Here is a 56,299-nt window from a genome sequence, read left to right as displayed (position 1 = left end):
CCAGCCGGCGCGTCGGCCGGCGGCGTCGCCGTCGAAGCAGAAGAACACGTCTGGCGCGTTGCGGAACAGCAGCTCGGCATGGTCCGGCGTGGTTGCGGTACCCAGTGTTGCCACCGCCTGGGTGACACCGAACTGGAACAGCGAGACCACGTCCATGTAGCCCTCGACCACGATCAGCCGCTCGATCTTCTGGTTGGCCTGGCGCACCTGCCACAGGCCGTACAGTTCGCGGCCCTTGTGGAACAGCGCGGTTTCGGGCGAGTTGAGGTACTTGGGGCCGTCGTCCTTCTCGAACACGCGGCCACCGAAGGCGATCACCCGGCCACGGCGGTCGAAGATCGGGAACATCACCCGGTCGCGGAACTTGTCGTAGACGTGGCCGCGGTCGTTCTTCGAGAACAGGCCGGCGCGGTCGAGCAGTTTCATGCGCCGCTCGTCCTTGCCCAGTGCATCGCGCAGGCCGCTGTACCCATCCGGGGCGTAGCCGATCTGGAAGCGCGCGCGGTTCTCTTCGTCCACGCCACGCCCATCAAGGTAACTGCGTGCCTTGTCGCTGCCTTCCAGGTTCTTCTGGAAGAACCGGGCAGCGGCATCCAGTGCCGAATACAGCTCGCGACTGTCGTCCTGCTGCTGGGGGCTGCGCGGGTTCTCGTTGCGCGGTACTTCCATGCCCGCGCGCTTGGCCAGCTCATCCACCGCGTCGAGGAACTCGAGGCGGTCGTAGTTCATCAGGAAGCTGATCGCGGTGCCGTGCGCGCCGCAGCCGAAGCAGTGATAGAACTGCTTGGTGGGCGAGACCGTGAACGACGCGGAGCGCTCGTCATGGAACGGGCAGCGCGCGGCGTACTCCTTGCCCTGGCGCTTCAACGGCACGCGGCTGCCCACCACCTCGACGATGTCGGTGCGGGCGAGCAGGTCGTCGATGAAAGCGTCGGGGATACGGGCCATGGGCAACAGGGCAGGGCGCGGTGCAGGACCACGCGACGGAACCGGGGGCGGTCGGCCTAGTTTACCCCCTGTCGGGCACCTGGCTGGCGGTTGCCGGATCAATGCCGGCTGCGGCCAGGTGATGACGCGCGCGCAGGCGCTCATCGATCACCGCCGTCATCAGGGCACCAACGAAGAACACGACGGTGGCGTAGTAGATCCAGACCAGCGAGATCACCAGCGCGCCCATCGAGCCGTAGGCACTGCCGGGGGCCACGGTGGCGATGTAGACGCCGATGCCGTACCGGCCCAGTGCGAACAGTGCCGAGGTGATGACGCCGCCGATGAAGGCCTGGCGCCACGCCACGCGACGGTCGGGCAGGTAGTGGTACATGAAGGCGAAGCCGACTGCGTACAGCAGCAGGCTCGTGACGTACCCCAGCGCGGGCAGGATCGAGGGCAGTTGCGCGAAGGCCACCTGCAGCACCGTGGTGGCGGTCATCGACAGGATCAGCAGGAAGCCCAGCGCCAGCACCACGCCGAACGAGAACACGCGCTTGCGCAGCCAGGCCTTGAGGCCTTCCAGGCGCTCGCCGCTGGTGCGGAAGATCAGGTTCAGTGCGTTCTGCAGCTGGGCGAACACGGCGGTGGCGCCGACGAACAGCAGCAGCGTGCTCCACACACCCGCCAGCGAGCCGACATCCGGCTGGTTGTCGGCGTTCTTCAGAACGGTTTCGGCCACGGTGGCCGCGCTGCTGCCGGCCACCGAGCTGATCTGGTCGATCAGTGCCTGCTGGGCCGGCGGGTACAGCGAGGCGGTCAGCCACAGCAGCAGCACCAGCAACGGTGCCATCGACAGCAGGGCGTAGAAGGAGACGGAAGCTGCCTGGGTCAGCACGTCGACGTCGATGAAGCGCTTGGCCACCGCCATCGGGAAGCTGTCCTGCAGGCGCTTGATGTACTTGCGCAGTGACACGGGAACGTTGGGCTCGGGTTCAACCATGTGTGCGGTTGTAGCAGGCGACCGACGAAGGTGCGGTGAAGCGGGTGCATCAATGGGGTCAGAGCCCTTCCGTGTCGCGGAAGGGATCCGACCGCAAGTGCTGGATTACGCCAGCAGCTGCTTGACCAGCTTGGAAACCAGGCCCATGTCGGCCTGGCCGGCGAGCTTGGGCTTCAGTGCGCCCATCAGCTTGCCCATGTCGGCCGGGCCGGAGGCGCCGGTTTCGGCGATGGCGGCCTGGATGGCGGCCACGATCTCGGCTTCGCCCATCTTGGCCGGCAGGTAGGCTTCGATGACCACGATCTCGGCGCGCTCGATCTCGGCCAGGTCTTCGCGGTTGGCGGCTTCGTACTGGCTGACCGAGTCCTTGCGCTGCTTGACCATCTTGTCGAGCACGGCGATCACGGCGGTGTCATCCAGTTCGATGCGCTCGTCCACTTCGCGCTGCTTGATGGCGGCATTGATCAGGCGGATCACGCCCAGCTTGTGCTTCTCGCCCGCCTTCATGGCGGCCTTCATGTCTTCGGTGAGCTGCTGCTTCATGCTCATGAGGAACCTCGTGGTGGTAGGTGGGGCGGGGGCGGATGCCCGAACCCGGAAACGCAAAAAGCCGGCGACGCTCGCGCGTGCCGGCTTCGGCTCCATCGCGACAGGCAGGCCCGCCGCAATGAAGATGCGTCCGATCAGTACAGGCGCTGACGCTTGGTGACGTCGCGCGACGAGCGGCGCAGCTGACGCTTCACAGCAGCGGCGGCCTTGCGCTTGCGCTCCTGGGTCGGCTTTTCGTAGAACTCGCGCTTGCGGGTTTCGGCCAGCACACCGGCCTTTTCGCAAGTGCGCTTGAAGCGGCGAAGAGCAAACTCGAAGGGCTCGTTCTCGCGGACTTTGACGCTGGGCATGGAATCTCCGGGACACAGTAGAACCGGGTCACGCCCGGCGAGCCGCACATTATAGCGGCGAATAGACAAACTGCAAGCGGCCAACCCTGAATACGGGCCGGAAGTTCGAAAGCAGTGAGATCTGCACATCCCCCGAGGGGGCGGCAGGGGCGTCATAATAGCAGGCATGCGAGTCCTTGGCATCGAATCTTCCTGTGATGAGACCGGCGTGGCGGTGTATGACACCGGCCTGTCCGGCAGCGCGGCCCTGCGCGCCCATGCGGTCTACAGCCAGATCGCCCTGCACGCCGAATACGGGGGTGTGGTGCCAGAGCTGGCCAGCCGCGACCACGTCCGCAAGCTGCTGCCGCTGGTGCGCCAGACCCTGGCCGAAGCCGGTCTGGGGGTAGGTGATATCGATGGCGTGGCCTATACGGCCGGTCCCGGCCTGGTCGGCGCGCTGCTGGTGGGCGCGGGCGTGGCGCGTTCGCTGGCCTGGGCGCTGGAGGTACCGGCCGTGGGCGTACACCATATGGAAGGCCACCTGCTGGCCCCGCTGATGGAAGACGACCCGCCGGAAGCGCCGTTCGTGGCATTGCTGGTGTCCGGTGGCCATACCCAGCTGGTGGCGGTGGATGCGATCGGCCAGTACCGCCTGCTGGGCGAAACCCTGGACGATGCAGCCGGCGAGGCCTTCGACAAGACCGCCAAGCTGATGGGGCTGCCGTACCCCGGTGGCCCGCAGCTGGCCAGGCTGGCCGAGCAGGGCACGCCGGGCGCGTATCGCTTCGCGCGGCCGATGACCGACCGCCCGGGGCTGGATTTCAGCTTCTCCGGCCTGAAGACCCAGGTCCTGATGGCCTGGCGCGACAGCGACCAGAGCGAGCAGACCCGTGCCGACATCGCCCGGGGCTTTGAAGATGCGGTGGTCGAGACCCTGTCGATCAAGTGCGAGCGCGCGCTGGAAGCGGCGGGCACCAACGTGATCGTGGTGGCCGGCGGCGTCGGCGCCAACAAGCGCCTGCGCGCCCGCCTGCAGCAGATGGCCGAGCGCCTCGGCGGCCGCGCCTGCTTCCCGCGGCCGGCACTGTGCACCGACAACGGCGCGATGATCGCCTTCGCCGGCGCGCTGCGCCTGCAGGCTGGCCAGCACAGCCCGCCGAAGGTGGATGTGACCCCGCGCTGGGACATGGCGACCCTGCCGGCGGTGTGAACCGGTAGCGTCGGGCCACGGCCGGCGGACGCATTACCGATGCACTGCCAACGGCGACGCCGCCAGCACGGTTGTCGCCCGCTCATGGCGCTGCAGCCAGCCCAGCGTGTGTGGGCAGCGGGCATGGATCAGCCGCCCGATCGCGGCCAGGTCGGCGCCGATGTCGCGCTCGAGGATGGGCTCGTGATGGGCGATGCGGTTGCGCAGGTGGCGGATGCGGTCGAGGTCAGCGTGGATGTTCGTGCGGACCACGCTGAGAGCATCCTGTGGCGCGTTCGGCAACGCAATCTTCAAGCCCCGCGCCCAGATGGCTCCCTCGAAGTGCCGCGTGAAAAGCTGCTGCCAGAAAGCGAAACGAAGACTGGCGATGATCTCCGGAGTGTCCATCCGAGGATCTGCCTGTCTATGGATATCCTGCAAGGCCGACAACGCGCCATCTGCTGGCATCCGCTGCAGCAGTGCAGGATGCCAGGGCCAGCGCGGCCCGAAGGTATGCGCCAGCGCCGCGGCCACCGCATTGCGGATTACGATTTCACAGATGTGCAGGGGAGATAGCAGCGCGCCGCACATCTGCATGTTCCATACGTAAAGTGAGGCGGCGTCCAAACAGTGCCGGTATGCAATGCGTTTGTACGTCGCCCACCGTGGGCGTGACAGCGCTGCCTGCAGGATTCGTTGCTCTCTCATCAAATACGGGACCACATGGCGGATCACTAGCCTGCGCTGGTTGCCGCAGGCGTGATATCGGGCAATGCCGCCGTGTCAGGCAGCAAAATTCCTGTATCGCCTTGGGCTTCCTCCAGTATGTCGTGATTGACTCTGGACCGTAGAGGAAATGAACGTCACGATCTGCATCGTGTGCTCCGGGACTCGCGGCTGGATTCCAGCTCCCCCCGGGGACGTTGAGAGGTACCAAAGGGCCCCGCTAGCAGGGCCCTTTGTTTTTTCCGGGCCGCCCCACGCCGGTGGCCCGCCGCCCGTTCCGGGCAGGCTCACCGCCGTGCCGGTACCATGGCCGTCTGTATTCGGCTGGTAACCGCAATGGACAAGGTTTTCATCGAGGGGCTGACGATCGACGCCCTGATCGGCATCTACGATTGGGAGCGGCGGATCCGCCAGGACCTGGTGTTCGACCTGGAAATGGGCTTCGACAACCGTCGCCCCGCAGCCACCGATGACATCGCCCACACCCTGAACTACAAGGCGGTGAGCAAGCGCCTGGAACAGTTCGTGCGCGAGTCGGAGTTCGGCCTGGTCGAGACCCTGGCCGAACGTTGCGCGCAGATCGTGCTGGACGAATTCGACGTGAAGTGGCTGCGCCTGAAGCTGAGCAAGCCGGGCGCGGTGCGCGGCGCGCGCGCGGTGGGCGTGATCATCGAACGCACGCGGGACTGACCCGGTCGTGCCGGCCATTGGCCAGCAACCCCGGTAGTGCCGGCCGCTGGCCGGCAACCTTGGCAACAACGAAACAGACAGGAGACAACCGATGGTGGACGCGGTGGTGGCGGTACAGTGGCTGGAACGGCTGCAGAACACACTGGAACCCTATCCTGGCGCCTACCTGGCGTTGATGATCTCGGCGCTGCTGATCGCCGCTGGCCTGGCCAACTGGGTGACCAAGCGCATCCTGCTGCGCGGGCTGCGACGCCTGCTCAGCCGCCTGCCGGGTGCTGATACCGGCCGCGGCAGCCACCTGATGCGGGTGATCTCGCGTCTGTCCAATGTGGTGCCCAGCCAGGTGATCGCCTCGGGCATCCGCATCGTGCCGGACCTGCCGCCGGGGCTGGTGAGCTTCATCATCGGCGCCTGCCAGGCGTGGGCGATCCTGACCGTGGTGCTGGCCATCTCGCATGCGCTGGATGCGGCCAATGATCTCTACGAGCGCCGCCCCGAGGCACGCAACAAGCCGATCAAGGGGTACCTGCAGGTCGCCAAGATCGTCATCTTCGTGATCGCCGGCTTGTCGATCGTTGCCACCCTGGCCGGCGTCGACCTCCGCTATCTGGTCACCGGTCTCGGCGCCGCCACCGCAGTGCTGATGCTGATCTTCCAGGACACCATCCTGTCGCTGGTGGCCAGCGTACAGATCAGTGGCGATGGTCGTGTGCGCATCGGTGACTGGATCGAGATGCCCAGCCAGAACGCTGACGGTGATGTGATCGACATCGCCCTGCACACCATCACCGTGCAGAACTTCGACAAGACCATCACCACCATCCCCACCAAGAAGCTGGTGACCGAGTCGTTCAAGAACTGGCGCGGCATGCAGGAGGCGGGAGGGCGCCGGATCAAGCGCGCGCTGTACCTGGACCAGCACAGCGTCGGCTTCCTGGATGAGGGCGACCTGGCCTTCCTCGGTGAATTCGCGCTGCTGCGCGACTACCTGCAAGCCAAGGAGCAGGAGCTGGGGCAGTGGAACGGGCGCCTGCGCGAGCAGGGCGTGGCCGAGGTCAACAGCCGCCGGGTGACCAACCTGGGTACCTTCCGGGCCTATGTGGAGCGTTACCTGCGCAGCCACCCGGGCATCCATACCGACATGACCCTGCTGGTACGCCAGCTGCAGCCGACCACCGAAGGCCTGCCGCTGGAGCTGTACTGCTTCACCCGCAGCACCGCCTGGGGTGAGTACGAGGCGGTGCAGTCGGACATCTTCGACCACCTGCTGGCGATCCTGCCGGCCTTCGGCCTGCGGGTGTTCCAGGCCTCCAGCGACGCCATGTTGATGGCCGGGCAGCGCCAGCTGGCCGGCTCGGAGTAAGCTGCGGTGCCCCCGGCGGGGCCATACGGACCCCGCTGGTGGCTGAAACTGAATGAACAAACCCCTCGCCAAATCGCCCGGGATCGCTAGAATGCCGGGCTTGTAAACGTTTTCATCAAGGACTGCCGGTGGCCTCCGATCGCATCGAATCCCTCATTGCCCAGATGACCGTCGAGGAAAAGGTCGGCCAGCTGGGTGTCTTCGCGGACATGGTCCGCCCGTTCGCCCCGGACGTGAACCCGGAAGCCAACGTGCGCAATGCCGACCAGGTGCTGCAGCAGGTGCGCGAGGGCAAGGTCGGCTCGCTGTTCAATGGTGTGGGCGCCGAACTGGGCCGCCGGATCCAGCAGGTCGCCACCGAAGAGAGCCGCCTGGGCATCCCGGTGATCCTGGCGGCCGACGTCATCCACGGCATGCGCACCGTGTTCCCGATTCCGCTGGGCGAGGCCGCCAGCTTCGAGCCGGCGCTGGCCGAGCGCACCGCGCGCGCCACCGCCATCGAGGCCACCGCTGCCGGCCTGCACTGGACCTATGCCCCGGCCGTGGACATCGCCCGCGACCAGCGCTGGGGCCGTGGCGCCGAAGGTGCCGGTGAGGACGTGGTGCTGGGCTGTGCCTTTGCCGCCGCCCGCGTGCGCGGCTTCCAGGGCAGCGACCTGCGCGCCGCCGATTCGCTGCTGGCCACGCCGAAGCACTTCGCCGCCTATGGCGCGGTGATGGCCGGCATGGAATACAACATGGTGGACATCTCGCCGCAGACCCTGCGCGACGTGCACCTGCCGCCGTTCAAGGCCGCCTTCGACGCCGGCGCGATCACCGTGATGTCCTCGTTCAACGACATCAACGGCGTGCCGGCCAGTGCCAACGCCGAACTGCTGACCGACATCCTGCGCGGTGAATGGAAGTTCCCGGGCGTGGTGATCTCCGACTACACCGCCGATATGGAACTGGTCGCGCACGGCTATGCCGCCGACGACCGCGATGCCACCGCCAAGGCGTTCACCGCCGGCCTGGACCTGAGCATGCAGAGCGGCTTCTACGCCGAGCACCTGCCGGGCCTGGTCGAGAGCGGCGAGGTGCCGATGGCGGTACTGGATGAGGGCGTGCGCCGCATCCTGTGGCTGAAGGAAACCATCGGCCTGTTCGACGACCCGTACCGTTCGCTGGACCCGGCGCGCGAAGCCGATACCTCGTACCTCGCCGCGCATGACGAACTGTCGCGCGATGCCGCGCGCCGTTCGATCGTGCTGCTGAACAACCGCGACAACGTGCTGCCGTTGCAGAAGACCGGGCAGAAGATCGCGCTGATCGGTCCGTTCGTGCAGGACCGCGAGAACATTGAAGGCTGCTGGACCCTGTTCGGCGACAAGCAGCGTTACGTGGACCTGGAAACCGGCGTGCGCGCCGCCATCGGCGATGAAGCGCTGCTGGAGATCGTGCCGGGCTGCGAACTGGAAACTGCCATTCCGGGCGGCACCGAAGCAGCGGTGGCTGCCGCGCTGCGCGCCGACGTGGTGGTGCTGGCGCTGGGCGAACCGCAGCGCTACAGCGGTGAAGCGCAGTCGCGCGTGGAGATCACCCTGCCGCCGGCACAGCAGGCACTGGCCGAGGCGGTGGCGATGACCGGCAAGCCGCTGGTGGTGCTGCTGCGCAACGGCCGCGCGCTGGCACTGCAGGGCGCGGTGCGCAATGCGCAGGCCGTGGCGGTGACCTGGTACCTGGGCACGCAGACCGGCCATGCCGTGGCTGATGTGCTGTTCGGCGACTACAGCCCGTCCGGCCGCCTGCCGGTCAGCTTCCCGCAGGTGTCCGGCCAGCAGCCGTACTTCTACAACCACCCGCGCACCGGCCGCCCGGAACTGCCGACCATGTCGGAGTTCAAGGCTCGCTGGCGCGAGATTCCGAACGAGCCGCTGTACCCGTTCGGCCACGGCATCGGTTACACCACCTTCGCCTACGGCGTGCCGCGGCTGAGTGCGGCGCAGCTCGGCTGGGACGACACCCTCACCATCACCACCACCCTGACCAACAGCGGCGACGTGGCCGGCGAGGAAGTGGTGCAGCTGTACATCCACGACCGCGTGGCCAGCCGCGTGCGTCCGGTGCGTGAACTGAAGGACTTCCGCAAGGTGGCACTGCAGCCAGGCGAGTCGACCGACGTGGTGTTCACCCTCACCCGCGAGCAGCTGGCCTTCACCGGCCGCGACGGCGTGCTGCGTGCCGAGCCGGGCCACTTCGATCTGTGGGTCTGCGCGTCCTCGGCGGCCGGCGAAGCCGTGCAGTTCGAGCTGCTGAAGGCCTGATCGAAGAAAAAGGGGACGGAGGGGATTAAGTCGTTTGTGCCACTAACGACTTAATCCCCTCCGTCCCCTTTTTGTTGTCCTCACCGCGGCGGCGCTACCATCGGGCTCCCTGTTTCGATGGAGTGCGCGCATGCGCCGGATGGCTTGTCTGATTCCCGCCCTGGTGCTGGCCGCCTGCTCGCAGCCGGCGGCACCGCCGGCCGAGCCTGCGGCGGATGCACCGCCGCCGATGGAGGCCAGCGCCCCGGCAACGCCTGCGGCATCTGCCACTGAACCCGCTGCTTCGGCACCGGCCGCGCCCGCAGCGGAAGCGCCCGCCGAAGACGCACGCGCGCGCATCGAAACGCTGCTTGGCGATGCGGCGCAGTTCGAGAAGGTCTTCAATGCGTTCAAGGCCGCCGTGGTTGGCGGCGATCGCGCTGCGGTGGTCGAGGAAGTGCGCTTTCCATTGAACGTCGGTGGCGGAAAGAAGATCACCGGCCCCGGTGAGTTCCAGCGCAACTACGAGAAGATCATCACCCCGGCGGTGGTCAAGGCGGTGTCCGAGCAGGATTTCGGCAAGGTGTTCGTCAACCAGCAGGGCGTGATGATCGGCAGCGGCCAGGTGTGGTTGAACGGGCAGTGCCTGGACCAGGCCTGCACGAAGACCGAGGTGAAGGTCATCACCATCCAATGAACGCAGGCGGCCCCGCGTGCGGGGCCGTTGCGGACAAACGTGCCGGCCAGCGACCGGCACTACCTCAGGTGCTCGGGGTGAGCTTCAGCAGGCGCGCCTTGCTGCCGTCTTCCAGCAGCCACAGGGCGCCATCCGGGCCCTGTTCCACTTCGCGGATGCGCTCGCCCATGTTGAAGCGTTCGGCTTCGCGCGCGCTGTCGCCGTCGAAGGCCACGCGCACCAGCGAGGTGGAGGACAGGCCGCCGATGAAGCCGCTGCCCTTCCACTGCGGGAACAGGTTGCCGCTGTAGATCACGAAGCCGGCCGGCGAGATCACTGGCGTCCAGGTCACCTTCGGCGCGGCGAATTCCGGGCGCGTGTCGTGGTCGGGAATCGGCCGGCCGTCGTAATGGTCACCATTGGAAACGATCGGGTAGCCGTAGTTGGCGCCGCGCACGATCAGGTTCAGTTCGTCACCGCCGGCCGGGCCCATCTCGTGTGCCCACAGCTTGCCGTTGGCATCGAAGGCCATGCCGAGGATGTTGCGGTGGCCCAGTGACCACACCTGCGCGGCCACGCCGCCCTGCGAGGCGAACGGGTTGTCGGCGGGCAGGCTGCCATCATCGTTGAGGCGGATGATCTTGCCGAGGTTGCCGCCCATGTCCTGCGCCGGATCGAACTTCTGGCGCTCGCTGGAGCTGATCCACAGCTTGCCGTCCGGGCCGAAAGCAAGGCGATGGCCGTAGTGACCTTCACCACTCACCTTCGGGCTCTGTCGCCAGATCACCTTCAGGTCCTTCAGCTGGCCGGCACCGTTGGCGTCCAGCGCCAGCGTGGCACGGGCCACGGCGGCGCCGCGGGTGTCCAGCGTGCCTTCCTCGGCATAGCTGAGGTAGATCACGTGGTTGCTCGCGAATTGCGGGTGCAGGATCACGTCACCGAAGCCGCCCTGGCCGCCGTAAGCGACCTTCGGAACGCCGGTAATCTCGTGCTTCTGGCCGCTGGCCAGGTCCAGGTGCTGCAGCTTGCCGCGCTTTTCGGTGACCAGCAGGCTGCCGTCCGGCAGGAAGGTCATCGCCCACGGCTGGTCGAAGCGGCTGATTTCGGTGGCGGTGAACGGGCGCTGGTCGGCAGTGGTGGAGGCTGCGGGCGCTGCGGTCTGGGCGCCGTTGGCGGCCGGGTCGGCGGCATTGCAGGCGGAGGTGGCAAGGATCGGCACAAGGCCGAGGGCGAGCAGCAGGGGCGTGCGGGTCATGGGTATCTCCAGTGCGGGGATGCGGATGGCCGGGCTGTCCCTTGTATACCACTGGCGCCGTGAGCGTCGTGGCCCGAAGGTCCTGCGACCCCTGTGCGAGCGCGGCGGGATCGTCTAGGGTGGGCACGCCCGGGCAAAGCGTGCCCGTCTGCCTGCCAAGGATCTGCAATGAACACTGCCATGCCCCACAAGCCCTCCACCGCCTTCATCGCCGCCTCATGGGTGGCCCTGCTGCTGGGTGCGGCGGCCTACCTGATCGGTCTGTTCAACGCCACGATGGCGCTCAACGAAAAGGGCTACTACCTGACCCTGCTGCTGTTCGGCCTGTTCGCGGCGGTGTCGCTGCAGAAGAGCGTGCGTGACCGCGTCGAGGGCATTCCGGTGAGTGGCCTGTACTACGCGCTGTGCTGGTTCGCACTGCTGTCGGCGTTGATGCTGCTGCTGGTTGGCCTGTGGAATGCCACGCTGGCACCGAGCGAGAAGGGCTTCTACGGCATGGCGTATGCACTGTCGCTGTTCGGCGCGGTGGCGGTGCAGAAGAACACCCGCGACCTGATCGCCGCCGGTGGCGGTGAGAGCAAGCGCAGCGCGGCCGTGCCGCCGCTGCCGGAACAGGAGTGAATGTGTAGAGCCGGGCCAATGCTCGGCTGTCCTGCGGCGTTTGTGGAGTCGAGCCGAGCGTAGGCTCGGCCCGACAAAAGCATGGCGTTATCGCTTCAACCGCGGATCCGCCAACTGCGCATCCTCCCAGCCACGGCGCACGGCACCGCGCGCCTGCGCCCATTCCAGCCGGCTGCGGCCACGCTCGCTGGCCCAGCGCGACTCCAGTTCAGCTTCGACCTGTTCGTAGGCGCGGATCATGTCCTGCGCACGCGCGGCGTGGCCGATGCGGTAGGCCGGTTCATAATCCTCGAAGAACAGCTGGTCGTCGTAGTACGGCTCGGCCGTGTAGCGCTCACGCCAGTAGTTGCTGACCGCATCACGCGGCGTGCTGTCGTCCGGTACGCGGCCGGGGATCTGGTACTCGGTCATGGAAGGCTCCGTTGTGGACGAAGCCTGATCCTGCCTGTGTGGCGGTTAACGGCCCGGTCCGGCAGCGTGATCACCAGATCAATCCGCCGGGCATGGCCCGGCGCTATTGGTCATCCGGCGTCGGCATCTTTTCGCGGCAGCTTGTAGATCACCGCGCCGATGGCGAACGCCACCAGCGCAGCAGCGATGTTCTGCCAGCTGGCACTGGCGAACAGCGCCAGGCACAGCAGCAGCGCCAGTACCGGAATCAGCGGGCCACCCGGCAGTTTCAGTGCGCCCGGCCGGTCCGCATAGCGCTTGGCCAGCACCAGTACCGCAGCGGCCGTTCCGATGTAGGCGAACAGGCGCGTGGTCATCGACAGCAGGGCCAGCTGCACGAACGAACCGGACAGGGCCAGGCCGAGTGCGATCAAACCCTGGCACAGGATCGATGCGGCCGGGGTGTGGAAGCGCGGATGCACCTGCGCCAGGATCTTCGGCCCATAGCCATCGCGGGCCAGTGCGAACAGGAAGCGTGGGCCCATCATCATCGTGTTGCTGTTGGTGCCGAGGATGGAGATGGTCGCGCCTACGGTGAGGATCAGCGCCAGTGCTTCGCCGCCGAAGCCGGCAGCGGCATCGGCCAGCGGCGTGGCCGAGCTGGCCAGGCCGGCCAGCGTGCCCTGTGCCACCACCTGCACCGCGCCGTAGATGACGGTGACGGTGATGATCATGGTGATCAGCGCGAACGGAATATCGCGACGCGGATTACGGTACTCGCCGGCGGCGGCCGGGATGTTCTCGAAGCCGGCGTAGGCGTACAGCAGCAGCAACGCGGCCTCGCCCATGCGCTGCAGGTCGTGCGGGTCGGGGCGCTGGCCGGAGAAGGCCAGCTGCGGGTCGATATAGAACGCACCGATGGCCACGAACAGCAGCAGCGGCAACATCTTGCCGATCACCAGCACCACGCCGGTGCGCGCGGCCGAGCGCACGCCGATGATGTTGACGCCGGTGAGGAAGCCCAGCGACACCACGATCACCGCGATGCGCCCCATGCCGGCACCGGCCCACGGCCAGAAACGCGCGACCGCATCGGCCAGCGCGTTGCTGAGTGCGGCCGCCGAGCTGATGCGGGTCAGCCAGATCATCCAGCCGATCTCGAACCCGGCGAAGCGCCCGAACGCCTCGCGTGCATACAGGTAGCTGCCACCGGGCTCGTCGAAATAGCTGGCGGCCTGCGCGTAGCACAGCACCAGCAGGGCGACCACGATGCCGGCAGCGACCACGCCCCACAGGCTGAAGGGGCCAAGCAGGGCGACGGTGGCGGCCGGCAGCAGGTAGATGCCGCTGCCGATCACATCGTTGATCGACAGGCCGACGATCTGCCAGCGGCTGACCGCGCGCTGCAGCTGCGGTTCGTCCTGCGCGCTCAACGGGCGTCTCCGCGCAGTGCGGGCAGTTGCCACTGGGCCTGCAGGCGCGTGTACTCGGCGCGCGGCAGCAGCACGAAGCGCGGCGCATCCTGCGGCCGCAACCAGTCCAGCAGGGCTTGCATGCGGGCCTGCGGCATGGCGGTGCAGCCGGCCGTGGCCTCACCGGGTTGGCGCCACAGATGCGCGAAGATGCAGCTGCCCTTGCCGGGCTGGTTGTCCGGGTTGTGGGCGATCACGAAGCCTTCCTGGTAACGCACGTCGCCCCTGTTGTGCAGATCCAGCCGCATCGGCTCGGTGGAGCCTTCCACAGCTGCCTTGCCGACCTTCTTCTCATCGACGATGCGGTTGTAGAACGGCGAACCGGACACATCCATGCAGTAGCTGCTTTCGAGCATCGGCTGGTAGGCCATGGCCGTGCCTGGTCGTGTGACGGCATAGCCGAACGCGCTGCCGAGCGCGAACACGCCTGCCGGGCTGCGGCCATCGCCTTCCTGCTTCTGCGGACCATCGGCCTGCGCCGGGTGCAGGCCCAGGCCCCAGGCGCTGCCGGTGCGGCCCAGTGCCACCGGGAACGCCTCTCCATGTGCGTGCCAGCCCTTGCCATCACGCACGTAGGCCTGCAGCTGGCCCTGTGTGCTGTCCCAGCTTTCGCTGGTGACCACGATCAGCTGGCGCGCACCCTGCAGCGGCGCAGCGTGGACGGATGCCGCCGCGGCAAGCAGCAGTGCAGCGGTAGCGAGACGGACCAGGGATTTCATCAACAGGTGCTCCGGTCAGGAATCCAGCAGGTGGTCGATCCGCTCCAGGTTCACCGCCAGCTGCTGCTGGCGGTCCGGATTGGTGTGGCAGAGCAGCACGAACAGGAAATCGAGCAGGGCGTGCATGGCGCTACGGTACAGCAGCTGCGCGACCTGCGGCGTGCGCTCGTGCGCGCACACCACCAGCGCTGCGTCAGCATGCGCGCGCAGCGGGTTGGCGGTATGGCGGGTGATGGAAATCACCTTGCCACCCATGTCCTGGAACTGGCGCGACAGCTGCGAAAGCTGAGGCAGGTTGCCGAATTCGGAGAACACCAGCAGCGCATCACCGGGGCGCGCGGCCGACAGGTTGGCCAGCATCAGGATCGGGTCGGTATGCGGCACCACCAGCAGGCCGAGCAGCGACAGCCGCATGGCGAACTCGCGCGCGAACAGGCCGTCGTCACCCAGGCCGTACACGAACAGCTTCGGCGCGCCGTCGAGCAGCTGCACGATGCGCTCGATCTCCTTGCGCGGGTTGGCCTGGCGGGTTTCCTCTTCGGCCTGCGCCTTGCTGCGGCGCAGGGTGTCGCCCAGGCGCAGGTAGTCGTCGCCGCTGTCGGGTTCGCTGGGGGCCTGCTGCGGATCGGCGCCAGCACGGGCGACATCCTGGCCGATGGAGTACTTCAGGTCCGGGTAGCCCTTGAAGCCGAGCTTCTGGCTGAACTTCACCACGCTGGACTGGCTGATGCCCAGCGCGCTGGCCAGTTGCTGGGACGAGTAGTCGCGCAGCAGGTGGGCGTTGTCGAGGATGAAGTCGGCGATGCGGCGCTCGATGGCCGACATCTGCCCGCGCTCGGAACGGATCTTCAGCAGGGGCGGCATGCGGGGTGTCCGGGCATGTGTAGGCGCGTTGCGGTTGGCAGCGTAGAGCGTGCCATGGAATGGGTCGGGCGGGTTCCAGCCGCGAAGAGGTTACGGGATGCAGTTGTTGCCTTTGACGTTGAGTCCGCCTTCAAGCGAGCCGAGCACCGCAGGTCCGGCGAGGGCGAAGAGGCGCGGGTGTCTGAGCGCAGCGAGTTCCGCGCCGTCCCTCGGCGGACCGAGGAGCGCAGGGCACCGACGTGCGCAGCACGTCGGCTCGCGGCCGGGGGAGCGTTTCTTTTGGTTACTTTTCCTTTCGCGAAAAGAAAAGCAACGCGCGACCCAGCGTCAGTGGCACGCAACGTCAGCCGCAGGGCAGAGATCACCCCAGCATCTCCAGCCCACGCACCTCAGTAATGCCCAGCCCCGGCACGTCGCTGATGCTGATCTCCGATTCGTTGAAATGCACGCCGCCGCTGACCGGGTCGAACTGGCCCAGCGAGGGACCGTCGAGGTCAACCTTGGTGATCACATCACTCTTGGCCACGGCCAGGTGCACGGCGGCGGCCACGCTGATGCTCGACTCGATCATGCAGCCGATCATGCACGGCACGCCGTAGATGCCGGCGATGTCGGCGATGCGGATCGCATTCGACAGGCCGCCGGTCTTCATCAGCTTGATGTTGATGATGTCGGCCGCGCGCTGCTGGATCAGGTCCATCACCTGGCTCGGGCTGAACACGCTCTCGTCGGCCATCACCGGCGTGTTGACGCGATCGGTGACGTACTTCAGGCCGCTGATGTCAGCCGCCTTCACCGGTTGCTCCAGCAGCTCCAGCACCACGCCGGCCTCTTCCAGCGTACGCATCGCATGCACCGCCTGCTTGGCGGTCCAGCCCTGGTTGGCATCCAGTCGCAGCAGGGCACGGCCTTCCACGGCGGCATGGATCGCCTTGACCCGTTCGATGTCCAGCCCGATGTCCTTGCCGACCTTGATCTTCAACGACTCGAAGCCGCGTTCGATCGCCGACAACGAATCGGCCACCATCTTGTCGATGTAGTCCACGCTGATGGTGATGTCAGTGGTGATCACCGGGTCGCCGCCGCCGAGCATCTGGTACAACGGCGCACCGTGCAGCTGCGCCCACAGGTCGTACAGCGCGATCTCCACCGCGGCCTTGGCGCTGGTGTTGCGCTCCATCGCGGTCTGCACCAGCGTGCACAGGTGGTTGAGGTTGACCACGTCCTGGCCGATCAGACGCGGGGCGATGAAGTGGCGGATCGCTTCGATGATCGAGCCGTGCGTATCGCCGGTGATCACGGCGGTGGCCGGGGCTTCACCATAGCCGGTGTTGCCGCTGTCGGTGCGGATCAGCACCACCACGTCTTCCACGGTTTCCACCGTGCGCAGCGCGGTCTTGAACGGTGTCTTCAACGGCACGCGCAGCATGCCCAGTTCGATGGCGGTGATCTTCATTCGGGAGTCTTGGCCCGCAGGCGCTGGATGTTGGTGATGCGGTCGATGTAGCGGACGGTATCGCTGGCCATCATCGGCTCCAGCGGCGTGACCGAAACACCATTGAGATGGGCCTGCACGCGCGTGCCGTCGGCACCGAACCAGCTGCCGCCCGCCGTATCGTGGATCACCCAGGTGCGGCCGTCGACGTGGCCGATGGCCATCATCACGTGGCCGGGGATGTAGACCAGATCGCCGACCTTCAGGTCGGTGACGGCACGGTCGCGCAGTGCCTTGCCGTCCTTGTCGGTGAACGGCAGGCGATCCAGTGCCGGGCTGACCGCCTGTGCACTGGTATTGCGCGGCAGCAGCACGCCGAAGCTGCGGTAGATCTCGGAAACGAAACCGCTGCAGTCGCGCGTGTCGTAGTCGTGGCCCCAACCGTAGCGCTCGCCGAGGAACTTGAAGGCCTGCTGCAGCAGCAGGCGCGGGGTCAGTGGCAGGTAGTCGGCGGCGGTGTCCTGCGAGCGCGGCAGCAGCGCCGGCACCAGCTTCAGGCGACCATCGGCTTCCCGCACCGGCAGCTGCACCACCCACGAGGCGTGCGCCTGCTGGCCGTTCACGGGTTCTGAAGCGGGCCAGTCGGCCAGCACCGGCAGGCGCACGCCCATGTCCAGCTGCAGGCGCGATACGCGCGGCTCCTCCGGGGTATAGGCGGTCTGTGCGGTGGCGCCGGTGACGATCCGGTACGGTCCCTTCGCGCCATAACCGAGCACCGTGGCCTTGTCGCCGCCGGCGATGGCGTCGGCTTCGATCCACGCGCTGTAGCGCTCGCTGTGCACGAACAGCCAATGGCCATCGGTACTGCGATGGACCACGGCCACCTTGTCGCCGGGGAACAGTGCCGATTCCTGGAAGCGGTCGATGTCGGTGTCACCGGCAGTGCTGAAGACCCGCTCGCGGGTGGGGAAGGTACGCAGTGCCGCGCGCTTCACCACCAGCCCATAGGCCGGTGCCACCTGGGCAGGAATCGCATCGAGGCCGAGGTTGGCTTCGATGCCGCTGCGCAGCGCGGGGGCGATGGCCTGGCCCGTCTCGTTGAACAGTGCACGCGTGGGCCAGCTGGACAGCGCGCTGATGCTGGCACGCACCGTCGCCGCATCAAGCTGGGCGGGCAGTGTGGCGATGTCCTGGATATGGCTGTCCTGCGCCCGCATCCGCGCGTTCTGCGCCTCGATCTGCGCGCGATCCAGAATCGGCGCATCAGCGTTGTCCAGGCGCGCGGCCCAGTACTGCGGGGTGAGGTAGGCCTCGTGCAGGCCGATCACATAGGGCAGCGGCGCACCCGGGTCGGGCGGTGGTGCCGCCTGTGCAAAGGCCGGTGCGGCCAGCAGGCACAGGGCCAGGGTCAACCGGCGCGGCCAACGCCGGTGCGGTTCGCGGGAAGCCAGGCTCATGCGGTGCACACCCTCCTCGAATGCCTGTTGGAATATTTATTCCTTTTGGCATCGAAAGCAAGAATAAATTATTGACCGGCATCCCGACCCGTGTTACACAGCCGTTACCACCCGCGCTGGGGAAGTGTCGCTGTGGAGTCTGCCGTTCGCAAACCGCGTCTGCCTGCCGCCGCCGGCCTGTGTGCCGCGCTGCTGCTGTGGGCGTCGTCCACGCAGGCGGCAGACGGGCGCAGCAGCCAGCAGCGTGCGCGCGAAACGCAGGTGATCGACCTGATCGACAGCGGCCGCTTCAGCGACGCCGATGCGCTGCTGGCGACCGGGAGCGGTGCTGCCGAAGGCGCGTTCCAGCGTGAGCGCATGCGCCGCATCCGCCAGGATTTTTCCCTCGACGAAACCGCCGCCAAGGCGGCCGTGCGCCGCTGGATTCCCGATCTGACCGACGAGGAATTCGCGCGCTGGGACCAACTCGGCCTGATCGAGCATTTCGATATCGATGGCGAGCGTTGGTACTTCAAGCGCGCACCCTCCAACCTGTTCCTGCTCAGCGACGAAGCACGCGCGCGCCGCCGCACGGATGCACCGCTGCCGCCTCCGGGCCCCAACGAAGTGCTCAACGCCCACCACGCGGGCGTGCTTGCCGCGGCCGAACAGAGCGGCCAGGCGTCGGTACTGCCGCAGCGCTATGAATTCACCCAGTCGCTCACGGTGAAAGCCGATGCCGTCCCGGCGGGTGAAACCGTACGCGCCTGGATTCCATACCCGCGCGAGATCCCCGGCCAGCAGGAACAGGTGCAGTGGCTGGGCAGCGCCCCGGCCAAGGCACGGGTGGCACCGGCCAGTACCCTGCAGCGCACCGCCTATCTGGAAGCCAAAGCCGTAGCCGGCAAGCCGACCCGGTTCGAGATCCGCTATGCGGTAACGGTCTTCGCGCGACACACCGCGATCGATCCCGCGAAGGTGCAGGCCACCCCGAATGATCCCGCATTGAAGCCCTTTCTGGCCGAGCAGCTGCCGCATGTGCGCTTCACCCCGGCGCTGAAGCTGTTCTCCGACCAGGTGCTGCAGGGCGAGACGCGCCCCTATGAAGTGGTGCGCAAGCTGTTTGCCGCCGTGGACCGCATTCCATGGGCCGGTGCGCGTGAATACTCGACGCTCAGCAACATCAGTGATCATGCGCTGCGCGCCGGCCATGCGGATTGCGGGCAGCAGACCCTGCTGCTGATCGCGCTGCTGCGCATGAACGGCATTCCTGCACGCTGGCAGTCGGGCATGGTGTTCTCCGACGATGGCAGCGGCTACAACAACCTGCATGACTGGGGACAGGTCTACCTGGCGCCATACGGCTGGCTGCCGATGGACGTGACCACCGGCACGCTTGCCAGCGATGTGCCGGCACTGCGCGATTTCTATCTGGGTGGCCTCGACGGCTACCGCATTGCTTTCAACGACGATTTCGGCCAGCCCTTGGTGCCGGCCAAGCAGCACTTCCGCTCGGAAACGGTCGACTCGCAGCGCGGCGAGGCCGAGTGGGCAGGCGGCAACCTGTACTTCGACCAATGGAGCTACGACTTCCAGTGGCGGGTACTGCCAGCCAGGCAACGCTAGCGCGACACATCGCATTCCACACCATTCAATTCTTGCAGGAGAGAGCAGGGGATGAAGGCTTACAGCATCAAGCGGGCGGCGTTGTGCGTCGCCCTCGGGGCGTGTCTGGGCGTAGTGCTGCCCGGCATCGCGATGGCACAGAACGTGAGCGGTGCAGTCGCCGGCCGTGCAACCGCCGGTGACCAGGTGACCGTGGTCAGCAGCAGCACCGGCCTGACCCGTACCGTCACCGTAGGCGCCGATGGCAGCTACCGCCTCGGCCAGCTGCCGGTGGGCGACTACCAGCTGCAGCTCAGCCGCGATGGCCAGAAGCTGGGCGACCAGGTGTCGGTGAGCGTTGCCGTCGGCGGTACCACCACGGTCAACCTGGGCAGCGGCGGCGGTGTCACCAACCTGGATGCACTGCAGGTGGTTGGCACCCGCGTGGTCAACCGCGTGGATGTGTACTCCACTGAAACCTCGTTCAACATCAACCGCCAGGAGATCTCGCGGCTGCCGGTAGCGCAGGACCTGTCCGCGGTCGCGCTGATGGCGCCGGGCGTGGTCGGCGGCAACTCGTCATTCGGAGGCCTGTCGTTCGCCGGTTCATCGGTGGCCGAGAATGCGGTCTTCATCAACGGCCTGAATGTCACCGACATGTATACCCGTCGTGGCTTCAGCACCGCGCCGTTCGCCTTCTTCAAGGAATTCCAGGTCAAGACCGGTGGCTACTCGGTCGAGTTCGGCCGCTCCACCGGTGGCGTGATCAATGCAGTGACCCGTTCGGGCAGCAACGAGTTCGAAGGCGGCGTTGAAGTCACCGCCGAGCCCAGTGCGTGGCGCGCCAGTGGCGGCGATCATTTCCACCGCGACGGCACCCCGCATTCCTACGGAAGCCGCGACAACAACTCCTTCCTGAAGACCAACGTCTGGGGCTCGGGGCCGATCGTCAAGGACAAGCTGTTCCTGTTCGCGATGTACGAGGACCGCAGCGACAAGGGCCACAACACCTCGTCCGATGGCAGTACCTGGTTCAAGAACGACTCCGGCAACGGCTTCTGGGGCACCAAGCTGGACTGGAACATCAACGACAACCACAGCCTGGCGCTGCTGGCGTTCTCCGACGAGGGCGATGTCACCAACGCGTCGTACGGCTACAACTGGAATGCGGACCGGATCGGTTCCTGGGGCGGCGACTCGGTCACCGAGACCGGCGGCCGCAACTGGTCGGCCACCTACACCGGCCACTTCGGCCAGAATTTCACCGCGCGCGCCATGGTCGGCCAGAACAAGCAGCGTGCCTTCACCAATTCGTCGCTGGACCAGGCCTGCAGCCCGGTGTTCACCGACAGCACCTACGGCCCGCGGCTGGGCAAGCTGCAGGGGCTGCGCGCGGGCTGCCACCCGACCGGCGCGGCGGTGGCCGAGCGCGATGACACCCGTGATGTCGCGCGCCTGGATTTCGAATGGCAGCTCGGTGATCACCTGCTGCGCTTCGGTGTCGACCGCGAACTGATGACCACCAAGCAGTCCACCCGTTATCCAGGGCCGACCGAGCTGAGCTACACCGCCTACGTGGCGCGCCCCGGCGATGAAGTGTGGGATGGCGCCAACGCCTACGTACCGGCTGGCGTCACCGAGATGCTGCGCGCTCGCAACCGCCGCTCCGGCGGCACCTTCGAGACCGAGGCCAATGCCTTCTATCTGGAAGACATCTGGAACATCACCCCGAACCTGATGCTGAACCTCGGCGTGCGCTGGGACCGCTTCGAGAACCGCACCGCCGCCGGCAAGGCGTTCATCAAGATGGACGACCTGATCGCGCCACGCGTCGGCTTCTCGTGGGACATGCGCGGTGATGGCAGCACCAAGCTGTTCGGCAACGCCGGCCGTTACTACCTGCCGGTCACCAACAACATCAACGTGAACTTCGCCGGTGGCCTGACCGACGAATACAGCTATTACGTGCTGAACGGCTGGGAGCAGAAAACCTCGCCGACCGGTTCGCCGTACATGGCACCGATCGTCGGCCAGCAGATCGGGCCGACCGACACCCGCATGAACACCGGCGGTGCCGACCTGCGCCAGAGCGTGGACCGCGACCTGAAGGCGGTCTACCAGGACGAATACATCCTGGGCTTCCAGAACATGATCAACCAGGCCTGGTCGTGGGGCGTCAATGCCACCTACCGGCGCATGACCCGCGCGCTGGATGACATCCGCATCAACTACACCCCGTGCGGCCCGACCCCCAGCACGCTGTGGCCGATCGCCAACCCGGGCGAGAATCTGACGATCTGGGGCGACAAGAGCATCGGTTGCGCCAACGAAGGCTGGATCACCATCGACACTGCCAACAGCGGTTATCGAAAGGGCGGCAGTGGCGAGGTGATCGGTTACTCCAAGCCCAAGCGCACCTACAAGGCGCTGGAGTTCCAGATCGACCGCGCCTGGGACGAGAAGTGGATGTTCAACGCGTCCTACCTGTGGTCGAAGAGCGAGGGCAACTTCGAAGGCCCGGTAAACTCCGATACCAACTACGGCGACACCGGCATGGTGCAGTTCTGGGACCACCCGGCCACCAATGAACGCTATGGTGTTCTGTTCAACGATTTCCGCCATCAGTTCAAGCTGCGTGCCGCGTATGCGCTGAACAAGCAGTGGTCGTTCGGCACCACGCTGCAGGTGCAGTCCGGTGGCCCGATCACCGCCTACGGCGTGATGTGGCCGAACGACTCCATCGCCGGTGGCAGCACGTCCAGTGAAGGCAGTGGTGGTGGCACCGGTTGGCTGTGCGTGGCCAACTGTTCGGGCCCGTACAACCAGCGCCAGTTCGAGTACAGCCCGCGCGGCGCGTTTGGTCGCCTGCCGTGGACCTGGACCATGGGCGCCAACGTGACCTGGCGCCTGCCGGTGGAGGGCATCGACCTAAGTGCCCGGTTGTCGGTGTACAACCTGTTCAACAACCAGAAGACCATCAACGTGCACCAGCGCTACGAGGCGCAGCCCGGCCAGTATCGCGAGGCGACGTTCGCTACCGGTACGCGCTGGCAGGCACCGCGCTACACCCAGCTGGTGGTGACCTGGAACTTCTGAGGCCACGATCCGCGCCGTCCACCGTGACGGCGCGGGCAATGGAGGGGCTGCCCGCATGCACCACCTGCTGATCCTCGCGGCGGCACTGGCCGCACCGTCCGCTTCGTCGGTCGACAGTGCAGCCATCGAGGCCGACATCGCGACCGTGGTCCGGGCCGAGCATCTGCCCGGGCTGGCCATGGCGGTGGTCGACAACGGGCAGGTGGTCTATCGCCACGCCGAGGGCGCGCGTGGCGATGGCGGCCGCATCGACGAGGACACGCTGTTCAAGATCGCCTCCAACAGCAAGGCGATGACCGCCGCGCTGCTGGCGCGGCTGGTGCAGCAGGGCACGCTGCACTGGGATGATCCAGTGCAGCGACACCTGCCGGGTTTCCGCATGCATGATGCGTGGGTGGGCGAGCAGATGCAGGTGCGCGACCTGCTGATCCACAACAGTGGCCTTGGCCTGGGCGCCGGGGACCTGATGCTGTGGCCGGAGCCGAACGCGTTCACCCGCGCCGACATCATCGCCGGCTTGGCGCATCTCAAGCCGGTCAGCAGCTTCCGCAGTCACTACGCCTACGACAACCTGATGTATGTGGTGGCCGGCGAAGTGGCGGCGGCAGCGGGTGGCAAGCCGTATGACCAGCTGATGCGCGAGCAGGTGTTCGAACCACTGGGCATGACGCGCTGCCAGGTGGGTGCGTGGTCGGTGAAACGCGTGGGCAACGTGGCACAGCCGCATGCCTGGCGTGGTGAACGCAACGAGGTGGTGAACGCCGATGCTGCGATCAGCCCGGACCTGCCCTCGATGGCGGCGGGAGGCATCCGTTGTTCGCTGGGCGACATGACACGCTGGATGCAGGTGCTGCTCGATCCCGCGCTGGTGCCGGACTGGCTGGGCAGCGAGCAGCGGCGCACGCTGTGGACCCTGCACATGCCGATGCCGTTGGGTGAACGCCAGCGGCGCTGGGACAACGCGCATTTCTACGGCTATGGATATGGCTGGCGGGTGTCGGACATGGACGGGCAGTGGAAGGTGGCGCATACCGGCACGTTGTCGGGCATGTACTCGTCGCTGGCATTGCTTCCTGACCGCAGGGTCGGCGTGGTGATGCTGATCAACGGCGAAGGCGAGGATGCACGCACGGCGCTGATGCAGGCCACGCTGAAGCGCTTCACCGCACCAGACGATGCGCGCCCTGCGATGGAGTACCTGGCCGAACTGAAGGCTGACCGGGCAGCGCAGGCAGCATCTGGCCATCAACGGTCAGCGACCACCGCCGCACCGCCGGCACGCGGCAATGACCTGCCGCGTTGGCAGGGCCGCTACTCCGACCCCTGGCTGGGCCCGGCTTCGCTGTGCCCGGGCAAGGATGGCCTGCGCTTCAGCGTGGACAAGTCGCCCAGGCTGCAAGCGGCCGTGCTGCAACTGCAGGGGCGCTGGCTGCTGCGCTGGGATACGCTGGGTGACGAGGCGCAGGCGTGGCTGCAGCCGGGCGAGGGCCCGGCACCGACACTGGACCTGCGCGCCATCGATCCTGACATCGACTTCAGCTATGACTTCCAGGACCTGCATTTCACTCGTACTGGCGACTGCTCTGGCGGCGACCGCCAACGCCGCTGAGCCACCGCGCGTTTCGCCGGCCACCGATGCGGCCAGCGCCGGATTGGTGGAGATCCGCACGTTGTCGCCAGGCATCGACATGGACATCCGATACGCCAATGCCAACAACTTCACCGGCGCGCGCGTGCCCGGCTATGAGGCGCCATCCTGCTACCTGCTGGCGCCCGTGGCGAAAGCGCTGGCGCAGGTAGAACAGGATCTGCGCGCGCAGGGCTTTGGCCTGCGCCTCTACGACTGCTACCGGCCGGTGCGCTCGGTGCAGGCCTTCATGGCCTGGGTGAACGATCCGCGCGAACTCTCGCGCAAGGCACAGCAGTACCCGGACCTGGACAAGCCACGGCTGCTGGCCGACGGCTACATCGCCGAGCGCTCTGGCCATAGTCGTGGCGCCACGGTTGATCTTGGCCTGCTGGATTGCCGCACTGGCGCCTGCACGCCGCTGGACATGGGCACCGACTTCGATTTCTTCGGCCCGCGCGCGCATACCCGGACGAGCGGGTTGAGCACTGTGCAGCAGGCGAACCGCCAGCAGCTGGTGCAGGCGATGGCGCGCCGTGGCTTCGTCAACTATCCGCAGGAGTGGTGGCATTACACTCTGCAGCCCGAACCGGATCCCGGCACCGCGTACGACGTGCCAGTGCTTTAGGTGGTATCGGCAGGGCTGCGCCCTGCACCCGCGGTAGTGCCGGCCGCTGGCCGGCAACATCAGACGCAACAGCAACAGCGTGCGTTCCGTGGGTTGGCTGGGCGGTGCCGGAGTGCGGGGACGCCGTAAATCCGTCCATGGAGGCTTGGCAGCCGCATCCATGCGGCTGACACCCCGCACTCCGGCACCGCCCAGCCTCTGACAGTTTCCCGCGCGGTCCGTTGTAGAGCCGAGCCCATACTCGGCTGCTCTTTGTTCGTCGGCTGCTTCTTGTTCAATCGTCGCGATATTCGATCTCGATGGAGATTCATCCACGCATGGCGTGGATCTACTGGGGCTACCGGATTGGGTCCGGGGCAGATCCCTTACACTGGCCGCCTCTTCATCCCTGCCCACCCGATGAACCTTCCCCTGCACTTCGGCCTGCTCGGTACCCTGGAAGCCGGCGCCATCGCCCTGCTGGTCGGGCTGCTGGTGTACTTCCTGTGGTCGCAGCTGTGCCGGCTCCTGCACTGGACCGCGGGTCACGCGATCGGGTGGTCCTGTGTCATCGCCGTGATCATCTCCGCCGGCATCGATGCATGGAAGCTGTTCTACATGGGCATCGTGCGGCTGGAGTCGCCGCTGTACGCGCGCCTGTTCCTGGCAACCATCCACGATCCGAACGAACTCGGCAGCCGCGTGGTGCTGGAAATCGCCGGTGCGCTCGCCGGTGTTGCGCTCGGCTGGGTGTTGTTCAGTTCGCGGTCATCGGAAAAAACCGTCGACTGACGCAGGTTTTTCGTTGGCTGCCGGTTAAATCCGGCAGCGCTGAATGCGCATCTTATGAGCTGCTCACTTGCTGCTAACCACCGCGCTAATGCATGCGCGGGGGCGAGTGGTTAATGGTGCGTGCTGACGCCGGTCGCGGGGCAAAATCGATTCAGAAACGGGGTGGCAGGGTAGGTGCCGTGCGGAGACAACACGCCGCGCAACACCACCCAATTGGCAGGAGACACCCCTGATGACTATTCGCAACCGCAAGCCCCTGATCGCCCTGATCGTCGCCGCTGGCAGCGTGCTGGCCATTCCGGCGATGGCCCAGTCGGCCAAGCAGCAGGCGGCGCATGCGCAGAACGAGGCCGCACAGGCCCAGCAGGCGGCTGCACAGGCCGGCCAGGCCGCCGACCAGGCGACCAACGCTGCCGCAGCCGCATCGGCGCAGGCCAACGGCGGTGGCCAGACCTGGGCCAGCATCGATACCGATGGCAACGGCACCATCAGCAAGACCGAGGCGCAGGTGAACGCGGGCCTGGCCCAGGTGTTCGACCAGGCTGACACCAACAAGGACGGCGAGCTGAGCGCCGATGAGTACAAGGCCTATGTGGCCGCCCAGCAGGCCGGCGCCGGCGGCGCAGCGCAGGGTGCGCAGGGCAGGTAAGACCTGTATCGGGGCGTATGGGAACCCGGGCGGCTTCGGCCGCCCGGGTTTTTTTCGTCATCGCCACCCCTGTATCCTTGGCCGATGAACACCTCCACGCCTGCGCCGTCGCGCGCCATCGGCCTGGTCGGTTTTGACGGTGACGATACGCTGTGGAAGAGCGAGGACTACTACCGCAAGGCCGAGCAGGATTACCTTGACCTGCTGTCGCGCTACGTCGACGTGCATGACACCCAGACCGCGCGCCACCTGCTGGAAGTGCAGCAGCGCCACCTGGGCACCTTCGGCTACGGCGTGAAGAGCATGACCCTGTCGATGATCGAAGCGGCCATCGACATCACCGGCCAGCGCATCGAAGCGAAGGACATCCAGCGCATCCTCGATATCGGCCACGACACCCTGCGCCACCCGGTCGAGCTGATCGACGGTGTGCGCGAAGCCGTGGCGGCCATCGCCGAGCACTACCCGGTGGTGCTGATCACCAAGGGCGACCTGTTCCACCAGGAAGCGAAGATCAAGGTCGCCAACCTGGGCGAGCTGTTCCCGCGCATCGAGATCGTCTCGGAGAAGGACCCGCAAACCTACGCCCGCGTGCTGGCCGAATTCGACCTGCCGATGCAGCGCTTCGTGATGGTCGGCAACTCGCTGCGTTCGGACATCGAGCCGGTGGTTACCCTGGGTGGCTGGGGCGTGCATACCCCGTACGCGGTGACCTGGGCCCACGAGACCCAGCACGGCGTGGCCGACGATGAACCTCGCATGGTCACCGCCGATACCGCCCACGACTGGCCGGCCGCACTGGCGGCGATCGAAGCCAAGGCCGCTGCGGCGGCCTGACAGGGCCCGGCGGCTGCGGCAGAATCGGGGCATGAATTACCGACTGCGCGTGTTGCTGTTGTCCCTGCTGCTGGCGCCGGCCACCGTGCTGGCCCAGCAGACCGCCGAGCGTTCGGCTGCGTATGAGGTGGCAACCGGCGACAGCTGGGTTGATGCCCAGCTGCAGGACATCAACCATTACGCCGAACGCTACCCGGATGCCTTTCTCGATGAGGTATCGCGCTATGCCGACGTGCCCCGTGGCTACATCAGCGCGCTGTTCACCACTCATGGCTGGCAGGCCGGGGACATCTATTTCGCCTGCTTCTGGGCCAAGGCCAGTGGCCAGACCTGCCGCGACAGCGTGCGCGCCTTCAGCCAGGACCCGGACGGCGGCTGGGAAGTGGTGGTAAAGCGGATGCCCACCAGGCCGGACAACCTGCATTACCGTGCCGTGCGCCACGCCATCGTGGCCAGTTACCAGCACTGGGACCGTCCGATCACCCTGGATGCCACCCTGAAGCGCCAGCTCAAGCGGTAGTGCCGGCCGCTGGCCGGCAATTGCACCCTTCCAGGCATCCGGAGATTGCCGGCCAGCGGCCGGCACTACCGGTTTGTTTCATGTTGCTCTGCATATCGCCGCCACCGCGCGCTCCGGCGACAATACGGGTCCGAGCTGTTCCCCCGTTCCCGTAATCGAGTGACTGATGAGCGCCTCTTTGGTTTCGCCTGATGTGATCCGCCGCCTGTTCGCACAGGCCATGTCCCGCATGTACCGCACCGAAGTGCCGCTGTACGGCACGCTGGTGGAACTGGTGGAGCGGATCAACGCGCAGGTGCTGGAGCAGGATCCGGCGCTGGCCGCGCAGCTGCAGCGCAACGACGAGCGTGCGCGCCTGGACGAAGAGCGCCATGGCGCGATCCGCGTCGGCACCGCGCAGGAGCTGGCGACGCTGCGCCGCCTGTTCGCCGTGATGGGCATGTACCCGGTCGGCTACTACGACCTGTCGGTCGCGGGCGTGCCGGTGCATTCCACCGCGTTCCGCCCGCTCACCGGCCTCGCGCTGGCGCAGAATCCGTTCCGCGTGTTCACCTCGCTGCTGCGTCTGGAGCTGATCGAAGACGCAGCGCTGCGTGCCGAGTCCGCGCGCATCCTCGAAGGCCGCCGCATCTTCACCGAGGGCGCGCTGGCGCTGATCGACCAGGCCGAGCGTGACGGTGGCCTGGCGCAGGCCGATGCCGAGCGCTTCGTCGAGGAAGCACTGGAAACCTTCCGCTGGCACGGCGATGCCACGGTCGACCTGCCGACCTACCACGCGCTGCACAACGCGCATCGGCTGGTGGCCGACGTAGTCAGTTTCCGTGGCCCGCACATCAATCACCTGACCCCGCGCACGCTGGACATCGACGCTGCGCAGGCGGCGATGATCGAACACGGCATGGCGGCCAAGGCGGTGATCGAAGGCCCGCCGCGCCGCGCCTGCCCGATCCTGCTGCGCCAGACCAGCTTCAAGGCACTGGAAGAGGCCGTGCATTTCCCGGGCGGCGAAGGCGGCGATGCCGGCACCCATACCGCGCGCTTCGGCGAGATCGAACAGCGCGGCCTTGCGCTTACCCCGAAGGGCCGCGCGCTGTACGACCAGCTGTTGTCGCAGGCCCGCGATGCCGGTGGCGAAGGCAGCACCGGTGGCGACTACGGCCAACGCCTGCAGGCGGTGTTCGCCAGCTTCCCGGATGACCATGACACGCTGCGCCAGGAAGGACTGGGCTATTACCGCTACCAGCTGACCGACGCCGGCCGTGCCGCGCCCGAGCGCGTGGCGGATCTGCCGGCTGAAGTGCTGGTGGCCGCCGGCCTGGCCACGGCCGACCCGATCGTCTATGAGGATTTCCTGCCGGTCAGTGCCGCGGGCATCTTCCAGTCGAACCTGGGTGGTGAAGAACAGCGCGCCTATGCCGCACATGCCAACCGCGAGGCCTTCGAGCAGGCGCTGGGCGTGGCGGTGCATGACGAGTTCGAGATCTACGAGCGGCTGCAGGCCGAATCGCTGGCGAGCCTGCGCATCGCGTGAAGGTAGAGCCGGCCGCTGGCCGGCTGTTGGGGAAGCCGGCCAGCGGCCGGCTCTACCCGATTCCGTAGCTGGGGTCAGATCCCTTTCTGGCAGAAAAGGGCTCTGACCCCCAACGCAATCAGCCCTTCATCGTTCCGGTATCCAGCCAACGCTGGTGCCACGACAGCGCTTCCGGCAGCAGGTGCGGGGTGTGCTTGCCGTAGCTCTCGCGGCTGGCGCGGTCGAAGTAATCCTGCAGCTGCGGGCGGAAATCCGGATGCGCGCAGTTGTCGATCAGCACCTGCGCGCGCTTGCGCGGGGTCAGGCCACGCAGGTCGGCCAGGCCCTGTTCGGTGACGATCACCGACACGTCGTGCTCGGTGTGGTCGACATGGCTGGCCATCGGCACGATCGCCGAAATGGTGCCGTTCTTCGCGGTGGACGGGCTCAGGAACGCCGACAGGAAACCGTTGCGGGCGAAGTCGCCGGAACCGCCGATGCCGTTCATGATCCGCGTGCCCATCACGTGCGTCGAATTGACGTTGCCGTAGATGTCCACCTCGATCATGCCGTTCATGCCGATGCAGCCCAGGCGGCGCACCAGTTCCGGATGGTTGGAGATCTCCTGCGTGCGCATGATGATGCGCTCGCGGTAGAAATCGATGTTCTCCTTGAACGTCTCGTTGGCCTGCGGGCTCAGCGCGAAACCCGTGCACGAGGCATAGCTCAGCACGCCGTCGCGCAGCAGGTCGAGCATGCCGTCCTGGATCACTTCGGTGAACGCGGCCAGGTCGCGGAAACCGCTCTTGGCCAAGCCGGCCAGCACCGCGTTGGGAATGTTGCCCACGCCCGACTGCAGCGGCAGCAGGTTCGGCGGCAGGCGGCCCTTCTTCACTTCGTGCTTGAGGAACTCGATCAGGTGCGAAGCGATCTGCTCGCTGGTCGCATCGATCGGGCTGAACGGGCTGTTGCGGTCCGGGCCGTTGGTGCGTACCACGGCCACGATCTTGTCCGGGTCGCAGCGCAGCGCGGTGTCGCCGATGCGGTCGTTGGCGTTCACCAGCGGAATCGGCTTGCGGTGCGGCGGCAGCGCGGTGCCGTAGTAGATGTCATGCATGCCGTCGACGCCGGCCGGCTGCCATTCGTTGACCTCGACGATCACCTTCTTCGCCAGGTCCAGCCAGGTCTTGTTGTTGCCGACCGAGGTGGAGGGCACCAGCGAGCCGTCTTCGCGGATGGCCGAGACTTCGATCACGGCGGTATCGATCTCGCCGTAGAAGCCGAACCACACGTGCTGGGCAACGTGGCTGAGGTGGATGTCGATGTAGTCCAGCTTGCCCTCGTTGATGCGGTTGCGCGCATCCGGGTCGCTCTGGAACGGCATGCGCATGGCGATGCCATCGGCCTTGGCCAGCGCGCCATCGAGTTCCGGCGCGGTGGAGGCGCCGGTCATCAGCTTGATCTGGAAAGGGTTGCCCTGGGCATGCACCGCTTCGATGCGGCGGGCCAGTTCGACGGGAACGGCCTTGGGATACCCGGAGCCGGTAAAGCCGCTCATGGCCACGGTTTCACCGGGCTGGATCAGCGCGGCTGCGGCCTCTGCGGAGACCACGCGGTCACGGAGACGCGCGTTGGCGATGCGATCAACAGACATGACGACACGTGTTGCTGGGGGGAATTCCGATTATCGGCCATCCTCATCCGTACGGGGGGTTCTACCTTCGTGGAATGGCTTTTCCCCAGGGGCTCACCCAAACCCGTCGGTTTTGTTTTGCAGTGCAGCGTGCAAAGTGCTTTCGCAGCCCGCACGATGGCCCTGCATCCCGACGTGGGGGAGGGAGCAGAGCCCGCTGGCAGTTCGCTGCAAGCGGGCTTTTTTATTGCCTGTCGCCCAGTATGAATACGCGGCCTCCATTGTTGGTAATGCCGGCCGCTGGCCGGCAGATCCGTTGACTTGGTAGTGCCGGCCGCTGGCCGGCAGATCCGTTGACTTGGTAGTGCCGGCCACTGGCCGGCAGATCCGATGATGCTGCCGAAGGTTACCGGGGCTGCCGGCCAGCGGCCGGCACTACCGGGTCCGTTGCGTCCCGACCGGGTCGATACAATCAGCCCATGACCCTCGCCCCCGCTGATCTGCCCGCCTCCCTGCAGCCTCTTGTCGACCGCGCCCTGGCGCGCCTGGCCCAGGTCCTGCCCGAGCCCATCCCGGCCGACCTGCTGCCGTTGCTGACCCGGCTGGCGGTGACCAGTGACTTCGCGCTGGACACCCTGGTGCGGCAACCGGCGCTGCTAGCGCAGCTGGCCGCGCCCGGTTGCCCGCCGATCCCGGCGCCGGTGCTCGATCCGCTACAGCCCAGCGACTGGCCGGCACAGCTGCGGCGCTGGCGCACTGCCATGTCCACGCGGCTGATCTGGCGCGACCTGGCCGGCCTCGACGACGTGCCGCAGACCCTCGCCGGCGCCACCACCCTGGCCGAAGACTGCCTGCGGCTGGCACTGGACGCCCTGCAGCAGGAATTCGCCCAACGCCACGGCGTGGTCCGCGATGGCGAAGGCACCCCACAGCAGCTGGTGGTGTTCGGCCTCGGCAAGCTGGGCGGCGGCGAGCTCAACTTCAGTTCCGATATCGATCTGGTCTACGCCTATCCGCACGGCGGCGAATCCGACGGCGCGCGCGCGCTGGCCGCCGAAGAGTATTTCGCACGCCTCGGCCAGCGCCTGGCCAAGCTGCTGGACGAAACCACGGTCGATGGCTTCAGCCACCGCGTCGACCTGCGCCTGCGCCCGTTCGGCAGCGCCGGCCGCGTCGCGCTGTCGTTCGCAGCGATGGACCAGTATTTCCAGCGCGAAGGCCGCGACTGGGAACGCTACGCGTGGCTGAAGGCGCGCGCGGTGGCCGGCGACATCGCCGCCGGTGAAGCGTGGCTGCAGACCCTGCGCCCGTTCGTGTACCGCCGCTACCTCGATTTCACCGCGCTCGATGGCCTGCGCGAAATGAAGGCGGCGATCACCGCCGAGGTCGCGCGCCGCGAGTTGCACGAGGACATCAAGCGTGGCGCCGGCGGCATCCGCGAAATCGAATTCCTGTGCCAGGCGTTGCAGCTGATCCGCGGTGGCCGTGAACCGGCACTGCGCGAGCGTCGCCTGCTGGTGGCGCTGGATGCACTGGTTGCCGCCGGACAGATCGCGCCCGAGGATGGCGCCGCACTGCGCGAGGCTTACCTGTTCCTGCGCCGGCTGGAGAACCGCTTGCAGATGCTGCGCGACGCGCAGACCCACGTACTGCCCAGCGACGCGCTGGACCGCGAACGCATTGCCGTCGGCCTCGGCTATGCGGACTGGAACGTGCTGCGCGCGGCGTTGGCCGAACAGCAGCAGCGGGTCAGTACTGAATTCGCCGCGCTGCTGGCACCGCGCAAGGGCCAGGCCGCGCCCGACGCGCTGGCCAACTACTGGCGCAGCCTGCCCGAAGGCAGCAACGCACCACTGCTGGCCGAAGCCGGTTTCCTCGATGCCAACGGCGCCGACCAGTCGCTGCGCGATTTCGCCCAGGGCACCGGCGTGAAGTCCTTGTCCGATGCCGCGCGTGCGCGGCTGGATCGCGTGCTGCCCGCACTGCTGCATGCGGCCACGCGCTCGCCACAACCCGACGCCGCGCTCAAGCGTGTGCTTGGCCTGCTGCAGGCGGTGCTGCGCCGGACCAGCTATCTCGCGCTGCTGGACGAACAGCCCAGCGCGTTGGCGCGGCTGGTCGATGTGCTGGCGCGCAGCGCGCTGCTGGCCGAGCGCCTGGCGGCGTATCCGCTGCTGTTGGACGAACTGCTGGACGTACGCGTGTCCGGTCCGATGCCGGATGCCGCCGGCATGCTGGCCGAGTGCCAGCAGGTGTTGGCGGTGGAGGATCCCGAATCCGCGCTGCGCTGGCTCAATGAAACGCGGCTGGCACTCAGTTTCCGCATGGCGATGGCCACGCTGGATGGCCGCCAGGGCGCGGTGGACAGCACCCGGCAACTGGCCGAGCTGGCGCAGGCGGTGGTGATCACTGTGCTGACGATGGCCGAAGCGGACATGCGCGCCGCACACGGGGAGATTCCCGGTGGGCGCTTCGCGATCATCGGCTACGGCAGCCTGGGCGGGCTTGAGCTGGGCTTCGGCTCCGATCTGGACCTGGTGTTCCTGCACGACAATCCGGCTGGCGTGGACGCCAGCGACGGCGCGCGTCCGCTGGAGCCGGGCCGCTGGTATGCACGCCTGGCGCAGAAAGTGATGGCCCTGCTCGGCGCGGTCACCGCCGCCGGCCGCCTGTACGACATCGATGTGCGCCTGCGCCCGGACGGTGGCAAGGGTTCGCTGGTGTCTTCGCTGGCCAGCTACACCGAATACCAGCGCGAACGCGCATGGACCTGGGAACACCAGGCCTTGGTGCGCGCACGCGGCGTGGCCGGTGATGCCAGCCTGCTGGCCGACTTCGAGCAGGTGCGTGCACAGACGCTGGGGCGTGAGCGCGACACGGGTGTGCTGTATGCCGACGTGCTGAAGATGCGCGGCCGCATGCGCACCGAACTGGACCGCAGCGATGCCGCGCGGCTGGACCTGAAGCAGGGTGCCGGCGGCGTAGTGGACCTGGAGTTCCTGCTGCAGAGCGGCGTGCTGGCGCGCAGTGCGCAGCACGTGGCGTTGCTGCAGCCTCGCGATACGCCGTCGTTGATCGATGCGCTGGCGGTTGTCGGTTTCCTGCCGGATGCGACCGCGCAGGCACTGCACGGAGCACATGCCACGCTGTTGGACGTGGGCCTGGCCTGCACGCTGGATCGGCGCCCGCGGTTGGCGCCGACCACGCCTGCGATTGAAGAGGCGTGTGCCGCGATTACGGCAGCGTGCAGAGCCGCGGAGTTGCCGTTCGCCTGAGCGGGGGCAAATGCTGCAACAGCTTTGAGTGGGTGCGGACCGTTGGTCGGCACCCACCGGATCAATGGCCCTGCGATGGCCCGCCGTTGGTAGATGCCAACCTTGGTTGGCATGAATGCCAAGCGCCAACCAAGGTTGGCGACTACCGAATCAATGGCCCTGCGATGCCCGCTTCTGGTAGGTGCCGACCGCTGGTCGGCACAATCTGTCGGCAGCGATGAGTTCTGCAGGGCGTGCCAACCAAGGTCGGCACCCACCAGAGCATGTGCGATCAGCTGGTGGCCCGCAGCGGCGCCATCTTCCACAACAACGCGCGGAACGGGGCCAGCAGGCAGACGCCGATCGCCAGCTTCACCGCCAGGTCGCCCGCTGCCCAGCTCACCCACGGCAGGGCGGAACCGGCAAACGCGATCGACCAGAAAATGGTGGTATCCACCGTCGCGCTGCAGGTGGTGGCCACCATCGGTGCGCGCCACCAGCTGCCACGACGCAGGCGGTCGAACACGGTGATGTCGAGCAGCTGCGCCACGATGAAGGCCGAGCACGAGGCAATGGCGATGCGCGGCGTGGCCACCCACACCGACAACACCACCGCCACCAGGAAGCCGATCCATGCCACGCGGCGCGCCGGGCCCGGGCCGAAGCGGCGGTTGATCAGGTTGCTGACCAGGAACGCGACCGGATAGCTGAAGGCACCCCAGGTCAGCCAATCGTTGATCGGGTACTGCACCAGTACGTTGGACAGCAGCACCACCGCGCCCATCGCCAGTACCGCCAGCACCAGGGCGCGGGCGGTCAGCGGGGCAAACACAGGGGCAGGACGCACGGACATGGCGAGCCAGGGGGACAAAGGGGATCGCCCATTATCCGCCCGGCCCGCGGCAAAGCCAAAACCGGTCGTTCAGCTTTACAGCGCTTCGCTCATCACGTCGCCAGCGGCGTAGGCGGTGGGCACGTAAGCCAGTGCCTGGCCCTGCGCGCTTTTCACGGTCCAGCCGGCACCGGCTTCGGTGGGGTCGAAGTGCACCTGCTGGCCGACCACGAAGCCTGCCGCCTGGTCTTCATGCACGTGCGCCGGCCAGCGCAGGGTGGCGGTCTGGTCGGCCTTGTCCGGCACCTGCAGCTGTACCTGGCGCTCGCCCTCCGGCGTGGTCTCCACCTTCTTCACCTCCATCGGTGGCAGCGGCACTGCCTTGGTGCGCGTGGCCCGGCCGTTGCGTTCGCTGGCCTTGAACGGCGCCTTGGACAGTTCGGACAAGCCCATCGAGGCCGCCAGTGGCAACGACAGGACCAAGAACGACGTCACGATCACGCTGGCCTCGCTGCTGTTCAACTGCGGCGCGGCGCCAGCATGGACAGTGGGCGCCAGCAGCGCCGAGAGCAGCAGGGCGGACGCGGGAATGCGCAGGCAACGGAACATGGAGACCTCCTGGTCAACGTGGGGGCGGCGGCTCAGCGCCGGGTATCGAAAATGTCGCGCGGGCCGGTGGCCTCGGGCAGGTATTCCAGCGGGCGGCCCTGGTTGTCCTTCACCTGCCAGCCCTGGTCGGTGCCGGTCGGCTCGAAGTTCACGGTCTGCCCCACGGTGAACTGCACGGCGGGATCGCCGGGGCGCTTCGGCCACTGCATCGACGCGGTGTTCTGCGGGTTGTTGGCATCGCGCAGCAGCACTTCGCGGCGGCCGTCGACGGTGGTGGCGATGGCGCTCACCTGCATCTGCGGCAGCTTCACCGATGCGCCGTGGCCAGGCGGCAGCCCGGCATCCCGGGCTTCCTTGGCAGCGGCGGCGCGCGCGGAAGCCACCAGGGGCGCGGACATTTCCAGGCTCGGCCCCTGCGGGCCCGGGTCCTGCAGGATGATGATGCGGCGTTCGGCATGGGCGGTGTTCGCGCCGAGCAGGCCGGCAATGATCACCATCGACATCAGGGAAACAGGCAGCGGACGCATGTCGTTCTCCTCGCGGGATTCAGGGCGTGGCGGCAGCAGCACCGGCCACCGGCACATGGGGGATCACCAGTTCCTGCTGCAGCTGGCTGCGCTGGTGCAGGAAGTCGAATACCGATTCCACTGTCACCACCGAATAGTTGCCGGAAATGCGTTCGCCGGCGGGGTGGTCGGTGGTGGTGGCGTTTGCAATGAACAGGCGTGCACCCACGCGCTTGCCCAGGCCGATATGCAGCACGCTGGGCTGGTACTTCTGCTGGCGCAGCCACTGCTGTGCCTGTTCGCGCTTGACGATGGCCGGCGCACCGTCGGCCTGTGCCATCGCTGCCGCCAGCACCTCCAGTACCCACTGGTTGGAGTTCTGGTAGTCGGTGGCGAACGGGTAGGCGACCACGTTGTACCTGGTCTCGTGCAGCGCCTTGGGCTGGATCGACGGCGACACCAGCATCGCCTTCAATGCAGCACGCAGCGGCGCCGACGGCACGCCGATGCGCAGGTCGGTATGGCCTCCGCTCTCGCCGACGAAGTTGCCCAGGCCCTCGTGGTACAGCTGCGAGCTGTCGGTCTTGCAGCGGTTGAGCAGGTGCATCGCGCGCCAGCGGCCATCGTCCTCGCGCAGCAGGAAGGCCAGGTGGCTGTGTCGCAGGCCATAGCGGCTCAGATCCTGGCCACCGCGTGCGGCGACCACCACGTCCACATCGGGCAGCGCATCCAGGCGCTCGGCGGTGGTCCAGGCCACGTCCAGCATCGCCGCCTGCGACGCCACGCTCGGGTAGCGCTCGCGGCACTCGGTGCTGTTGGCCCAGGCCGGTGCAGTCGCCAACAGGCTGGCGATCAGCAGCGCGGCGCGGGGCAGGCGGGAGAAACGATCCATGTCGATACCTTCAACGGCGGGCAGGCCCGCGCGCCGATCATACGCCGCTCAGCGCAGCGGGCGGTCCACGCCCTTGCGCTTGAGTTCCCTGTCGCAGGCATCGCTGATCGGCGCGATCGGCAGCGGCGGGCGCTCGCCAGTCTTCGGATCGCGCAAGGCCGGTTGTTCGCGATACGCGTCCAGCTGCTGCTGGCACTGGTAGGAAATCGGGTCCAGTTCGGTGGGCGCGGTGGAGCAGGCAGCGAGCAGGGTCAGGGGCAGCAGGAGCAGGGTGCGCATGAAGACGTTCAGCGTGATGGGGGACGCTGGACTCTAACCGCACAGTCGGATCGAAATGTTCAGAAAACGCTGCGCACCCGGTAGTGCCGGCCGCTGGCCGGCAACGTCAGGATCTTCGGTAGCGCGTAGAGCATTGCCGGCCAGCGGCCGGCACTACCCCAATGCCAAACGCTGTTTCACTTCCGCGGCCACCCGCGCGGTCTCGCGCAGTGGTTCGATGCGGTCGTAGTGCCAGTCCAGCCAATGCGCCTGCAGCCGCCCGCGCTCGCGCAGCTGCTGCTGGAAGCGTGCCAGCCGGCCCTGCGCGGTCTCGGCCAGCGCCACCATCACCGGCATGCGCGTGGCGCAGGCTTCAGACAGCAGGTTCACCGAATCGGGCGAGACCACCACGCGGTTGGCCCAGCCGAGCAGGCCGCCATAAGGATTCGTACCATCGCCGCCGTCGCCCCAGATCACATGCGGCAGGTCGGCGAACGTCGCGCGCAGGATCTCGGCCAGGGCGGGCGGAGTGCGTCGCGAGGTGGTCGCCAGCAGGCTGCCGCCTTCGCTGCGGATCTGCCTGGCCAGCGCCTGGAACACGCCCACCATCGCCGTTTCATCCCACGGCGCCAGCGGCGTCGGTCCACCGACAAGCAACGCGGTGCGCGGGCCGGGCAAGGTACTGAAGCCGGCGAACGCGGCGCGGCCCCAGGCCAGCCAGTCGTCGTCCACCGGGTTGAGGCTGCCGAGCAGGGTCAGCACGTTGCTGCCACGCAGGGCATCGTGTTCGGGCACCACCACCACATCCCAGTGGCGTGCGCCGATGCGCGGGTCGAGGATCTGCACCACCTGGCTGCCACGTGCGCGCAGCACGCGCAGTGCGCCGGCGGCCTGGCGGCCACAGCCGATCGCCAGCGCCGGGGCCTCGGCGGCCAGTGTCGCGAAGGCCTCGCCGTAGCCATTCACATCACCCGGCAGCCGCCGCGGCGACAGCCAGCGCCAGGGTGCGCGGGGCTGCAGGACCAGCGGTCGGTGGGTGCCCTGGCGCAGCGCCGAGGCCAGCGCGACCGCCTGGCGGACATTGCCCGCACGGCCGTCAGTGACCGTCCATGGCGCGCTCGATCGTTTCACCATTGGCATTAATTCGTTTCAGCCCTGCTGGGTGTTGCAACAGTCGCGACACTCTACACTGCGGCTCGTCGTTTCGCCCCGCGCCGCCCGCGGGCACTGACTTCCCTTAGCCGCCCTGGAGATCCACCGATGTCCCACGCGCTCGACGCTGCTGCCCTCGACCAGCTGTTCCGTACTGCCCGCACCCAGAACGCCTTCCTCGACAAGCCGGTCCCGGCCAGCCTGCTGCAGGAACTGTACGACCTGGTGAAGTGGGGCCCGACCGCCGCCAACACCACGCCGGCCCGCTTCGTCTTCGTCACCTCGAAGGAAGCCAAGGCCAAGCTGGCCCCGGCCCTGTCCGAAGGCAACCACGACAAGACCATGGCCGCTCCGGTCACCGCCATCATCGGCTTCGACCTGGACTTCCACGAGAAGCTGCCGTACCTGTTCCCGCACACCGATGCCAAGGCCTGGTTCGACGGCCCGCAGGAAGGCCGCCACGAAGCCGCCCTCCGCAACGGCAGCCTGCAGGGCGCCTACCTGATCCTGGCCGCGCGCGCGCTGGGCCTGGATGCCGGCCCGATGTCCGGCTTCGACCCGGCCAAGGTCGACGAAGCCTTCTTCGCCGGCACTTCGATCAAGTCGAATTTCCTGGTCAACCTGGGTTACGGTGACCCGGCGGGCCTGTTCCCGCGTCTGCCGCGCCTGTCGTTCGACGAAGCGGCGCGCATTGCGTAAGTCGTTGTATCGGTTTCGGGCCTGCTGTCCCGTGGCAGGCTCTTGCTGCACCGTGTACCCACCCTACGATCCGGAGAGTTCCTCAGATGAGCGCCACCCGTAAACTGCTGCTGCCGCTGGCCCTGACCCTGGCCATCGCCGCCTGCTCCAAGCCGGCCGACACCGCTGCCCCGGCCGCCGATGCCGCCGCCCCGGCCACCACCGAGCAGGCCGCCACCCCGGCCGCCGATGCCGCCGCTGCAGCGCCGGCCGCCGAAGCGATCAAGATCGCCTCGGGCACCTACAAGCTGGACCCGACCCACACCGACGTGCTGGCCCAGTGGAGCCACTTCGGCTTCTCCAACCCGAGCGCGCACTTCGGCAACGTCGAAGGCACCCTGGTGTACAACGCCGAAGACGTGACCAAGTCCACCGTGGAAGTGAAGCTGCCGCTGAGCGGCCTGAACAGCTTCACCGCCAAGTTCGACGAGCACCTGAAGAGCGCCGACTTCTTCGACGCCGCCAAGTTCGCCGATGCCACCTTCAAGAGCACCAAGGTGGAAGCCGCTGGCACCAACAAGCTGACCGTCACCGGTGACCTGACCATCAAGGGCATCACCAAGCCGGTCACCCTGGACGTCACCGTCAACGGCGGCGGCGAGCACCCGATGGCCAAGGTTCCGGCCGCCGGCTTCGATGCCACCACCACCCTGAAGCGCAGCGATTTCGGCGTCGGCGCGTATGCCCCGAACGTCAGCGATGAAGTGAAGATCCGCATCACCACCGAAGCCACCGGCGAAAAGCCGGCGGCTTGATGCACCCCGCTCACTCGTCGTGAGAAGGCAGAAGGCCCGCTGAAAAGCGGGCCTTCTTTCTGGGTGCCGGTAGAGCCGGCCGCTGGCCGGCTGCATGCGGGGTGCCCGATGCTGATGGGGTTGCCGGCCAGCGGCCGGCACTACCCGGTAGACGCCAACCTGCATCTGGTGGGTGCGGACCGTTGGTCCGCACGATCCCTCAGCGCAATGCGCCCAACCATGCCACGCACGCTTCGCTCGGGCTCTGCTTGGCCTTCACTGCCAGCCCGCTCACGCGCACGAAGGTCTGTGCGGCCTGCGCCACCACCTGGCGTGCGATCAGCGCCGCCTGCTTGGTCGCGGCCTGCTGCTTGCGCAGCTGCACGATGTGCACCGACGGCCGGCCCACCGGCGCGTACTTCTGGTCGCGGCGCAGTACATCGGCCACCTGCGCCACTTCGAATTCGGCCTGCAGGTAGCGGTGCTGTGCCTCCACCAGCTCACGCAGCGGCGTGCGCAGTGCGGCGGTGTCGGCGAAGGCGGCCAGTGCCGCATCGCAGGCGGCGTCATCGGCAAAGCGGGTACGCAGCGCATCCACGCTGGCCAGGGTCGGTTTGGCCATGTGGGCCTCGTTGCTGCAGGAAAGGAGCGCGATTGTCGCATTGCCAGCTCGGTAGTGCCGGCCGCTGGCCGGCAATTGCATGGGAGTGTGCGGACCAACGGTCCGCACCCACCAGTCGATGGCGGTCCGCACCCACCGACGGCGGCGCAGCCGAGCGTGGGCTCGGTTCTACAATGGCTGCGGTATCACCCACGGAAGGAAGACCCATGCAGGACGCGCAGTACTGGTTGAACGAATTCTGGTCGGGCCTGAGCGTGCTCGATCTGGTGGGCGGCAGCGTGCTCGGTACGCTGCTCGGCCTGGTGCTGGGCATCGCCGGCTGGCGCTGGCTGCATCACCGTGGTTGGTTGCAGCGGCGCAAGCGCTGGCATCACTGGCTGCTGGCCAGCTACGTGGTGCTGCTGCCGCTGGCCACTGCCTTCTTCGGCCTGCAGCTGGGTTTCACTGCCGGTGCGCACCGCGCGCTGTTCAAGCAGCTCGATCATTTCCAGCCGCACCTGCAGACCCTGGTGGAAGGCTGGAGCGAAGGTTTTACCGATTCGCTGGACGACCCGCGCATGCGCGAGGCACTGCGCAGCCAGGGCACGGTGGGCGACGTCGCCGACACCATCGCCTCGGCCTACCTCAGCGAGCATCCGCTGCCCGGCCTGGACCGTCTTGGCAACGGCCCGTTGGCACGTGGTACCGGCTGGGTGATCGGCAGGGTGCGCGAGGGCCTGCTGCGCAGCATGGTGGAAGACACGCTGGTGGACAGGGCCGGTACCCTCGGCCTGGAACCCAAGGTGGTGCGTGAAGCGCTGACCATGCACGTCGATGAGCTGCTGCACACCCGTGGTGTGCTGCGGCTGGTGAAGGCGCAGATCAACGGCATGATGCCCGGCGTGTACTTCGGGCTGCTGTTGCCGTTGTTGATCATCGCGCTGCTGGTGGCGCTGGAGATCTGGGCCGCGCAGCGGTTCGGGTGGGCGCAGCAGGTGGTGCCCCGCGTGGTAGTGCCGGCCGCTGGCCGGCAGTTGCAGGTTCCTGCCGGGGGTTCATGAGGTTGCCGGCCAGCGGCCGGCACTACCTGTCGGAGGGCGTGCGGATGCTGGCGCTGGAGATCTAGGCCGCGCAGCTGTTTGGGTGGATGCGGCAGGCGGTGCCCCGCGTGGTAGTGCCGGCCGCTGGCCGGCAATTGCGGGTTCCTGCCGAAGGTTCATGAGGTTGCCGGCCAGCGGCCGGCACTACCTGTTGCAGGGCGTGCGGACCAACGGTCCGCACCTACCAGGCAGGGGCCGCACCCACCGTCTTTGGATCAATCGCCGTCGGTTTCGTCCGGGTGCGCCTTCCAGTAGCCGGTCGAGCGGATCCAGTCGCGCGGCACGCCCAGGTGGCCTTCGATGAACTTGCGCATCATCCGTGCGCGGCGCGATTCGGTGGCGATCCAGTAGAAGACATCGCCGTCCGGTGCCTCGAAGTCGGTCAGCATGTCTTCCAGCAGCGTGCTGGTCGCTGCCGGGAAGCCATTGCGCTCCAGCCAGTGGATACGCACGTTCTCGTACTGCGGCAGGTCCTGGCGTTCGGCCTCGTCGCTCACTTCGATGAAGGCCTGCACCTCGGCACCGTCCGGCAGCACGTCCAGCCAGCGGGCGATGGCCGGCAGCGCGGTTTCGTCGCCGATCAGCACATAGGCATCAAAGCTGTCGGCCACCACGAACGAGCCGCGCGGGCCGCCGATTACCAGCACGTCGCCCGGCTGCGCGCGCTCGGCCCACGGCCCGGCAATGCCCTGGTCGTGCAGCACGAAGTCGATGGCCAGCTCGCCGGTTTCGTGGTCCCACCAGCGCGGGGTGTAGTCGCGGGCCGGCGAGGGCTCCTTGCCGGCCGGATAGCTGCGGCCTTCGGCGGTGACCACCGGCAGCACCATCTCGCCCGCAGCGTTGGGGAAGAACAGCTTGATGTGGTCGTCGGCGCCGGGCGAATCGAAACCGGCCAGCGCGTCGCCGCCCAGCACGATGCGGCGCATGTGTGGGGTGACTTCCTCGGTGCGCAGCACGGTCAGTTCACGGAAGCGCACATCCAGGCGCAGGCGCGTGTTGTTGTGTTCGGTCATGGGGGCTACCTGTAAAGGTGTCGCGCGGGGGCGCGCGGCGTAGGGGAGACCTGGCTGGATTCAGTCTGGCTGGGTCGTTGAAAGCGGTGATGCCTCGCTACCGGCGGTACCGTTGAGCAGGGCAGACGCCCGCGTCAGCAGCGCCGCCACTTCGTCCGCCTCGCCCTCGGCCCAGCGGCCGTGGTGGTGCACCAGTGCCCGCTTGAACTCGCGCAGGGCGCAGGCCAGCGGCGGCGGCAGCGAGGCCTTGGTGATCTCGCGGGCACGGTCGAAGGCGCGTCGCTGCGCCAGCCGCACCTGGGTGCGCTGCACCTTCAGCTCGAACTCGCCGGCGGCGGTGATGCGGAAGATCCGCTTGCCGTCCACTTCCTCGGCCTCGATCCAGCCGGCCTGCTCGAAGCTGGCCAGCAGCGGGTACATGGTGCCGGCGCTGGGCGTGTAGGCCTGCATGAACTGGTTGCTGATCAGCTGCATCAGCTCGTAGCCATGGCGCGGCTGCTCGCCGATCAGGGCCAGCACCAGCAGGCGCAGGTCGCCGCGGCTGAGTACGCGCGGCTGGCCGTTGCGACGGGGCACCGCCGAATCGGTGGAACGGGCTCTGGGAGAGGGGCTTCGGCTCATTTCGATATATCGGTAAACGAGTGTGCAAACGATATATCGATATGTCGAAAGCGACAACACCCGATCCGGCCACATGCAGGTGCAATTTGGGCCACGGCCAGCCCCTCCCACAGCAAAAGGGGCGCCCCTTGCGAGGCGCCCCGGCGATGCTGTGGAAGGGAGCAGGGCCACCGGGCCCATCACTCACGGGCCACCTTGGGCCCACGGCCAGCGGCAATCCAGAGGCAGGTGCGACACGTTGTCGCCGGTTCAGTGCCGGAGTCCGGAACGCGCCCGCCGCGGCCCAGGAGTTGCCCCACAACCGTCATCGGCAGCAGTAACACTGCGTCCTGCACATGGGCGCAGCGGCCCGCAAGCGACAGCCCGCGCAGCCGCCAAGGCCCGCTGCAGGGCCGTCAAGGGCGCTTGCAAGCCCCTTGCGGACACTGGCCGGTTGCATCCATACGCCTGCGTAGCCAAGTGACGAAAGCCCTTGGTGCGCTACACTTTGCGGTCTAGAAATCTATACAACAGTCGCGCGCGTGCGTGCGGTTATGGGAGCGCTAATGAACTGGTTGAACGAGGTGCTGAACAACGACCCGAATCCTGTGGAAACCCAGGAGTGGATCGAGTCGTTGAAGGCCGTTATTGATGTCGAGGGCTCCGAGCGCGCGCATCAGCTGCTGGAAGGCATGGTGGAACTGACCCGTCGTTCGGGCGCCTACCTGCCGTTCTCTCCCACCACCGAGTACGTCAACACCATCGAGCCGCAGCTCGAGGCCAAGAGCCCGGGCAATGCCGAGCTGGAATGGCGCATCCGTTCGATCATCCGCTGGAACGCGATGGCCACCGTGGTCCGCGCCAACCGCAAGCCGGGTGACCTGGGCGGCCACATCGCCTCGTTCGCCTCCGGCGCCACCCTGTACGACGTGGGCTTTAACCACTTCTGGCGCGCCCCGAGCGAAAACCACCCGGGCGACCTGCTGTTCATCCAGGGCCACAGCGCCCCGGGCATCTACGCGCGTTCCTTCCTGGAAGGCCGCATCAGCGAAGAGCAGCTGGACAAGTTCCGCATGGAAGTGGACGGCGGTGGCCTGTCCTCGTACCCGCACCCGTGGCTGATGCCGGAATACTGGCAGACCCCGACCGTGTCGATGGGCCTGGGCCCGCTGGCCGCCATCTACCAGGCGCAGTTCATGCGCTACCTGGAAAACCGTGGCCTGATCGAGAAGTCCGACCGCAAGGTGTGGTGCTTCATCGGCGACGGCGAGAGCGACGAGCCGGAAACCCTGGGTGCCATCGCCCTGGCCGGCCGTGAAGGCCTGGACAACCTGATCTTCGTGGTGAACTGCAACTTGCAGCGCCTGGACGGCCCAGTGCGCGGCAACGGCAAGATCATCCAGGAACTGGAAGGCGTGTTCCGTGGCGGCGGCTGGAACGTGATCAAGCTGCTGTGGGGCGGTTACTGGGATGCCCTGCTGGCCAAGGACACCAATGGCGTCCTGAAGAAGCTGATGATGGAAACCGTCGACGGCGAATACCAGAACTGCAAGGCCTTCGGCGGCGCGTATACCCGCGAGCATTTCTTCGGCAAGTACCCGGAAACCGCTGCGATGGTCGCCGGCCTGAGCGACGACGACATCTGGCGCCTGAACCGTGGTGGCCACGACCCGCACAAGGTGTACGCCGCCTACCACCAGGCCGTGAACACCAAGGGCATGCCGACCGTCATCCTGGCCAAGACCGTGAAGGGTTACGGCATGGGCAGCGCGGGTGAAGCGCTGAACCCGACCCACCAGACCAAGAAGCTGGACGACGAAGCGGTGCGCCACTTCCGCGACCGTTTCAACATTCCGGTGACCGACGCGCAGCTGGCCGACGGCCAGGTGCCGTTCTACCACCCGGGCCCGGATTCGCCGGAAGTACAGTACCTGCAGGAACGCCGTGCCGCGCTGGGCGGCTACCTGCCGCAGCGCCGCCGCAAGGCCGACAAGACCTTCGTGGCGCCGAAGCTGGACGCCTACGAGCGCCTGCTGAAGAGCAGCGGCGAGCGCAGCTACTCCACCACCATGGCGTTCGTGCAGAGCCTGAACATCACCCTGCGTGACAAGGAACTGGGCCCGCACATCGTGCCGATCGTGGCTGACGAAGCCCGTACCTTCGGTATGGAAGGCCTGTTCCGCCAGATCGGCATCTACGCGCCGTTCGGCCAGAAGTACAAGCCGGTCGACGCCGACCAGCTGATGTTCTACCGCGAAGACCAGAGCGGCCAGGTGCTGCAGCAGGGTATCAGCGAGCCAGGTGCGATCAGCTCGTGGATGGCCGCCGGTACCAGCTACTCGGTCAGCAACGTGCCGATGCTGCCGTTCTACATCTACTACTCGATGTTCGGCTTCCAGCGCGTGGGCGACATCGCTTGGCAGGCCGCCGACATGCGTACCCGCGGCTTCCTGCTGGGTGGCACCGCCGGCCGCACCACGCTGAACGGTGAAGGCCTGCAGCACGAAGATGGCTTCAGCCATCTGGTGGCCGGTGGCATCCCGAACGTGCGCAGCTACGACCCGACCTTCGGCTTCGAAGTGACGGTGATCCTGCAGCACGGCACCAAGCGCATGATGGAAGACCAGGTGGACGAGTACTACTACGTCACCCTGATGAACGAGAACTACACCCACCCGGAAATGCCGGAAGGCGCGGCCGAAGGCATCGTCAAGGGCATGTACCTGCTGACCGACGCCGGCAAGCCGAAGAAGGGCGAGCTGCGCGTGCAGCTGCTGGGTTCGGGCACCATCCTGCGCGAAGCCATTGCCGCGGCCGAGCTGCTGGACAAGGACTTCGGCGTGACCGCCGATATCTGGAGCTGCCCGAGCTTCAACGAACTGCGTCGCGATGGTTTCGACGTGGAACGTGCCAACCGCCTGCATCCGGAAGGTGAGCAGCGCAAGGCCTACGTGACCGAGCTGCTGGAAGGCCGCCAGGGCCCGGCGATTGCCGCCACCGACTACGTGCGTGCGTATGCGGACCAGATCCGTGCGTTCGTGCCGATGAGCTACACGGTGCTGGGTACGGATGGGTTTGGCCGTTCGGATACGCGTGCAAACCTGCGCCGGTTCTTTGAGGTCGATCGCTACTACATCGCCCATGCCGCGATTGCGGCGCTGGCGAAGGAAGGGAAGATGACCGCGAAGGATGTGGCCCGGGCGATCAAGCAGTACAAGATTGATCCGGAGAAGGCTAATCCTGTTGGGGTTTGATGGGGTAGCGTGATGATGACCAGGGGCGGCTTTTGCCGCCCCTTTTTCATTCGATATACACTACGCCGTCAGCTGTTGCATGATGCAGCAGCCATCATTTTCTCAAAGGTACCTGTGTGGCCGCTACTTACGACACTGCCCTCACGATCTTCTGTGAAGTTCTTCGTCAGCACGATCAGCTGGCCCTAGCGGAGACTGGCTGCTTTGTCCGTGACGTTTTTGGGAAGATCCGTTTGCTGGTTCAAAGACCCGGTGCGGATCTTCAGGCAATAAGTAAGGCTGTACATGAGCAGCTTGGGCCCTATGCCGCCGACTTTTTGGAAAGTTTGGTTCTTCTGCACAATGATGCAGAGCAAGCCAATGTGGGAATCGCAATCCCAGAGAATGTTTCCCTGCAGGATGGCTCGCAGGTTGCGGTGAAGATTATTGATCGGCGAATCGGTGGTAAGGACTGGCTCAAGCGTCCAGAAGAAGCGGAGTTTCCGGTACCGGCGCTCGTCTTCTGGAGTCTCAAAGGAGGTGTTGGACGAACGACTGCGCTCAGTGTCTTAGCTGCAGATCTTGCGCGACGAAGTCACAATGTCCTTGTCCTAGATCTGGACCTTGAGGCTCCTGGGGTGGGAGAGCAGCTTCTAGTGGAGTCGGAACGTCCGAAGTTTGGTGTACTCGATTACCTTGTGGAAGGTGCCATCGGCGGCGACGTTGATGGCGTTGCCAACGACATTGTTGGTATCAGTACCCTTGTTGAAGGGGCGGGGCTTATTCATGTGTGCCCAGCAATCGGCAGAGTGTCCGTAGAGAATCCCGCAGGATATGTTGGGAAGTTGTTTAGATCATATTTCCCGTCTGGTGATCGCAGCCTTTCTGGCCGCGTTAAAGAGCTGGTGGCGAGCCTCTCTGGTAAATTCAGATATGACGCGATTTTGATTGATGCAAGGGCAGGTATCAACGAAGCAACTGCTGCCGCAATTATCGGTCTAGATGCTGATGTCCTTCTATTTGGTCATCAAACGCCGCAGACATTTGCTGGATATAGGCTTGCATTGGCCCACCTGTCAAGATTCGTCGAGAGGAATGACAGTGAGTGGCGATTGAGAATGAAGATGGTTCATGCTAAGGCTAATCCATTGCCTGCTCTGCAATCTGGGTTCAGAGATTCTTCCTATGAACTTTTTGCGGCTTGGATGTACGACGAAGCTGGTGATTTTAGTTTCGATGTCGAAGATGTGAACGCGCCTCATTATCCTTGGGTCATCCTTGATGATTCAAAGTTCCTTGATTTTGATCCAGTTAAAAATCCTGAATTGTTAACGACTGATCTTGCTCGAGCGACTTTTGGGCCATTTATAAATAATGCTATTGAGCGCCTGAGACTAACCCAATGAGCTCTGCGATGACCTCTATTATTATTGGATTGAGGGAGGGATTAAGGTCGCTTCCTTTGGATGTCTCGCATAATGCTTCAAGGCCCCCAGGTCCATCTGAGGTGTACACGCCGCGTGGACATGAGGGGGCGCTTGATCCTGATCGTGCGCTGGTCGTTGGAAATCGTGGCGTTGGCAAAAGCTTCTGGTCAGGCGCACTGATTGACCCTCAAACTAGGGCGATACTTGCTATTGCCTATCCTAAGCTTAAACTTTCAACGGTTGACGCCGTACTGGGATTTTCAGGGGACGACGCTAGTCATGGGGCGGCACCATCTGCGGCGGTGCTGAAGTCGCTCCTGGCGTCGAACATTTCTCCGGAGAATATTTGGCGTGTCGTTTTTATGAAGGCGCTATCGCCAGATTGGAGTAAATATAATTTTCGCGAGGCGGTAAAAATAATTGAGCTAGATCCAGAGCGGTATGAGTCTGACATGCTGCGTGCAGATGCTTTGCTAAAGCGGTCGAAGAAAAAGAAGGTTATTGTTTTCGATGCTCTGGATAGGCTTGGTGATAATTGGCAGGCGGTGCGAGATCTGACCCGCGGTCTTCTTAGGCTGGCGCTGTCCCTGCGTAGCTACAGCTCAATTCGTGCAAAAATATTCATTCGCCCTGATCAGGGTGACGATAAACAGATCTTCGACTTTCCGGACGCTTCCAAGCTTCGTGCCGAGAGAGTGGAGCTGAAATGGTCTACACAGGATCTTTACGGCTTGATGTATAGCCGCCTTGCCAATTCGGGAGTTTCTTCCAGGGCGTTTTCTGATCTTGTGAAAACATATAAGTTGGAGGTGGCAAAGTCATCTGGGGTAAGTGTTCTGCCTGAGCCTCTAAAGGTTGAGCCTGAATTGCAAGCTCGCGTTTTTTCGAAGATTGCTGGCGAGTTCATGGGCAGTAATCATCGCAGAGGAAGAACTTATTCCTGGTTGCCAAATCACCTCGGTGACGCTCACGGACAAACGGCGCCCCGAACTTTTCTGACAGCATTAAAAATCGCATCCGAAAAGGATGTCCATGACTCTCAGCTGGCAAGAAGGCAAGCGATTGATCATCATGGAATCAAGGAAGGAGTTCAGCAGGCATCTCAGGTTCGATTGGACCAGCTTGCCGAGGACCACATTTGGATAAAATCAGTACTTGACAGCCTCTCCGGAATGGAAGTTCCGTGCGCCGCGGAAGCGGTTATCGAAAGATGGGCGGCAAATTCCATTGTGAGGAAAATCAAGAAAGATGTTGACGCTGGGAAGATTCTCGGCCCTCTGGAGATGCAGCGAGTGGGTGGGCACACAGAGCATGCCCTGCTCGAGGCTCTCACGCGAATTGGTGTGATCGAGCAGCGCTCCAATGGAAAGGTCAACGTCCCAGATATCTTCCGCGTCGCTGCTAGCATGAAGCGACGTGGCGGTATCAAGCCTCCTGGGAAATAGTTTTCCTTGTTCGAGCAGGATGAGAGTCTTTGAATTATATAATCTATCTCCCTCTTTTGCTGTCAAAAGGGGGTAGATATTTTCCGACCCTGATGGAAGGCCCATCAATCAGTAGAGATTTCGCCCTCTCGGTGTCAAAGAGTTCGCTTGGAAGTCGTGTACTTGGGCGAATTCCATAGGAGTGTTCCATGCCAGTGGACTGTGGGGCGCTCCTCATTGTAGAGATTCCGCCACACCTCGATGGCATCGGAGAAATTGCTGGCGCGTCGACATCCCCCGGTGTTGAGTAGCATGGCGATTTGGCGTTCAATCCCTAACGAGATAGAGATTGGACATGAAGAAGCGCCTTTCCGAAGAACAGATTATCGGCTTCCTGCCTGAGGCCGAAGCCGGTGTGGTAGTGAAAGACCTCTGCCGCCGGCATGGATTCGGCTAGGCCTCCTGTTAACTGTGGCACAGCAAACTTGGCGGCATGAGCGTGCCAGAGGCCAAGTGGCGCAAGGAGTTGGAGGCGGGAAACACACGGCTGAAGAAGCTGCTATCCGAATAGTTGCTGGAGAGTGACGTCATCCAGGACGCCCTTCGAAAAGAGTGGTGAGTTCATTGGCGCGCAGGACGCTGGTGTGGCGTTTGATGGAGCACGGGCTTACCGAGCAGCGGGCGCTGACTGTGGTTCGGATGAATGCCAGCGTAATGCGTTGATTGCCGCATCCTGATCGCAATGTCGATTTGCGTGAGCGAATCCTCCCGCCGGTACGGCGACACAAGTGCTGTGGCGTCGGAGTAATCTACCTGAAGCAGGGCAGGAACAGTGGAGTGAACTACAAACGGGTAGAGCGCCGGTATCAGGACGCCAAGTTGAAAGTGCGCCGGGGCAAGCCTAAGAAGGCGCCGCCGTGCGAGCGCTAACCGTTGCTGCGGCTGGAAGCAGCTGACCAGGTTCGGTCGATGGACTTAGTGTTCGATCGCACCGCCGAGGGTCGTACGCTCAAGGCCTTGACCATCGGCGACGATGCTACGCACGAGCCGGTGGCGATCGAGGTGGAGCGGGTCATCTCTGGCCACGGCGTCGCAAAGATGCTGGATCGGCGGCCACTGACCCTAGGATTGCCGCAGGTGATCCGGACCGACAACGGCAAGGAATTCTGCGGCAAGACGATGGTGACGTGGGCCCACCAGCGAGGTGTGCTGCTGCATCTGATCCAGCCAGGCAAGCCTGATCAGAACGCCTACATCGAGAGCTTCAATGGGCGTCTTCGCGACGAATGCCTCAACGAGCACTGGTTCCTGACATTGATGTACGCCCGCACCGAGATCGAAACTTGGTGATGGGAATACAACGAGGAACGACCGAAAATGATCCTGGATGGCATGAGGCCGGCCGCCTATGCCCAAAAGCTCGCGGTAAAAGCCGCTACGATGAAACCTGGACTCCAAAGAGCCCGACTACTGAAAGCAGGGGCGGTCCAGCGCTTGATCTTATCTTTCATCACCTCGCTCATCGGTGTTTGTTTCGGGGAAAGTAACACCTGAGCAGTTGTTCAGTGGGTCTTTACGGTAGAGGAATGGGCGGGGCCCGCCATTTATCAAAAACAATGTCTCGGTGGAATTCCAAGAAGCTGAGTTGCTTCCGAGAGAAGACTCCATATCGCAGTGATGAATCCAAACTAAGGCCGAGCCGAACTTTCACGTCAGACGGTAGGCTACTCGAAACTAGCAGGCGACTGCTCGCCGAAAAGCTAATCCACCCCCGATCAAACAGCAGATCCGCGTGCGGAGCCAGCAGAAGCCCGTTCTCGCCATCGACGCGCTCGCTATGAGTGCTATCTGCCCATGGCTTGATGTGGCTCGCACGTAGAAATCTAAGGTCCTCAATGCCGGTGAGACGGCAACCCTTTTCAACGCCGATCAGGCGTTCGCGGAACAGGCGTTGCTTCGTCCGCACTTCGATTTCGCGCTTTGCGCTGGTCGCGCCAACGTCATCGATAGCGGCATCGATCTCAGCTTGGTCCGTCTCACTCGCCGCGAGGCCCAGTGAGGCTTCCAGTGATCTCAAGCGGAACACGATGGCAGACCTAGGCTGCCCCTCTCGATCTGGCGTACCAGGCCGAACGTAGGAGGACTGACAGATGAACCTACCAAGGTACCGGTAGGGCCGTCCCTTGCCCATCATCTGAAACACTACGAGCGTCTTGCCATCCTTGACGTGCTCACCAATTGCTCGGTTGCCCGCCACATACTTCATGTCTCCGACTTGACCCTCACCGAAGTAGTGAAAGACCTCGTCGTCGTCCCAGAAATCATGGTAGCCATGAGATACGCCGGCCTCACCAGTGAACGCGATGACCAGCGGATACTCCTTGGGTGTCGAAATGCCGCCTTGCTGTTGCCCGCCAAATACACCGTGGATCTGCTTTTGACGGTTGTAGAGCGCGCCCACCTCGAATGGGAGTTCCATCCTAGATCCCTGTCCCGAAAGCTAAGTGCCCAGGATTCTAGCCAGAACCACGTTGCTTGTGTCATTGGTTGACGCATTCGGCTGTCGGGGCAGGGTGCAGATGGGGGCTATTTGGACGAGAGTGGAGGGCAGCTGTTCTCAGGTTGGCTCAAGGTCCTCCTGCGTCTCTCTGGTGAGCCCCATCCATCTTTCCAGCGCTGTAGCTCCATTGCATCGCTTGCGACCGTGGACATGGTGACTATCAGAAGACTCGGCCCAGAGTTGTCCACAAACAGAATGGCATCGCCAAGTACGCTCATATCAAAGAAGCGTCTACTGGAATCATGTTTTCCGATGGTGACGCCTTGGCAAGCCAACGCTTCGGCAAAGTTCTCGGCGTCGGCCTGGAACAAGGCAAACTCCGAGTCGGTGAGTCTTGGGTAGTTCTCAAAACTCATTGCGGTGGCCGGCGCGTACGTCCCTCCAATGATCAATCCCAATAGCGCTGCCGTCGTCAGGGCAAGCAAAGTCCGGCTCGGCATAGTGAGGCTAGTGTTAGAGGCTAAAGGCTCAGACAGCGGTGAATACTTCGGACCGTGCATACGATCCGTGCATTGCATTCGATGTGCGCAGCGAGGTGCGCTCTACTCCCGAACCTGCAGCCGCTCAATAGCCTGCGCAGTCAACGCCACACAAGCCATCTTCAACCCTTCCATCACCCGGTCCCCCAAGTATTCCTCGGGCGCACCGTTCTGCCGAGTCCGCTCCGCAGCCAGCATCAGCTCCGCCACCACGCGCAGTCCGGCCAGCGCGCAATCCGCATCCGCCAACTGAAGGCACCGCCCAGGTAGTTGATGCCGCTCCGGCCAGGGTTGGCCATCCGCAGCCGCACCGGTTCCGATGCGGTGCAGCGTGGCGACGAAGGCGTTGGGATCGACGGACGGTTCGCGCTCGGGTTCGGCGTTGTCCGGATCGTACTGCGCGTGCAGGGAACGGAAGTCCGATGTGTTCATGGCAATGCTCCGTACAGGACAGATAGCAACGCCACCGATAAAGGCGGCGGACGGTGCGTGTCTCGAAAACCGGTGAATACCCAATCCGGCGGGTCCGAGGACCCCCACGCACCGCCCGCCATGGATCGCGAACGGATTGCCAGCCGGCGCCATCCGAGGATGACGCCGACTGGCAAGCGCAAAGCACTGGGTATTCAGACGGGTTTTCGAGTCCCGCGCCACCTAGTGCGAGGTGGCACGCCAAGGTGTACTCGCATGACTGCGAGATGCCAAGAAACCGTAGGCCGCAGAGGCCGCAAATGCTGACGCTTACAGCATTGTTGCATGGGGCGCGCGTGGCAGAACCCTTGCGGTGCAGTGGTTTCGGCCGGTGTTAAGTTACCGCCCGAATGCGCATTGAAAAGCACGGTTTGCAGCTGTTCGGGATCCCAAAAGCGACACGTAGCCCACAGGGCCCAGTCGCGCAGCGTGTCGATTGCGACACAACTTAACTTTGCAGCGCCACGCCCGGCCGAGGCCACAGCGCATCGTCGCGCTCCAAGTCGTAGTCGCTGCCGAACGCCAGTGCTGCTTCGCGAGGCGGAAGGTCTGCGTAGCAGCCCAGCAGGTACTCATCCATGCCAGCATCGCGGTGGTCGATGGCGAACAGGTGGAGGAGCTCCTTGTCGAAGGCTTCCAGCCATGCGGGGTCGATCTTGGTCATGTCATCCTCCATAGGGGAAAGGGAGGATGGCTGGAGCGCGTCTCAAGACACGGGACGCGAGCTTGACCAGGTTCCGAATCTCGCAGTGATCTGATTGCACGAGGTGGAAGGTCGGGGTAGAACGGGGCAGACTCGCTACGGTGCATCATAGCTAAAGAAGGCGAAAGAGCATGGAAGCATCGAAGTCGAACCAGCCTGTTCCTGGCAAGTACTTCCTCCTGATGCCTGACACCACGCGTGGGGGAAAGGGGCACGGCGTTGTGTTCGCGAACGCGAAGCGGCTGCGCATCCCGCCTCGCCTGATCCTGCGACCAGAAGAAGGGGGATTTCCCCCCATGGCGGAGAAGCCGCTGCTGGTCTACTCGGCAAAGAAGGGGAGCCTCCCAGAGGATCTGGAGGGGGGCATGAGCGGCTACTGGATGGTATCCGAACGATTACGCGGTGCTCTTGTGTCTGTAGATCCGGCTGGCTTCGAGTTTGTGGAGTGTGACTACCGCCTTGCCGATGGATCCAAGGGGCCGCGGTACTTCCTGTGTGATGTAACCCGTGAGCTCGATGCGGTGGACGAAGAAGCCTCGAAACTTCGGATCATCACTGACGCAGGCTATCGAGGTGGGAAGTTCTACGACCTAAGGGGCGGAGCCAGTCTGGCGTTCCGCAAGCAGGTCATCGGCCACGCCAGAATATTCCGGACGCCTTACTCGGGAAACCTCGTCTTCTGCGACAGAGAGCTCCGCGACGCTGTGTGGAACGCTGGAATCGGTGGGCCGCGCGTATCCCGGGGCCTCTGGTTCACCGACGCGGCCAGCATCTGAGTCAGAGCTCTGAGGATCGGACCCTTGGGCGCCTTCTGGATTCGCTTCAACTGCTTACGAGCGACTTCGATTCACATTCTCAGTGTGAGATGACAAGCATGGGATCAACCTGCACCCATCGGCCGCGCAAGGGCGAGTTCTTCAAGCTACGACCGGATGCTACCCGTAGAGGGAAGGGGCACGGGGTGGTCTTTGATAACGAGGGCGCGTTGCTTGCGACTCCCAGGCTACTCCTCTTACCCGAAGCCGGTGGCTTCCCACCACTGCGTGAAACCCCGCGCCTGGTCTATAGGGAGCGGCAGGGTGTCCCTCCACAGGACCTGGAAGGCGGGTTGAGCGGCTACTGGCTGGTCTCCGAGCGTTTGCGCCAGGTCATGGAAGAGATTGACCCTGACGCGTTCGTTTTCGCTGATACCGACTACCGCTTGGAAGACGGTTCAAAGGGGCCAACCTACTTCCTTTGCGACGTAGTCCGCACGCTGGATGCCTTGGATGAGGAAGCCTCCCAGCTCGACATCGTGATCAGCGATGAGTACACGGCAGGGAAATACTACCGCCTGACCGGTGATATCCGGCTGGCGTTCAAACGCGAAGTGCTGGGTCCGGCTCACGTGTTCAGATTGCCGTTCCATGGCGGGGTTCTCTGCGGCCGAACGTTCAAGGATTCGGTGGAAGCGGCCGGCATCGTCACAGCGAGGAGATCCAACGGGCTCTGGTTTGAAGATGTGGTGAACTGCTGAGTCGGCCCCACCGGCGCCAACCTCGCGACCTATGCTGCAAGTGTGCGGAGTACGGTACATGCCTAAATTTGGAGAGAAACAAGCATATGCCCACGTTAAAACGTAATCAGCCTGTGCCTGGTGAATTCTATCTGCTGATGCCCGACACGACCCGAAGGGGAAGAGGGCATGGCGTTGAGATCGAGAATGAAGGCGCACTGCTGACGCCACCCAGGCTGATCATCCGCCCTGAAGAAGGTGGTTTCCCTCCTCTGGCGCAGAGACCGCGCCTGGTTCTCGAACCAAAGCTGGGGGATCCACCGCAGGATCTCGAGGGAGGAATGAGTGGCTACTGGTTGGTATCAGAGCGCCTCAAGATGGACTTCACCGATATAGATCCCGTTGCCTTTGAGTTCGTGGAGTGTGATTACGTGCTTCCGAACGGCACAGAGGGCCCAACGTACTACCTGTGCGAGGTTGCTCGCGAGCTGGATGCCGTCGATGAGGAAGCATCGAAGTTCCGGGTCATCGTCGATGAGGGCTATCCGGGCGGAAAGTTCTACGACCTTCGTGGCGGAGCAAGCTTGGCATTCAAGAGGGACGTAATCGGGGACAGTCATGTCTTCAGGAGCCCGTACTCCGGCGATCTTGTCTACTGCGATCGCGTGTTCCGGGATGCCATACGCGCTGCGGGAATTGGAAGCGAGTGTGAAACGCGTGGCCTCAGGTTCAAGGACGCGGCCAATGTCTGACATGGCGCGCGTCAGTCTAAGCATAATCCGCATGTCAAAATTGAAGATGGCTGCGGCGCGTCTCATGGAACGGGATCGGTAGTCGAACTTAAGATCGATTTCATTTTTGTCCGATTGCTTGCCGGTGCAGAACGGGCTAAAAAACAGCCATGCCTATTCAGTACTTGAGTTGAAGGCAGGGCGGTAAGAGGCAGGCCGCATCGGGACTTCAGAGCGGCCAGAGGAATTGGAGAGCAGCAGTAGTGCGCTATGTCGGCGGAGAGGACTTCAGGCTGTGAGCGCTCGGGCATGACTCGAGGAGGGCATGGAAGGTTGGCACCCTCTGATAAGCTCTTGGCACGCTTATTTAGATTGATTCTGAGGTGAGGCAAACAATGACTTCGAATCTGCCAAAGAAGGGCGAGTTCTTCGAGTTGCGCCCAGATGCCCGACGGCGCGGCAAAGGGCATGGCGTCGTTTTTGAGAACGAGTCTACCCTGAAGACGCCTCCAAATTTCCTCTTGCGTCCCGATCAGGGGGGCTTCCCGCCTCTGCGCGAGACACCGCGTCTAGTGTATTACCCAAGTGAGGGGTGGCCACCGGAGGATCTTGAAGCTGGAATGAGCGGCTATTGGCTCGTTTCCGGGCGTCTCCGCGAGGTGATGGCGGCCGTGGACCCAGG

Annotated in this window: 51 protein-coding genes and 1 pseudogene (2 of these 52 only partly in view); 27 read left to right on the top strand and 25 right to left on the bottom strand. The window is 65.1% G+C overall.

Translation table 11 applies throughout. The features are described from left to right. The 4 genes from dnaG to rpsU form a co-directional block, all read right to left on the bottom strand. Window positions 1-948, bottom strand: the 5' portion of a protein-coding gene (dnaG, locus tag AC5P68_RS04505) for a DNA primase (RefSeq protein WP_033833640.1). The gene continues 792 nt to the left of window position 1, outside the view; the window shows 948 of its 1,740 coding nt (coding positions 1-948); it begins with the start codon at window positions 946-948; the stop codon falls past the left edge of the window. A gap of 61 nt (window positions 949-1,009) precedes the next feature. Further along, window positions 1,010-1,930 (bottom strand): YihY/virulence factor BrkB family protein, encoded by a 921-nt coding sequence (locus AC5P68_RS04500; RefSeq protein WP_049402636.1) that lies wholly within the window; start codon window positions 1,928-1,930, stop codon window positions 1,010-1,012. 105 nt (window positions 1,931-2,035) lie between these two features. Next, complete coding sequence (locus tag AC5P68_RS04495; protein ID WP_005412032.1) at window positions 2,036-2,479, bottom strand: GatB/YqeY domain-containing protein; 444 nt, start codon at window positions 2,477-2,479, stop codon at window positions 2,036-2,038. 134 nt (window positions 2,480-2,613) lie between these two features. Next, window positions 2,614-2,829 carry a 30S ribosomal protein S21 gene (gene rpsU, locus AC5P68_RS04490; RefSeq protein ID WP_002808376.1) on the bottom strand — a complete coding sequence of 72 codons (216 nt, stop codon included), beginning with the start codon at window positions 2,827-2,829 and terminating at the stop codon, window positions 2,614-2,616. 166 nt (window positions 2,830-2,995) lie between these two features. Between rpsU and tsaD the strand changes: the two genes are divergently transcribed. Continuing rightward, on the top strand, window positions 2,996-4,021 hold the full coding sequence (tsaD, locus tag AC5P68_RS04485) for a tRNA (adenosine(37)-N6)-threonylcarbamoyltransferase complex transferase subunit TsaD (RefSeq protein WP_032966370.1): 1,026 nt from the start codon (window positions 2,996-2,998) through the stop codon (window positions 4,019-4,021). A 33-nt stretch (window positions 4,022-4,054) separates the two neighbouring features. Here tsaD and AC5P68_RS04480 read toward each other — a convergent pair whose 3' ends face one another. After that, the gene (locus AC5P68_RS04480; protein WP_288415961.1) at window positions 4,055-4,708 is read right to left on the bottom strand and encodes a hypothetical protein; all 654 of its coding nucleotides are present in this window, start codon (window positions 4,706-4,708) and stop codon (window positions 4,055-4,057) included. A gap of 354 nt (window positions 4,709-5,062) precedes the next feature. Between AC5P68_RS04480 and folB the strand changes: the two genes are divergently transcribed. The 4 genes from folB to AC5P68_RS04460 all read left to right on the top strand — a co-directional run bounded on the left by folB (window position 5,063) and on the right by AC5P68_RS04460 (window position 9,758). After that, a complete protein-coding gene (folB, locus tag AC5P68_RS04475; RefSeq protein WP_005407807.1) occupies window positions 5,063-5,416 on the top strand; it encodes a dihydroneopterin aldolase in 354 nt (117 codons plus the stop codon). A 91-nt stretch (window positions 5,417-5,507) separates the two neighbouring features. Further along, entirely contained in the window at window positions 5,508-6,779 is a 1,272-nt protein-coding gene (locus tag AC5P68_RS04470) for a mechanosensitive ion channel family protein (protein ID WP_005407808.1), read from the top strand. 128 nt (window positions 6,780-6,907) lie between these two features. Continuing rightward, entirely contained in the window at window positions 6,908-9,082 is a 2,175-nt protein-coding gene (locus AC5P68_RS04465) for a glycoside hydrolase family 3 N-terminal domain-containing protein (RefSeq protein WP_049433368.1), read from the top strand. Between the two features lie 130 nt (window positions 9,083-9,212). Further along, window positions 9,213-9,758, top strand: coding sequence for a hypothetical protein (locus tag AC5P68_RS04460; RefSeq protein ID WP_049433369.1), 546 nt, complete (start codon window positions 9,213-9,215; stop codon window positions 9,756-9,758). A gap of 64 nt (window positions 9,759-9,822) precedes the next feature. Here the strand turns inward: AC5P68_RS04460 and AC5P68_RS04455 are convergent, their stop codons facing one another. Further along, entirely contained in the window at window positions 9,823-10,992 is a 1,170-nt protein-coding gene (locus AC5P68_RS04455) for a PQQ-dependent sugar dehydrogenase (protein WP_049433370.1), read from the bottom strand. A gap of 168 nt (window positions 10,993-11,160) precedes the next feature. Here AC5P68_RS04455 and yiaA point away from each other — a divergent pair, with 168 nt between their 5' ends. After that, on the top strand, window positions 11,161-11,613 hold the full coding sequence (gene yiaA / locus AC5P68_RS04450) for an inner membrane protein YiaA (protein ID WP_033833646.1): 453 nt from the start codon (window positions 11,161-11,163) through the stop codon (window positions 11,611-11,613). Window positions 11,614-11,700: 87 nt separating this feature from the next. Here yiaA and AC5P68_RS04445 read toward each other — a convergent pair whose 3' ends face one another. From AC5P68_RS04445 to AC5P68_RS04420, 6 genes are all read right to left on the bottom strand, one after another. Further along, window positions 11,701-12,024: a hypothetical protein gene (locus AC5P68_RS04445; protein WP_033833647.1), complete on the bottom strand. Its 324-nt coding sequence runs from the start codon at window positions 12,022-12,024 to the stop codon at window positions 11,701-11,703. Between the two features lie 110 nt (window positions 12,025-12,134). Beyond that, window positions 12,135-13,436: an APC family permease gene (locus AC5P68_RS04440; protein WP_005407814.1), complete on the bottom strand. Its 1,302-nt coding sequence runs from the start codon at window positions 13,434-13,436 to the stop codon at window positions 12,135-12,137. Next, a complete protein-coding gene (locus AC5P68_RS04435; RefSeq protein WP_033833648.1) occupies window positions 13,433-14,194 on the bottom strand; it encodes a L,D-transpeptidase family protein in 762 nt (253 codons plus the stop codon). Before AC5P68_RS04435 ends, AC5P68_RS04440 begins: the two co-directional genes overlap by 4 nt. Window positions 14,195-14,209: 15 nt before the next feature. Beyond that, entirely contained in the window at window positions 14,210-15,058 is an 849-nt protein-coding gene (locus AC5P68_RS04430) for a MurR/RpiR family transcriptional regulator (RefSeq protein ID WP_033833649.1), read from the bottom strand. Between the two features lie 361 nt (window positions 15,059-15,419). Then, complete coding sequence (locus tag AC5P68_RS04425) at window positions 15,420-16,514, bottom strand: dipeptide epimerase (RefSeq protein WP_005415027.1); 1,095 nt, start codon at window positions 16,512-16,514, stop codon at window positions 15,420-15,422. Continuing rightward, window positions 16,511-17,950, bottom strand: a complete 1,440-nt coding sequence (locus tag AC5P68_RS04420; protein ID WP_288415971.1) for an SH3 domain-containing protein — start codon at window positions 17,948-17,950, stop codon at window positions 16,511-16,513. The genes AC5P68_RS04425 and AC5P68_RS04420 overlap by 4 nt, the downstream gene beginning before the upstream one ends. A gap of 132 nt (window positions 17,951-18,082) precedes the next feature. On the opposite strand from AC5P68_RS04420, the gene AC5P68_RS04415 reads away from it, so the two are divergent. From AC5P68_RS04415 to hglS, 9 genes are all read left to right on the top strand, one after another. Then, window positions 18,083-19,555 carry a transglutaminase-like domain-containing protein gene (locus AC5P68_RS04415; protein ID WP_288415973.1) on the top strand — a complete coding sequence of 491 codons (1,473 nt, stop codon included), beginning with the start codon at window positions 18,083-18,085 and terminating at the stop codon, window positions 19,553-19,555. 51 nt (window positions 19,556-19,606) lie between these two features. Beyond that, on the top strand, window positions 19,607-22,630 hold the full coding sequence (locus AC5P68_RS04410) for a TonB-dependent receptor (protein ID WP_111108539.1): 3,024 nt from the start codon (window positions 19,607-19,609) through the stop codon (window positions 22,628-22,630). 55 nt (window positions 22,631-22,685) lie between these two features. Next, entirely contained in the window at window positions 22,686-24,239 is a 1,554-nt protein-coding gene (locus AC5P68_RS04405) for a serine hydrolase domain-containing protein (protein WP_288419231.1), read from the top strand. Beyond that, window positions 24,172-24,885 carry a M15 family metallopeptidase gene (locus tag AC5P68_RS04400; protein ID WP_049403719.1) on the top strand — a complete coding sequence of 238 codons (714 nt, stop codon included), beginning with the start codon at window positions 24,172-24,174 and terminating at the stop codon, window positions 24,883-24,885. Before AC5P68_RS04405 ends, AC5P68_RS04400 begins: the two co-directional genes overlap by 68 nt. 399 nt (window positions 24,886-25,284) lie before the next feature. Then, a complete protein-coding gene (locus AC5P68_RS04395) occupies window positions 25,285-25,656 on the top strand; it encodes a hypothetical protein (RefSeq protein WP_012478956.1) in 372 nt (123 codons plus the stop codon). A gap of 232 nt (window positions 25,657-25,888) precedes the next feature. Then, window positions 25,889-26,305 carry an EF-hand domain-containing protein gene (locus tag AC5P68_RS04390; protein ID WP_005407824.1) on the top strand — a complete coding sequence of 139 codons (417 nt, stop codon included), beginning with the start codon at window positions 25,889-25,891 and terminating at the stop codon, window positions 26,303-26,305. Between the two features lie 84 nt (window positions 26,306-26,389). Then, window positions 26,390-27,142, top strand: coding sequence for an HAD family hydrolase (locus AC5P68_RS04385; protein WP_033833656.1), 753 nt, complete (start codon window positions 26,390-26,392; stop codon window positions 27,140-27,142). Between the two features lie 31 nt (window positions 27,143-27,173). Continuing rightward, window positions 27,174-27,662, top strand: a complete 489-nt coding sequence (locus tag AC5P68_RS04380) for a hypothetical protein (RefSeq protein WP_184014264.1) — start codon at window positions 27,174-27,176, stop codon at window positions 27,660-27,662. A gap of 166 nt (window positions 27,663-27,828) precedes the next feature. Further along, window positions 27,829-29,193, top strand: a complete 1,365-nt coding sequence (gene hglS / locus AC5P68_RS04375; RefSeq protein WP_033833658.1) for a 2-oxoadipate dioxygenase/decarboxylase HglS — start codon at window positions 27,829-27,831, stop codon at window positions 29,191-29,193. A 118-nt stretch (window positions 29,194-29,311) separates the two neighbouring features. On the opposite strand, the gene scpC is transcribed toward hglS, so the two are convergent. After that, window positions 29,312-30,826 carry a succinyl-CoA:acetate CoA-transferase ScpC gene (gene scpC, locus AC5P68_RS04370; protein WP_005407828.1) on the bottom strand — a complete coding sequence of 505 codons (1,515 nt, stop codon included), beginning with the start codon at window positions 30,824-30,826 and terminating at the stop codon, window positions 29,312-29,314. A 458-nt stretch (window positions 30,827-31,284) separates the two neighbouring features. Here scpC and glnE point away from each other — a divergent pair, with 458 nt between their 5' ends. Next, complete coding sequence (gene glnE, locus AC5P68_RS04365; protein ID WP_414498050.1) at window positions 31,285-34,080, top strand: bifunctional [glutamate--ammonia ligase]-adenylyl-L-tyrosine phosphorylase/[glutamate--ammonia-ligase] adenylyltransferase; 2,796 nt, start codon at window positions 31,285-31,287, stop codon at window positions 34,078-34,080. A gap of 271 nt (window positions 34,081-34,351) precedes the next feature. Here glnE and AC5P68_RS04360 read toward each other — a convergent pair whose 3' ends face one another. The 6 genes from AC5P68_RS04360 to AC5P68_RS04335 form a co-directional block, all read right to left on the bottom strand. Beyond that, on the bottom strand, window positions 34,352-34,912 hold the full coding sequence (locus tag AC5P68_RS04360) for a queuosine precursor transporter (RefSeq protein WP_049403715.1): 561 nt from the start codon (window positions 34,910-34,912) through the stop codon (window positions 34,352-34,354). A gap of 75 nt (window positions 34,913-34,987) precedes the next feature. Then, window positions 34,988-35,500 carry a hypothetical protein gene (locus AC5P68_RS04355; RefSeq protein ID WP_164133593.1) on the bottom strand — a complete coding sequence of 171 codons (513 nt, stop codon included), beginning with the start codon at window positions 35,498-35,500 and terminating at the stop codon, window positions 34,988-34,990. Window positions 35,501-35,532: 32 nt separating this feature from the next. Next, window positions 35,533-36,027, bottom strand: a complete 495-nt coding sequence (locus tag AC5P68_RS04350) for a hypothetical protein (protein WP_005407832.1) — start codon at window positions 36,025-36,027, stop codon at window positions 35,533-35,535. Window positions 36,028-36,046: 19 nt separating this feature from the next. After that, window positions 36,047-36,898: a DUF2145 domain-containing protein gene (locus AC5P68_RS04345; RefSeq protein WP_033833661.1), complete on the bottom strand. Its 852-nt coding sequence runs from the start codon at window positions 36,896-36,898 to the stop codon at window positions 36,047-36,049. A gap of 48 nt (window positions 36,899-36,946) precedes the next feature. After that, window positions 36,947-37,177: a hypothetical protein gene (locus AC5P68_RS04340; protein ID WP_010484194.1), complete on the bottom strand. Its 231-nt coding sequence runs from the start codon at window positions 37,175-37,177 to the stop codon at window positions 36,947-36,949. A gap of 153 nt (window positions 37,178-37,330) precedes the next feature. Further along, window positions 37,331-38,290, bottom strand: a complete 960-nt coding sequence (locus AC5P68_RS04335) for a mitochondrial fission ELM1 family protein (RefSeq protein WP_033833662.1) — start codon at window positions 38,288-38,290, stop codon at window positions 37,331-37,333. A gap of 126 nt (window positions 38,291-38,416) precedes the next feature. Between AC5P68_RS04335 and AC5P68_RS04330 the strand changes: the two genes are divergently transcribed. Next, complete coding sequence (locus tag AC5P68_RS04330; protein ID WP_005407836.1) at window positions 38,417-39,007, top strand: malonic semialdehyde reductase; 591 nt, start codon at window positions 38,417-38,419, stop codon at window positions 39,005-39,007. Between the two features lie 86 nt (window positions 39,008-39,093). Next, a complete protein-coding gene (locus AC5P68_RS04325) occupies window positions 39,094-39,801 on the top strand; it encodes a YceI family protein (protein ID WP_005407837.1) in 708 nt (235 codons plus the stop codon). A 199-nt stretch (window positions 39,802-40,000) separates the two neighbouring features. Here the strand turns inward: AC5P68_RS04325 and AC5P68_RS04320 are convergent, their stop codons facing one another. After that, the gene (locus tag AC5P68_RS04320) at window positions 40,001-40,402 is read right to left on the bottom strand and encodes a hypothetical protein (protein ID WP_049433443.1); all 402 of its coding nucleotides are present in this window, start codon (window positions 40,400-40,402) and stop codon (window positions 40,001-40,003) included. Between the two features lie 206 nt (window positions 40,403-40,608). On the opposite strand from AC5P68_RS04320, the gene AC5P68_RS04315 reads away from it, so the two are divergent. After that, a complete protein-coding gene (locus AC5P68_RS04315; protein WP_111108533.1) occupies window positions 40,609-41,442 on the top strand; it encodes a hypothetical protein in 834 nt (277 codons plus the stop codon). A gap of 254 nt (window positions 41,443-41,696) precedes the next feature. On the opposite strand, the gene AC5P68_RS04310 is transcribed toward AC5P68_RS04315, so the two are convergent. Next, the gene (locus tag AC5P68_RS04310; protein ID WP_495216805.1) at window positions 41,697-42,494 is read right to left on the bottom strand and encodes a siderophore-interacting protein; all 798 of its coding nucleotides are present in this window, start codon (window positions 42,492-42,494) and stop codon (window positions 41,697-41,699) included. Window positions 42,495-42,554: 60 nt separating this feature from the next. Continuing rightward, a complete protein-coding gene (locus AC5P68_RS04305; RefSeq protein WP_049437044.1) occupies window positions 42,555-43,115 on the bottom strand; it encodes a PadR family transcriptional regulator in 561 nt (186 codons plus the stop codon). 545 nt (window positions 43,116-43,660) lie between these two features. Between AC5P68_RS04305 and aceE the strand changes: the two genes are divergently transcribed. The 4 genes and pseudogenes from aceE to AC5P68_RS04285 form a co-directional block, all read left to right on the top strand. Then, window positions 43,661-46,348 (top strand): pyruvate dehydrogenase (acetyl-transferring), homodimeric type, encoded by a 2,688-nt coding sequence (gene aceE, locus AC5P68_RS04300; RefSeq protein WP_288417063.1) that lies wholly within the window; start codon window positions 43,661-43,663, stop codon window positions 46,346-46,348. Window positions 46,349-46,464: 116 nt separating this feature from the next. Continuing rightward, complete coding sequence (locus AC5P68_RS04295) at window positions 46,465-47,733, top strand: ParA family protein (protein WP_495216803.1); 1,269 nt, start codon at window positions 46,465-46,467, stop codon at window positions 47,731-47,733. An 8-nt stretch (window positions 47,734-47,741) separates the two neighbouring features. Next, window positions 47,742-49,199 (top strand): hypothetical protein, encoded by a 1,458-nt coding sequence (locus tag AC5P68_RS04290; protein WP_495216801.1) that lies wholly within the window; start codon window positions 47,742-47,744, stop codon window positions 49,197-49,199. 334 nt (window positions 49,200-49,533) lie between these two features. Then, window positions 49,534-50,618: pseudogene (locus AC5P68_RS04285) on the top strand (IS3 family transposase); the annotation flags it as partial. A gap of 133 nt (window positions 50,619-50,751) precedes the next feature. On the opposite strand, the gene AC5P68_RS04280 reads toward AC5P68_RS04285, so the two are convergent. The 3 genes from AC5P68_RS04280 to AC5P68_RS04270 form a co-directional block, all read right to left on the bottom strand. Then, window positions 50,752-51,657 carry an HNH endonuclease gene (locus AC5P68_RS04280; RefSeq protein ID WP_495216799.1) on the bottom strand — a complete coding sequence of 302 codons (906 nt, stop codon included), beginning with the start codon at window positions 51,655-51,657 and terminating at the stop codon, window positions 50,752-50,754. A 623-nt stretch (window positions 51,658-52,280) separates the two neighbouring features. Then, window positions 52,281-52,649, bottom strand: a complete 369-nt coding sequence (locus tag AC5P68_RS04275) for a hypothetical protein (protein WP_014645738.1) — start codon at window positions 52,647-52,649, stop codon at window positions 52,281-52,283. Between the two features lie 487 nt (window positions 52,650-53,136). Beyond that, window positions 53,137-53,352, bottom strand: a complete 216-nt coding sequence (locus AC5P68_RS04270) for a hypothetical protein (protein ID WP_279938967.1) — start codon at window positions 53,350-53,352, stop codon at window positions 53,137-53,139. Between the two features lie 170 nt (window positions 53,353-53,522). On the opposite strand from AC5P68_RS04270, the gene AC5P68_RS04265 reads away from it, so the two are divergent. The 4 genes from AC5P68_RS04265 to AC5P68_RS04250 all read left to right on the top strand — a co-directional run. Beyond that, a complete protein-coding gene (locus tag AC5P68_RS04265; protein ID WP_495216797.1) occupies window positions 53,523-54,167 on the top strand; it encodes a DUF1629 domain-containing protein in 645 nt (214 codons plus the stop codon). A gap of 98 nt (window positions 54,168-54,265) precedes the next feature. Next, the gene (locus AC5P68_RS04260) at window positions 54,266-54,907 is read left to right on the top strand and encodes a DUF1629 domain-containing protein (protein ID WP_495216796.1); all 642 of its coding nucleotides are present in this window, start codon (window positions 54,266-54,268) and stop codon (window positions 54,905-54,907) included. Window positions 54,908-54,993: 86 nt separating this feature from the next. Beyond that, the gene (locus AC5P68_RS04255; RefSeq protein ID WP_495216794.1) at window positions 54,994-55,638 is read left to right on the top strand and encodes an imm11 family protein; all 645 of its coding nucleotides are present in this window, start codon (window positions 54,994-54,996) and stop codon (window positions 55,636-55,638) included. A gap of 374 nt (window positions 55,639-56,012) precedes the next feature. Beyond that, a protein-coding gene (locus AC5P68_RS04250; RefSeq protein ID WP_495216792.1) for a DUF1629 domain-containing protein crosses the window boundary here: on the top strand, window positions 56,013-56,299 show its 5' end (the start). Its footprint extends 346 nt past the window's final position; the window shows 287 of its 633 coding nt (coding positions 1-287); its start codon is at window positions 56,013-56,015; its stop codon lies beyond the right edge, outside the window.

This window comes from Stenotrophomonas sp. YJH_SMC_58, assembly GCF_059369635.1.
The sequence above is the reverse complement of the archived record's forward strand: the minus strand, read 5'-3'. Positions and strand labels throughout refer to the sequence as shown.

Bases quoted from the DNA above. Each gene is read 5' to 3' on its own strand.
- AC5P68_RS04355 (WP_164133593.1), bottom strand. From the start codon at position 35,500: ATGTTCCGTTGCCTGCGCATTCCCGCGTCCGCCCTGCTGCTCTCGGCG.
- hglS (WP_033833658.1), top strand. From the start codon at position 27,829: ATGAGCGCCTCTTTGGTTTCGCCTGATGTGATCCGCCGCCTGTTCGCA.
- AC5P68_RS04470 (WP_005407808.1), top strand. From the start codon at position 5,508: ATGGTGGACGCGGTGGTGGCGGTACAGTGGCTGGAACGGCTGCAGAAC.
- AC5P68_RS04385 (WP_033833656.1), top strand. From the start codon at position 26,390: ATGAACACCTCCACGCCTGCGCCGTCGCGCGCCATCGGCCTGGTCGGT.
- AC5P68_RS04280 (WP_495216799.1), bottom strand. From the start codon at position 51,657: ATGGAACTCCCATTCGAGGTGGGCGCGCTCTACAACCGTCAAAAGCAG.
- folB (WP_005407807.1), top strand. From the start codon at position 5,063: ATGGACAAGGTTTTCATCGAGGGGCTGACGATCGACGCCCTGATCGGC.
- AC5P68_RS04350 (WP_005407832.1), bottom strand. From the start codon at position 36,027: ATGCGTCCGCTGCCTGTTTCCCTGATGTCGATGGTGATCATTGCCGGC.
- AC5P68_RS04390 (WP_005407824.1), top strand. From the start codon at position 25,889: ATGACTATTCGCAACCGCAAGCCCCTGATCGCCCTGATCGTCGCCGCT.
- AC5P68_RS04260 (WP_495216796.1), top strand. From the start codon at position 54,266: ATGGGATCAACCTGCACCCATCGGCCGCGCAAGGGCGAGTTCTTCAAG.
- AC5P68_RS04395 (WP_012478956.1), top strand. From the start codon at position 25,285: ATGAACCTTCCCCTGCACTTCGGCCTGCTCGGTACCCTGGAAGCCGGC.
- AC5P68_RS04305 (WP_049437044.1), bottom strand. From the start codon at position 43,115: ATGAGCCGAAGCCCCTCTCCCAGAGCCCGTTCCACCGATTCGGCGGTG.
- AC5P68_RS04410 (WP_111108539.1), top strand. From the start codon at position 19,607: ATGAAGGCTTACAGCATCAAGCGGGCGGCGTTGTGCGTCGCCCTCGGG.
- AC5P68_RS04330 (WP_005407836.1), top strand. From the start codon at position 38,417: ATGTCCCACGCGCTCGACGCTGCTGCCCTCGACCAGCTGTTCCGTACT.
- AC5P68_RS04255 (WP_495216794.1), top strand. From the start codon at position 54,994: ATGCCCACGTTAAAACGTAATCAGCCTGTGCCTGGTGAATTCTATCTG.
- aceE (WP_288417063.1), top strand. From the start codon at position 43,661: ATGAACTGGTTGAACGAGGTGCTGAACAACGACCCGAATCCTGTGGAA.
- AC5P68_RS04315 (WP_111108533.1), top strand. From the start codon at position 40,609: ATGCAGGACGCGCAGTACTGGTTGAACGAATTCTGGTCGGGCCTGAGC.
- AC5P68_RS04480 (WP_288415961.1), bottom strand. From the start codon at position 4,708: ATGAGAGAGCAACGAATCCTGCAGGCAGCGCTGTCACGCCCACGGTGG.
- AC5P68_RS04500 (WP_049402636.1), bottom strand. From the start codon at position 1,930: ATGGTTGAACCCGAGCCCAACGTTCCCGTGTCACTGCGCAAGTACATC.
- AC5P68_RS04310 (WP_495216805.1), bottom strand. From the start codon at position 42,494: ATGACCGAACACAACAACACGCGCCTGCGCCTGGATGTGCGCTTCCGT.
- yiaA (WP_033833646.1), top strand. From the start codon at position 11,161: ATGAACACTGCCATGCCCCACAAGCCCTCCACCGCCTTCATCGCCGCC.
- AC5P68_RS04380 (WP_184014264.1), top strand. From the start codon at position 27,174: ATGAATTACCGACTGCGCGTGTTGCTGTTGTCCCTGCTGCTGGCGCCG.
- AC5P68_RS04340 (WP_010484194.1), bottom strand. From the start codon at position 37,177: ATGCGCACCCTGCTCCTGCTGCCCCTGACCCTGCTCGCTGCCTGCTCC.
- tsaD (WP_032966370.1), top strand. From the start codon at position 2,996: ATGCGAGTCCTTGGCATCGAATCTTCCTGTGATGAGACCGGCGTGGCG.
- rpsU (WP_002808376.1), bottom strand. From the start codon at position 2,829: ATGCCCAGCGTCAAAGTCCGCGAGAACGAGCCCTTCGAGTTTGCTCTT.
- AC5P68_RS04270 (WP_279938967.1), bottom strand. From the start codon at position 53,352: ATGACCAAGATCGACCCCGCATGGCTGGAAGCCTTCGACAAGGAGCTC.
- AC5P68_RS04275 (WP_014645738.1), bottom strand. From the start codon at position 52,649: ATGAACACATCGGACTTCCGTTCCCTGCACGCGCAGTACGATCCGGAC.
- AC5P68_RS04495 (WP_005412032.1), bottom strand. From the start codon at position 2,479: ATGAGCATGAAGCAGCAGCTCACCGAAGACATGAAGGCCGCCATGAAG.
- AC5P68_RS04425 (WP_005415027.1), bottom strand. From the start codon at position 16,514: ATGAAGATCACCGCCATCGAACTGGGCATGCTGCGCGTGCCGTTGAAG.
- glnE (WP_414498050.1), top strand. From the start codon at position 31,285: ATGACCCTCGCCCCCGCTGATCTGCCCGCCTCCCTGCAGCCTCTTGTC.
- AC5P68_RS04405 (WP_288419231.1), top strand. From the start codon at position 22,686: ATGCACCACCTGCTGATCCTCGCGGCGGCACTGGCCGCACCGTCCGCT.
- AC5P68_RS04430 (WP_033833649.1), bottom strand. From the start codon at position 15,058: ATGCCGCCCCTGCTGAAGATCCGTTCCGAGCGCGGGCAGATGTCGGCC.
- AC5P68_RS04445 (WP_033833647.1), bottom strand. From the start codon at position 12,024: ATGACCGAGTACCAGATCCCCGGCCGCGTACCGGACGACAGCACGCCG.
- AC5P68_RS04455 (WP_049433370.1), bottom strand. From the start codon at position 10,992: ATGACCCGCACGCCCCTGCTGCTCGCCCTCGGCCTTGTGCCGATCCTT.
- AC5P68_RS04320 (WP_049433443.1), bottom strand. From the start codon at position 40,402: ATGGCCAAACCGACCCTGGCCAGCGTGGATGCGCTGCGTACCCGCTTT.
- AC5P68_RS04265 (WP_495216797.1), top strand. From the start codon at position 53,523: ATGGAAGCATCGAAGTCGAACCAGCCTGTTCCTGGCAAGTACTTCCTC.
- AC5P68_RS04460 (WP_049433369.1), top strand. From the start codon at position 9,213: ATGCGCCGGATGGCTTGTCTGATTCCCGCCCTGGTGCTGGCCGCCTGC.
- AC5P68_RS04420 (WP_288415971.1), bottom strand. From the start codon at position 17,950: ATGAGCCTGGCTTCCCGCGAACCGCACCGGCGTTGGCCGCGCCGGTTG.
- AC5P68_RS04325 (WP_005407837.1), top strand. From the start codon at position 39,094: ATGAGCGCCACCCGTAAACTGCTGCTGCCGCTGGCCCTGACCCTGGCC.
- scpC (WP_005407828.1), bottom strand. From the start codon at position 30,826: ATGTCTGTTGATCGCATCGCCAACGCGCGTCTCCGTGACCGCGTGGTC.
- AC5P68_RS04360 (WP_049403715.1), bottom strand. From the start codon at position 34,912: ATGTCCGTGCGTCCTGCCCCTGTGTTTGCCCCGCTGACCGCCCGCGCC.
- AC5P68_RS04290 (WP_495216801.1), top strand. From the start codon at position 47,742: ATGACCTCTATTATTATTGGATTGAGGGAGGGATTAAGGTCGCTTCCT.
- AC5P68_RS04400 (WP_049403719.1), top strand. From the start codon at position 24,172: ATGACTTCCAGGACCTGCATTTCACTCGTACTGGCGACTGCTCTGGCG.
- AC5P68_RS04335 (WP_033833662.1), bottom strand. From the start codon at position 38,290: ATGGTGAAACGATCGAGCGCGCCATGGACGGTCACTGACGGCCGTGCG.
- AC5P68_RS04345 (WP_033833661.1), bottom strand. From the start codon at position 36,898: ATGGATCGTTTCTCCCGCCTGCCCCGCGCCGCGCTGCTGATCGCCAGC.
- AC5P68_RS04435 (WP_033833648.1), bottom strand. From the start codon at position 14,194: ATGAAATCCCTGGTCCGTCTCGCTACCGCTGCACTGCTGCTTGCCGCG.